This is a genomic window from Thalassobellus citreus, assembly GCF_044385915.1.
Lineage (GTDB): Bacteria > Bacteroidota > Bacteroidia > Flavobacteriales > Flavobacteriaceae > Thalassobellus > Thalassobellus citreus.
In genome coordinates this window covers 1-57,671 of sequence record NZ_JBISCC010000126.1, presented here as the reverse complement: position 1 = coordinate 57,671, position 57,671 = coordinate 1, and the positions used below count along the sequence as shown (strand labels likewise).

General features: G+C 31.6%; 44 protein-coding genes, 1 tRNA gene and 1 pseudogene (1 of these 46 running past the window's edge). 37 read left to right on the top strand and 9 right to left on the bottom strand.

Annotated elements, in window-relative coordinates; translation table 11 throughout:
• Positions 1–553, top strand: the end of a protein-coding gene (locus tag ACH5TX_RS12730) for a cation:proton antiporter (RefSeq protein WP_439339877.1). Its footprint begins 1,316 nt before the window's first position; the window shows 553 of its 1,869 coding nt (coding positions 1,317–1,869); its start codon lies off the left edge, out of view; its stop codon occupies positions 551–553.
• A 288-nt stretch (positions 554–841) separates the two neighbouring features.
• Here the strand turns inward: ACH5TX_RS12730 and ACH5TX_RS12725 are convergent, their stop codons facing one another.
• From ACH5TX_RS12725 to ACH5TX_RS12705, 5 genes and pseudogenes are all read right to left on the bottom strand, one after another.
• Complete coding sequence (locus ACH5TX_RS12725) at positions 842–3,238, bottom strand: glycoside hydrolase family 31 protein (protein ID WP_439339876.1); 2,397 nt, start codon at positions 3,236–3,238, stop codon at positions 842–844.
• A gap of 125 nt (positions 3,239–3,363) precedes the next feature.
• On the bottom strand, positions 3,364–5,274 hold the full coding sequence (gene glgB, locus ACH5TX_RS12720) for a 1,4-alpha-glucan branching protein GlgB (RefSeq protein WP_439339875.1): 1,911 nt from the start codon (positions 5,272–5,274) through the stop codon (positions 3,364–3,366).
• A 3-nt stretch (positions 5,275–5,277) separates the two neighbouring features.
• Entirely contained in the window at positions 5,278–6,543 is a 1,266-nt protein-coding gene (locus ACH5TX_RS12715) for a glucose-1-phosphate adenylyltransferase (protein WP_439339874.1), read from the bottom strand.
• Entirely contained in the window at positions 6,540–7,958 is a 1,419-nt protein-coding gene (locus ACH5TX_RS12710; protein WP_439339873.1) for a glycogen synthase, read from the bottom strand. The genes ACH5TX_RS12715 and ACH5TX_RS12710 overlap by 4 nt, the downstream gene beginning before the upstream one ends.
• Positions 7,959–8,136: 178 nt before the next feature.
• Positions 8,137–8,286, bottom strand: a pseudogene (locus ACH5TX_RS12705) (hypothetical protein); the annotation flags it as partial.
• 98 nt (positions 8,287–8,384) lie between these two features.
• Between ACH5TX_RS12705 and ACH5TX_RS12700 the strand changes: the two are divergent.
• Both ACH5TX_RS12700 and ACH5TX_RS12695 read left to right on the top strand, forming a co-directional pair.
• Positions 8,385–10,439: an ATP-binding protein gene (locus tag ACH5TX_RS12700; RefSeq protein WP_439339872.1), complete on the top strand. Its 2,055-nt coding sequence runs from the start codon at positions 8,385–8,387 to the stop codon at positions 10,437–10,439.
• 2 nt (positions 10,440–10,441) lie between these two features.
• Positions 10,442–11,119, top strand: a complete 678-nt coding sequence (locus tag ACH5TX_RS12695; protein ID WP_439339871.1) for a response regulator — start codon at positions 10,442–10,444, stop codon at positions 11,117–11,119.
• A gap of 194 nt (positions 11,120–11,313) precedes the next feature.
• Here ACH5TX_RS12695 and lepA read toward each other — a convergent pair whose 3' ends face one another.
• The gene (gene lepA, locus ACH5TX_RS12690) at positions 11,314–13,110 is read right to left on the bottom strand and encodes a translation elongation factor 4 (protein ID WP_439339870.1); all 1,797 of its coding nucleotides are present in this window, start codon (positions 13,108–13,110) and stop codon (positions 11,314–11,316) included.
• 569 nt (positions 13,111–13,679) lie between these two features.
• On the opposite strand from lepA, the gene ACH5TX_RS12685 reads away from it, so the two are divergent.
• The 5 genes from ACH5TX_RS12685 (at position 13,680) to dusB (ending at position 22,990) form a co-directional block, all read left to right on the top strand.
• Positions 13,680–16,145, top strand: coding sequence for a hypothetical protein (locus tag ACH5TX_RS12685; protein WP_439339869.1), 2,466 nt, complete (start codon positions 13,680–13,682; stop codon positions 16,143–16,145).
• A gap of 115 nt (positions 16,146–16,260) precedes the next feature.
• Entirely contained in the window at positions 16,261–18,126 is a 1,866-nt protein-coding gene (locus ACH5TX_RS12680; protein WP_439339868.1) for a sensor histidine kinase, read from the top strand.
• A 2-nt stretch (positions 18,127–18,128) separates the two neighbouring features.
• Entirely contained in the window at positions 18,129–18,890 is a 762-nt protein-coding gene (locus ACH5TX_RS12675; protein ID WP_439339867.1) for a LytR/AlgR family response regulator transcription factor, read from the top strand.
• A gap of 109 nt (positions 18,891–18,999) precedes the next feature.
• A complete protein-coding gene (locus tag ACH5TX_RS12670) occupies positions 19,000–21,831 on the top strand; it encodes a TlpA family protein disulfide reductase (protein WP_439339866.1) in 2,832 nt (943 codons plus the stop codon).
• Positions 21,832–21,994: 163 nt separating this feature from the next.
• Positions 21,995–22,990, top strand: coding sequence for a tRNA dihydrouridine synthase DusB (gene dusB, locus ACH5TX_RS12665; protein ID WP_439339865.1), 996 nt, complete (start codon positions 21,995–21,997; stop codon positions 22,988–22,990).
• Between the two features lie 427 nt (positions 22,991–23,417).
• Here dusB and ACH5TX_RS12660 read toward each other — a convergent pair whose 3' ends face one another.
• Positions 23,418–24,623, bottom strand: coding sequence for an ABC transporter permease (locus tag ACH5TX_RS12660; RefSeq protein ID WP_439339864.1), 1,206 nt, complete (start codon positions 24,621–24,623; stop codon positions 23,418–23,420).
• Positions 24,624–25,028 carry a 30S ribosome-binding factor RbfA gene (rbfA, locus tag ACH5TX_RS12655; protein WP_439336249.1) on the bottom strand — a complete coding sequence of 135 codons (405 nt, stop codon included), beginning with the start codon at positions 25,026–25,028 and terminating at the stop codon, positions 24,624–24,626.
• Between the two features lie 131 nt (positions 25,029–25,159).
• Here rbfA and mce point away from each other — a divergent pair, with 131 nt between their 5' ends.
• From mce to ACH5TX_RS12520, 27 genes are all read left to right on the top strand, one after another.
• The gene (mce, locus tag ACH5TX_RS12650) at positions 25,160–25,570 is read left to right on the top strand and encodes a methylmalonyl-CoA epimerase (protein ID WP_439339863.1); all 411 of its coding nucleotides are present in this window, start codon (positions 25,160–25,162) and stop codon (positions 25,568–25,570) included.
• 47 nt (positions 25,571–25,617) lie between these two features.
• A tRNA-Ile gene (locus ACH5TX_RS12645) sits at positions 25,618–25,691 on the top strand.
• Between the two features lie 115 nt (positions 25,692–25,806).
• Complete coding sequence (locus ACH5TX_RS12640; protein ID WP_439339862.1) at positions 25,807–26,487, top strand: hypothetical protein; 681 nt, start codon at positions 25,807–25,809, stop codon at positions 26,485–26,487.
• 683 nt (positions 26,488–27,170) lie between these two features.
• A complete protein-coding gene (locus ACH5TX_RS12635; RefSeq protein WP_439339861.1) occupies positions 27,171–27,902 on the top strand; it encodes a hypothetical protein in 732 nt (243 codons plus the stop codon).
• 2 nt (positions 27,903–27,904) lie between these two features.
• Complete coding sequence (locus tag ACH5TX_RS12630; RefSeq protein WP_439339860.1) at positions 27,905–28,564, top strand: fibronectin type III domain-containing protein; 660 nt, start codon at positions 27,905–27,907, stop codon at positions 28,562–28,564.
• A 15-nt stretch (positions 28,565–28,579) separates the two neighbouring features.
• Positions 28,580–29,044 carry a hypothetical protein gene (locus tag ACH5TX_RS12625; RefSeq protein WP_439339859.1) on the top strand — a complete coding sequence of 155 codons (465 nt, stop codon included), beginning with the start codon at positions 28,580–28,582 and terminating at the stop codon, positions 29,042–29,044.
• Positions 29,041–30,318, top strand: a complete 1,278-nt coding sequence (locus ACH5TX_RS12620; protein WP_439339858.1) for a hypothetical protein — start codon at positions 29,041–29,043, stop codon at positions 30,316–30,318. The genes ACH5TX_RS12625 and ACH5TX_RS12620 overlap by 4 nt, the downstream gene beginning before the upstream one ends.
• Positions 30,306–30,644 (top strand): hypothetical protein, encoded by a 339-nt coding sequence (locus ACH5TX_RS12615; protein WP_439339857.1) that lies wholly within the window; start codon positions 30,306–30,308, stop codon positions 30,642–30,644. Before ACH5TX_RS12620 ends, ACH5TX_RS12615 begins: the two co-directional genes overlap by 13 nt.
• A 100-nt stretch (positions 30,645–30,744) precedes the next feature.
• Positions 30,745–31,092: a hypothetical protein gene (locus tag ACH5TX_RS12610; protein ID WP_439339856.1), complete on the top strand. Its 348-nt coding sequence runs from the start codon at positions 30,745–30,747 to the stop codon at positions 31,090–31,092.
• Entirely contained in the window at positions 31,092–32,225 is a 1,134-nt protein-coding gene (locus tag ACH5TX_RS12605) for a type II secretion system F family protein (RefSeq protein ID WP_439339855.1), read from the top strand. The genes ACH5TX_RS12610 and ACH5TX_RS12605 overlap by 1 nt, the downstream gene beginning before the upstream one ends.
• A 36-nt stretch (positions 32,226–32,261) precedes the next feature.
• Positions 32,262–32,690 (top strand): prepilin-type N-terminal cleavage/methylation domain-containing protein, encoded by a 429-nt coding sequence (locus ACH5TX_RS12600; protein WP_439339854.1) that lies wholly within the window; start codon positions 32,262–32,264, stop codon positions 32,688–32,690.
• Between the two features lie 62 nt (positions 32,691–32,752).
• Positions 32,753–33,175, top strand: a complete 423-nt coding sequence (locus ACH5TX_RS12595; RefSeq protein WP_439339853.1) for a hypothetical protein — start codon at positions 32,753–32,755, stop codon at positions 33,173–33,175.
• A gap of 3 nt (positions 33,176–33,178) precedes the next feature.
• Positions 33,179–34,588, top strand: coding sequence for a GspE/PulE family protein (locus tag ACH5TX_RS12590; protein WP_439339852.1), 1,410 nt, complete (start codon positions 33,179–33,181; stop codon positions 34,586–34,588).
• A gap of 28 nt (positions 34,589–34,616) precedes the next feature.
• Complete coding sequence (locus tag ACH5TX_RS12585; protein ID WP_439339851.1) at positions 34,617–36,797, top strand: type II secretion system protein GspD; 2,181 nt, start codon at positions 34,617–34,619, stop codon at positions 36,795–36,797.
• A gap of 11 nt (positions 36,798–36,808) precedes the next feature.
• A complete protein-coding gene (locus ACH5TX_RS12580; RefSeq protein ID WP_439339850.1) occupies positions 36,809–38,002 on the top strand; it encodes a PilN family protein in 1,194 nt (397 codons plus the stop codon).
• On the top strand, positions 37,995–38,507 hold the full coding sequence (locus tag ACH5TX_RS12575; RefSeq protein WP_439339849.1) for a hypothetical protein: 513 nt from the start codon (positions 37,995–37,997) through the stop codon (positions 38,505–38,507). Before ACH5TX_RS12580 ends, ACH5TX_RS12575 begins: the two co-directional genes overlap by 8 nt.
• 346 nt (positions 38,508–38,853) lie before the next feature.
• Positions 38,854–40,191: a PilN family protein gene (locus ACH5TX_RS12570; protein ID WP_439339848.1), complete on the top strand. Its 1,338-nt coding sequence runs from the start codon at positions 38,854–38,856 to the stop codon at positions 40,189–40,191.
• Positions 40,192–40,218: 27 nt separating this feature from the next.
• A complete protein-coding gene (locus ACH5TX_RS12565) occupies positions 40,219–40,752 on the top strand; it encodes an OmpH/Skp family outer membrane protein (protein ID WP_439339847.1) in 534 nt (177 codons plus the stop codon).
• Positions 40,730–41,371, top strand: a complete 642-nt coding sequence (locus ACH5TX_RS12560) for a ubiquitin family protein (protein WP_439339846.1) — start codon at positions 40,730–40,732, stop codon at positions 41,369–41,371. Before ACH5TX_RS12565 ends, ACH5TX_RS12560 begins: the two co-directional genes overlap by 23 nt.
• Positions 41,372–41,466: 95 nt before the next feature.
• A complete protein-coding gene (locus tag ACH5TX_RS12555) occupies positions 41,467–42,090 on the top strand; it encodes a hypothetical protein (RefSeq protein ID WP_439339845.1) in 624 nt (207 codons plus the stop codon).
• Positions 42,091–42,211: 121 nt separating this feature from the next.
• A complete protein-coding gene (locus tag ACH5TX_RS12550; protein ID WP_439339844.1) occupies positions 42,212–42,883 on the top strand; it encodes a hypothetical protein in 672 nt (223 codons plus the stop codon).
• Positions 42,862–48,273, top strand: a complete 5,412-nt coding sequence (locus tag ACH5TX_RS12545) for a thrombospondin type 3 repeat-containing protein (RefSeq protein ID WP_439339843.1) — start codon at positions 42,862–42,864, stop codon at positions 48,271–48,273. The genes ACH5TX_RS12550 and ACH5TX_RS12545 overlap by 22 nt, the downstream gene beginning before the upstream one ends.
• Before the next feature lie 10 nt (positions 48,274–48,283).
• Positions 48,284–48,916: a thrombospondin type 3 repeat-containing protein gene (locus ACH5TX_RS12540; RefSeq protein WP_439339842.1), complete on the top strand. Its 633-nt coding sequence runs from the start codon at positions 48,284–48,286 to the stop codon at positions 48,914–48,916.
• Positions 48,917–48,927: 11 nt separating this feature from the next.
• A complete protein-coding gene (locus ACH5TX_RS12535; protein ID WP_439339841.1) occupies positions 48,928–53,256 on the top strand; it encodes an RHS repeat domain-containing protein in 4,329 nt (1,442 codons plus the stop codon).
• Positions 53,256–53,720, top strand: coding sequence for a hypothetical protein (locus ACH5TX_RS12530; RefSeq protein WP_439339840.1), 465 nt, complete (start codon positions 53,256–53,258; stop codon positions 53,718–53,720). The genes ACH5TX_RS12535 and ACH5TX_RS12530 overlap by 1 nt, the downstream gene beginning before the upstream one ends.
• Before the next feature lie 2 nt (positions 53,721–53,722).
• Positions 53,723–53,950 (top strand): hypothetical protein, encoded by a 228-nt coding sequence (locus tag ACH5TX_RS12525; RefSeq protein WP_439339839.1) that lies wholly within the window; start codon positions 53,723–53,725, stop codon positions 53,948–53,950.
• Positions 53,951–54,116: 166 nt separating this feature from the next.
• Entirely contained in the window at positions 54,117–54,512 is a 396-nt protein-coding gene (locus tag ACH5TX_RS12520) for a hypothetical protein (protein ID WP_439339838.1), read from the top strand.
• Between the two features lie 243 nt (positions 54,513–54,755).
• On the opposite strand, the gene ACH5TX_RS12515 is transcribed toward ACH5TX_RS12520, so the two are convergent.
• Entirely contained in the window at positions 54,756–55,106 is a 351-nt protein-coding gene (locus tag ACH5TX_RS12515) for a hypothetical protein (RefSeq protein WP_439339837.1), read from the bottom strand.
• A 579-nt stretch (positions 55,107–55,685) separates the two neighbouring features.
• Here ACH5TX_RS12515 and ACH5TX_RS12510 point away from each other — a divergent pair.
• Both ACH5TX_RS12510 and ACH5TX_RS12505 read left to right on the top strand, forming a co-directional pair.
• Positions 55,686–55,985: a helix-turn-helix transcriptional regulator gene (locus ACH5TX_RS12510; RefSeq protein ID WP_439339836.1), complete on the top strand. Its 300-nt coding sequence runs from the start codon at positions 55,686–55,688 to the stop codon at positions 55,983–55,985.
• Entirely contained in the window at positions 55,982–57,178 is a 1,197-nt protein-coding gene (locus ACH5TX_RS12505; RefSeq protein WP_439339835.1) for a primase-helicase family protein, read from the top strand. Before ACH5TX_RS12510 ends, ACH5TX_RS12505 begins: the two co-directional genes overlap by 4 nt.
• The last annotated feature ends 493 nt before the right edge of the window (positions 57,179–57,671 follow it).

Sequence of the window (57,671 nt, the reverse complement as noted above, 5' to 3'; positions counted from 1 at the left end):
TGATAGTAATGAAAAAAACATTCAAAAAGCAAAAGATATTGGATTGGAAGCTATGACTGCTAATATTTATTCCGATACTTTAATGAATAATATTGAATTGAATGATGTAGGTTACATAATGGCTTTAACAGGAAACTCTGATATTAATAAGTATGCCATTAACAAGTTTAGTAAGCAATTTGGTGAAAATGGTTCGTTTAGATTAGTCACCAGTCAAGAAATGCTTGATGATACCAATAACCCAAAGGAAGGATTGTTTTCGCATAAAGATGACTTTAATACATTAACCGAATTAACACGTAAGTATCCGTCTATTCAAGAAATTAATTTAGTAGATAAAGCACATTATGAGGAGTTAATTACTATTTCAAATAAAGACGCAGAAATTATTCCTTTGTTTGTAAAAGATAATAAAGGCGAACTTCATATAATATCATCTTATAATTTAGAGGTAAAGGATATTGAAGTAGGCTATCAACTAGTTTATTTAGGAAAACCTTTTGATGTTGAAAACGTATCAACTTCAGAAACAAAAGAAGTTAAGAATTCATAAGTTTTTTGGGCGTTACCCCGAAATGGGGGTCAGGCTTTCCACTATATCTTTTTGCGAAGCAGTCCCGAACTTGTTTTGGGATCTTATTATTAAACAACTTATAGTTTATAAAGGGAAGTGCTTTAAATTTTTAAAGCTTCGCATAAAGGATGCCGTTGCAATCCTTAACGCAGTATAGAACTCTAGTTGAAAACCGATAAGTTATTAATAGAATTTAGGTTAAAAATTTCACAAAAAAAGCCTCTTCGTTTTTACAAAGAGGCTTTTAAATATTAGTTATATGTGGTTTTACCCTTTTATCTGAAGGTTTGTAAATTCTTTATTCACTACAAGTGAATTGTCTTTAAATTGAACATCTTTCAAATCAACATATTCGTTATCTACTTTTATAGATTTTACTTTAAAAGGTAAACCAAATAAATTAACTTTAAAAGTATTATAAGTCGTTATGTATTCGCCTCTTTTATGAATTCTAATAATTAGTTTATTATCAGTTCCAGCAAGGTTAAATTTCTTTAAACTATAGCGTCCTTTTGTATAATCGTAACCATCATCAGCATCTTCATATATTTCAGAATCTTCTTTACCGTTTTTGTAGTAAACATCTAAGTTTAATTCTTCTATTACTTTTTCACCAACATATTGTTGAATTGGGTATTTTGGAATAATTGCACCAGATTTAACAAAAATTGGCATGCTATCAATATCGGCATCAACCCACATTTCTTTTCCGCCTGAAACTAATTCTTTTGTCCAGAAGTTGTACCATTCTCCTCTAGGAATATACATGCGTCTTCCTTTGGCGTTTGGTTCGTTTATTGGGCAAATTAATATTTGATTACCACAAATAAACTCGTCTGTTCTATAATGTGTTTGTGTATCCTCTTGATCGAATAATACTAACGATTTTAGCATAGGCACATTATCATGCGAATACTGGTAGAATGATGTGTATAAATATGGTAATAACTCATACCTAATCTCAATAAATTTTCTAACAATATCTGTAATTTCTTCATCAAAAGCCCAAGGTTCTTGATCGCCGTGATCTCCAGAAGAGTGTGTTCTACAAAATGGGTGAAAAGCTCCTAATTGAATCCAACGCGCGTATAATTCTCCATTAGGTTGTTCAGCAAAACCACCAATATCCGATCCTGCAAAAGAGAATCCAGATAAAGCTAATCGTTGCGCTTGTATGTTTGCAATTTGTAAGTGTTCCCAAGTGGCAACATTATCGCCCATCCAAGTAGAGGTATAACGTTGTGTACCAGAATAAGCAGAACGTGTAATTACAAATGGCCTTTTAGGATAGTTAAATCGTTTTAAACCATGGTAGGTAGCACGTGCCATTTGCATACCATAAATGTTGTGTGCTTTATTGTGGCTACAAGGGTTTCCATCGTAATCGTGACGTACATCAGACGGGAATGTTTTTCCTGGAACGTCCATTACAGCTGGTTCGTTCATATCATTCCACACACCTTTTACGCCTATATCTTCTATAAGTTCTTTAAACAAGCCTGCCCACCATTCTCTTACTTCTGGTCTTGTAAAATCTGGGAAATAACATTCTCCAGGCCATACTTTACCTTTCATGTAAGGGCCGTCTGCGCGTTTACAGAAATAATCCTTATCTAGTCCTTCTTTAAAAACACTGTATTCGTTATCTATTTTAATACCTGGATCAATAATTACAACGGTTTTAAAACCATCGTCAGCTAATTCTTTTACCATTCTTTTAGGATCTGGGAAATAATCTTCACTCCAAGTAAAACAACGGAACCCTTCCATATAATCGATATCTAAATAAATAGCATCACACGGAATTTGTAATTCTCTAAATTTGGCTGTAACTTCTTTTACATTAGATTCTGGATAGTAACTCCATTTACATTGGTGGTACCCTAGAGCCCATAATGGCGGCAATTCTGGTGTTCCTGTTAAATCGGTATAACTTGTTACTACATCTTGCATTTTAGGGCCGTAAATGAAGTAATAATTCATTTCACCTCCTAGTGCCCAAAAACTAGTAACGTTTCTTCTTTCATGACAAAAGTCAAAGTACGTTCTAAAGGTATTGTCAAAGAAAATACCATAAGATTTCCCGTTATGTAAGCCTGTATAAAACGGAATGGCTTTATAAATAGGATCGGTATCTTTTCCAAAGGCATACGAATCTGTTGCCCAGTTTTCAAAACGACGTCCTTTCAAATTTATATGTTGAGGTTTGTCTCCTAAACCATAATAGCTTTCACCACTTTGAGCCGCTTTACTCATTTTAACAATATCGCCACCTAATTCGTAACTTTCTTCCCAGTGAAAACCTAATTCGTCTTCACAAATTACCGAATTATCTTTAGCATCATAAATAGATTTTCTTAAATCAGATTTATGTATGTGGCAAATAAGTTTTGCAGTGGTAATAATGTATTTTTCATCATCATCAGATATTTCTAAATGATTATAGCCTCTACTAGCATCTTCATCAATGGCATAAGAGAAATCATTATCAAATTTTCCTACAGTAGTGTATCTAAATCTTAGTACACTATCTCTTAAAATGGTAAGTTGAAGAATAACGTTATTGGCTGAGGTAAAGTGTAGTACATCTACATCTTTTGAATAGCCTGTTATGGTAGTTGGAAATTGGTTTCCTTTATATTCTAATTCTGTATTTAATATCATAATTTGGACAATTATTTAATTGTCCAAATTACTAAATATTATAAGTTTAAAAAGCGTTTTTTTGCTAAAAAAACATTAATTTATTTGTTAATACACAAATTATCAGAGTGATAATTGTAAATGTATCAAGATTTGAATTGAAAGACCGTAATGGCTAGTGGTGCTAATGTAATTTCAGCTGAATAATCTTTACCATTCCAAGGTGTCTTTTTTATAGTTATTGCTTTTTTGTTAGAAACGCCACTACCTCCAAAAGCTTCAGAATCACTATTAAATAACTCTGAAAGTTTACCGTTAATAGGCACGCCAATTCTATATTTTTTTCTAACATCAGGCGTTAAATTACAAACGACTATCACATCATTTTTTGCAATTTTACCTTTTCTTATGTACGAAATAACACAGTTTTCATGGTCGTCATAACTTATCCATTCAAAGCCTTCTCCAGAAAATCCTTTTTCATATAAAGCAGGTGTTGTTTTGTAAAGTAAGTTTAGTGCTTTAAAATAGTTTTGAAAGTTTTTGTGTGGTTCAAATTCTAATAAATTCCAGTCTAAACTTCCTTGAAAATCCCATTCGTTATATTGTCCAAATTCACCACCCATAAACAATAATTTGGTGCCTGGATGTGTAAACATATAACCGTATAACAAGCGAAGGTTCGCAAAACGTTGCCACTCATCTCCAGGCATTCTGCCTAAAATAGAATTTTTGCCGTAAACCACTTCATCATGCGAAAGTGGTAGCATAAAATTTTCTGTAAAAGCGTATGCTAAACTAAAAGTAATATCGTTTTGATGGTATTTTCTATAAATAGGATCTTTTCCAAAATATTCTAAAGTATCGTGCATCCAGCCCATCATCCATTTCATACCAAAACCTAAACCGCCTAAAAACACAGGTTTTGAAACACCTGGAAATGCGGTAGATTCTTCGGCAATGGTTTGTGTGTCTGGAAAGGAAGCATAAATTTCTTGATTTAATTCTTTAAGAAACTCAATAGCTGCCAAGTTTTCTCTGCCTCCATAAATGTTAGGTTCCCACTCGCCATCTTCTCTAGAATAATCTAAAAATAGCATGGAAGCTACAGCATCAACACGTAAGGCATCTGCATGATATTGTTCCATCCAGAAAGCTGCATTACTTATTAAAAACGATTTTACTTCGTTTCTTTCGTAGTTAAAAATTAAGCTTTTCCAATCTTGGTGATAACCTTTTCTTTTATCTGGGTGTTCGTATAAACAAGAACCATCAAAAAAGCCTAAACCGTGTGCATCTTCAGGAAAGTGAGATGGTACCCAGTCTAAAATAATACCAATATCGTTTTGATGAAGTTTATCTACTAGATATTTAAATTCTTCTGGGTAACCAAAGCGTGATGATGGAGCAAAGTATCCTGTTAGTTGATAGCCCCATGACGGATCGTATGGAAACTCCATAATAGGCATAAGTTCTACATGTGTAAAATTCATGTCTTTTACATAAGTAACTAACTCATCGGCTAATTCAAAATAAGATAAAAATCGGTTTTCTTCAACTTGTTTTTTCCAAGAACCTAAATGGACTTCGTATACCGAGTAAGGCGCATCTAGCGCATTATGGCTTTTACGTTTTTTCATCCAGTTGGTATCCTTCCATTTGTAACTGTCGTCCCAAATTATGGATGCTGTTTTTGGAGGATGCTCACAACGTCTTGCGTATGGATCTGCCTTTTCGGTTTTTATACCGTTGTTATGACTTTCAATTTTATATTTATATATATTGCCTTTGCCAACTAGCGGAATAAAGCCTTCCCAAATACCACTGCTATCCCAACGAACATTTAATTGATGCTCGCCTTCGGTCCAGAAATTAAAGTCGCCAATTACCGAAACTTGTTTGGCACTGGGGGCCCAAACTGCAAAATAAGTACCTTCAATACCATCTACAGTTGTAATATGAGATCCAAATTTTTCGTAAAGCCTATAGTGTTTTCCTGCTTTAAAAAGGTTAATATCGAAGTCTGTAAATAGACTATAAACTTTTACTTGTGCCATATATTATATTACAAATCCGTTAGGTATAATTGCGCCATTTTTAATTACTACGATGCCTTCTTTAATAGCATAGGTGTCTGTTTCTGTATCTTCTAAATGAGGACCTCCATTTATTCGTACATCATCACCAATGCGACAATTTTTATCTAGAATAGCGTTTTTTATAAAACAACGTTCACCTATTCCCATTAATACTTTTATTTGTTTGTCTTCTATTTCTTTTAGTGTTTCGTAATAGTCGCTACCCATCATATAAGTTTTTATAACGGTAGATTCGTTTCCAATTCTAGAACGAATACCAATAACCGATTTTTCTATTTTAGCGGCGCTAATAATACAGCCTTCTGCAATAACGGCTTTGTCTAAAGTTGTTCCTGCTACTTTTGTAGTAGGTAACATTCTAGCGTGCGTATAAATACGTTTTGCTTTGTCGTATAAATCAAACTGAGGAATATCGTCTGTTAATCCTATGTTAGCTTCAAAAAAGGAATCTATATTACCAATATCGGTCCAATATCCTTCATATTGAAAACTTAATGTTTTGTGTTTATCAATAGATTGCGGAATAATTTCTTTACCAAAATCGATGGTAGATTCGTCATTCATTAATTCTATTAATAAGTCTCTATTAAATATATAAATACCCATAGAGGCTAGATAGTTTCGATCTTGGCCTTTCATTTCATCACTAACCTCAGAGGTCCAATCTGGTAATAAACTAGCATCAGGTTTTTCAATAAAAGAGGTAACTACACTTTCGTCGTTTGCTTTTAATATACCAAAAGAAGTAGCATCTTTTGCATTAACAGGAATTGTAGCTATTGAAATTTCAGCGTTACTAGCTTCATGAGCAGCAATCATTTTATCGTAATCCATTTGGTACAATTGATCACCTGAAAGTATTAATGCATACTCAAAATCGTGTCTTAAAAAGTGATGCATGCTTTGTCTAACAGCATCAGCTGTTCCTTGAAACCAACCTTTATTTCCAGGTGTTTGTTCGGCAGCAAGTACATCAACAAAAGCACTACTAAAAAAACTAAAATGATACGTGTCTTTAATATGACGGTTTAAAGAAGCAGAATTAAATTGTGTTAAAACAAACATACGTTTAATGTCTGCATTAATACAATTTGATATGGGGATATCAACCAATCTATATTTTCCTGCAATGGGTACTGCTGGCTTAGATCTTTGTTCTGTTAACGGGTATAGTCTTGAACCTTGCCCACCACCTAAAATGATGGATAAAACCTTGTTATTAATCATATTTGTTCAGTTTTTATAGTGTTGTATAAATTTATGTATTCTTTTGCCGAAACATCCCATGAATGATCTATTTCCATGATATGGTTTCTTATTGTTTTATATTTTGTTTGATTGTTATAAAGTGTAACACCTCTATCAATGGCTTCTGTAATTTCTGAAACCGTTACATTTTCATGACAAATACCAAAGCCATTTTCTTCAGTAATATCAATAACAGTGTCTTTTAAACCTCCAATGCTTCTAACAATAGGAATGGTTCCGTATCTTAAGGCGTACATTTGATTTAAACCACAAGGTTCTACTCGAGAAGGCATTAGTAAAAAATCGGCTCCAGCATATATAATATGAGATAGTTTTTCGTCATATCCTATAAAGGCATTGTATGTTCCAATATAATCTTTTTTTAATAATTCTAGTTGCTCTTCAACCAAATCATTTCCAGACCCTAATAGTAATATGGTGGCGTTGTTTTTTTTGAGCGCATTTTTAAACGCTTCAGGAAATAAATCAGATCCTTTTTCGTCAACTAAACGACCAATGAAAGCAAAAAGTGGTTTTTCAAAGTCTAAATTGAAAGTATCACATAAATATTTTTTGTTTGCTTTGGCTCCAGAAGTTACTGTTTTAGAACTATAATTTTTAGTTATGTAATGATCTGTTTCAGGGTTCCAAACTTTCCAATCTATACCATTTAAAATGCCTGAGCATTTTTCGCTTTCGGAACTTAGTAAATCTTCTAAACCGTTTGCTGCTCCTTTTAATTCTTCCATATAACTAGGCGACACAGTGGTAACAGCCCATGCGCATTTAATTGCTGCAGCTAATGGGTTGATTGAGCCTCCCCAATCTAGCAACCCTACATTTTCAAAATTAAAAGGAGGAATTAAGCCTACTTTTTCATGTGAAAACCAACCTTGATATTGCGCATTATGAATGGTTAAAATATTAGGAATCTTTCTGAAAGCTTCATACTTGTAACTTTCTTGTAGCATAAATGGAATTAAACCAGTATGATGATCGTGACAATGAATAATATCTGGATAATTATCCCAAGTTAGTAACCAGTCTAAAGCTGCAATTTGGAATGATAAAAACCGTTCAGTATCATCAAAAGAATAGACATACTCTTTAAAAAGCAGTTCGGGAACATCAATAAAAAACACATCAAAATCTAAAGTATTTTCCGTTAAGGTTAAAACACGAAAGTCATAAGGCTCAGCGTCTAGCTTTATAACACCATTATAGATGCTATGAAAATCATGTTTTTTAGTAAACTTATTGTTATAAAAAGGCATGATAACCTGAGAAGATGTATTTGGTCCTTTTTGATATTTAGGTAATGCTCCAACAACATCTGCAAGTCCTCCTACTTTAGCAACTGGGTAGCATTCTGCACTTATATGTATAATATTCATTTGTAATGTTTACGAATTTCATAAACTTACAAAATAAATAGGAACCATTTTTGTAGAATTATATTTTTAAAGAAAAAATTGTAGAATTGGAATTAATCAAAATTATCAATAACGAAAATGAAAAAAAGCTTAAGAATAATGTTAATCATTCAATTAAAAAAATGAATAAAATGAAAAGTTAATGTTTAAATTTTAACCAATATGATGTTGAAAACATACTTAATTTCGAATCATTTAATTTTACTATAGCTATAAACGTTCGCTGTGGTATTTCTATATTACCAATTTGATGCATACGTTTTTTACCTTTTTTTTGTTTTTCTAGTAATCACAAAATATACTACAGACATTTATTCGAATATTGTTTAAATGAAGAAAAAATGAATCTTATATTTGTTTTACTGTGATTTAAAACAGTATTTATATATGTTTAAAAATTACTTCTTTATAGTATTGCTTGCGTTTTTTTGTTTAAAAACAAGTGGGCAGACGAAAGTTTTTAAAAAGCAACTAGATAGTATACAAACATTAAGGCAATTATCTAAAAATACAGATTTTAATTTAGATACTAGAATACAATATGCGAAAAAGGCAAGTGAATTGTCTTATAAGACAGAAGTAGATTCTGTTATTTTAAATTCGAGACGTATTCTTGCGTGGGTATATGCGCAGTCTAAAAAGTATTCTATTAAATCAATAAAGTTAAGTCATGAAAATTTAAAATTAGCAAATAAGTTAAATGATTCTTTAACCTTAGGGTATATAAACGGTTACATAGGGTATGCTTATCATAATTTAGAGAAAAGAGATAGTGCTTATTACTATCATAACATTTCTTTAAAAATATTTCAACAGTATAAAAATAATATAGGCCTCATAAATCAAGCTTCAATACTTTTAAACATTGCTTATTTACAGAGAGATGAACGTGATTATGTAGGTAGTGAAGCGACAGTAGTTAAAGCAATAAATATATTACTTACCATTCCAGAAACAGAGATCTCTTTAAATTTTTTATGGATGTCTTATAATGTCATGGCTCTAAATTTAAATGATCTTAAAGAATATAAAAAAGCCTTAGAGTATTATCAAAAGTCTTTGGGACTTAGTGCTAAAAAGGAAAGGAATTACCAATTAAAATGCCATACCAAAATTAATATTGCTGAATTATATAGAAGAACAGAAAAATATGAGGATGCTTTTAAAATTTACAACGAACTACTTGAAGATGATAATTTAGAAGAAAAAGACCCCAGTTCTTATGGTGTTGTATTAAGTAACTGGGCTTATACTATGTTTTTATCAAAAGATAAGGATTACAGAAAAATAGACTCTTTATTTATTAAAGCTCAAAACATTTTTTCTGATTTAGATTTATTTTATGAAATTTCTTCAAGCGGAAATGATATGTCTGAGTTCTATTATGGCACAAATCAAAAAGAAAAAGCATTATTTTATTCTAAAAAAGCGAATGAATTTGGTAAAAAAGCGAATGATAATTTCGAAGTTTTAAGATCGTTAAAAATGCTTTCAAAATTTTATGAAGGGAATGAGGGAAAAGCCTATTTATATGAATATATAAAACTGAATGATAGTTTAATTGATGCAGAACGAGTGAGTAGAAATAAGTATGCTAGAATACAATTTGAGACTGACCAGCATATAAAAGAAACCAAACGTTTAAGCTCCCAAAACATTTTAATTATTGTAATAGCAAGTATATTAATATTAATATTAGGTCTGTTGTATTTTATAAGTATTCAACATTCTAAAAACAAGGAACTTCAATATATAACTGAACAAGAAAAAGTAAATCAAGAGATTTACAAATTAATGTTACAACAACATGTAAAGAAAGAAGAAGGGCGTTTGCAAGAACGCCATAGAATATCAGAAGACTTGCATGATGGTATATTGACTAGGTTATTTGGCACCAGAATGGGTATGGGGTTTTTAGATATAAAAGGAGATACAGACACTATAAAACAATATGAAGAATTTATAGATGAGATACAAAAAATAGAAAAGGAAATAAGGGATGTATCTCATGAGTTAAAAAGCGATACTATAGGTTTAAAAACTAATTTTGAATCTATAATTGAAGCATATATAAAGATTCAAAGTATCGCAGGGAATTTTAAGTATAAAATTATAAACGGAGGAGAAATAAAGTTTGAATTATTTAATGAGACCATACGAGTTGAAATATATCGAATAATTCAAGAAGCTATACAAAATATAGTAAAACATGCAAAAGCTAAAAATGTTTCAATTTCTTTTATATTGAAAGGTGATAATTTAAAAATCAATATAGTTGATGATGGTATTGGATTTAATATGGAAAAAAAGCATAAAGGGATAGGCTTAAAAAATATAACATCAAGAGTTTTAAAATTAGAAGGAGAACTAAAAATTTATTCAGCTATTGATAGTAAAAATGGAACAGAAATTGATATAAAAATACCAGTTAAAGATTTTTAAGTATGGCTGAATTATTAAATGTTTTAATTATTGAAGATCATCCGTTAATTATTAGTGCTTATGAAAATGCTCTTAAACTTATAAGTAAAAATAATAGTAGATTAGAATTTGATATTGATGTTGCAACAAATTGTGACACTGCTTATAAAAAAATTAAGGAAGTATCAAGTGCTAAAAAAGTACATATTGTTTTTCTAGATATTAAGTTACCTCCATCTAAAAACGGGAAAATAATTTCTGGTGAAGATTTGGGTGTTAAAATAAAAAAGATATCACCAAATACTAAAATAATAGTTGCCACAACTTACAATGATAATTACAGAATTAGTTCAATTTTTAAAAGTATTAACCCTGAGGGGTTTTTAATTAAAAATGATTTAAATCCTAAAGAACTAGTTTTAGCTATAGAAAATATTATAAAAAACACACCTTATTATAGTAAGTCTGTACTTCAATTAATTAGAAAACAAATATCTAACGAAATAGTAATAGACGAAATAGACAGAAAAATAATTTACGAATTATCTAGAGGAACAAAAATGAGTGAATTACCTCAAATAATTCCGCTTTCTATTTCTGCCATTGAGAAAAGAAAACGTACTTTAAAAGAATTATTTAATTTAGATAAAAAAGATGACAGAGGATTAATAAAAATAGCAGAGGAAAAAGGGTTTATTTAGTCTTTAAAATAGAAAAGAAACAACTAAATGAAAACCTTACTTATTTTGAGGAGAAACCTTTTTTTTTATACTGTTAGCTTCTCTACATTTGAAATGCTATTAGTAAATTATCAACAAGAATTTATTTCTTTAGGGTAATCTTAAGAAACGGCATGATATTTTTATCATGCCGTTTTTATTTTCAAAAAATTAATTTAATCATTCAGCTTTAAAACAGCCATAAACGCTTGCTGTGGTATTTCTACATTACCAACTTGACGCATACGTTTTTTACCTTTTTTCTGTTTTTCAAGTAATTTACGCTTACGCGAAATATCACCACCGTAACACTTAGCAGTTACATCTTTACGAAGCGCTTTAATGGTTTCACGAGAAATAATTTTGGCGCCAATTGCAGCTTGAATAGGAATATCGAATTGCTGACGTGGAATTAATTCTCTTAATTTTTCACACATTTTTCTACCAATGCTTTGTGCATTATCGGCATGTATTAATGCAGAAAGAGCATCAACAGGTAGTGCATTTAATAATATATCTAAGCGTACAAGTTTTGATACTTTCATACCAATTGGATGATAATCAAAAGACGCGTATCCTTTAGAAACTGTTTTTAAACGATCATAAAAATCGAATACTATTTCGGCTAAAGGCATTTCAAAAGTTAATTCAACACGTTCAGTGGTTAAATAGGTTTGATTTAAAACAAGACCTCTTTTTTCAATACAAAGTGACATCACATTACCAACAAAATCGGCTTTTGTAATAATGGTAGCTTTTATATAAGGTTCTTCTACACGGTTAACGGTTGAAGGATCTGGTAAATCGGATGGGTTATTGACTATAAATGCCTCATCTGGGTTTTTATTGGTAAAGGCATGGTAAGATACATTGGGAACCGTTGTAATAACCGTCATATCAAACTCTCGTTCTAAACGTTCTTGAATAATTTCCATGTGCAGCATTCCTAAGAACCCACAACGGAAACCAAAACCTAATGCGGCAGAACTTTCTGGAGCAAAAACTAACGATGCATCGTTTAGTTGTAATTTTTCCATAGAGTTACGAAGCTCTTCATAATCTTCGGTGTCAACAGGGTAAATACCAGCAAATACCATTGGTTTTACATCTTCAAAACCTTCAACAATATTGGTCGTTGGGTTATCAAAATCTGTTATTGTATCACCAACTTTTACTTCTTTAGCTGTTTTAATACCTGTAATTAAATAACCAACATCACCTGTTTTTACAGATTTTTTTACAACTTGATTTAGTTTTAATGTACCAACTTCATCGGCATAATATTCTTTATCTGTAGCAACGAATTTTATTTTTTGACCTTTTTTAATTTCACCATTAAAGACTCTAAAGTAGGTTTCAATACCTCTAAACGTATTATAAACAGAATCGAAAATTAAAGCTTGTAATGGTGCATCAGGATCACCTTGAGGAGCAGGAACACGTTCTATAATGGCTGATAAAATATTTTCAACACCAAAACCGGTTTTTCCACTGGCGTGAATGACTTCTTCTGGATCGCAACCTAAAAGGTCTACAATATCATCGGTTACTTCTTCTGGGTTGGCACTTGGTAAATCGACTTTATTAAGTACCGGAATAATCTCCAAGTCGTTTTCTAAAGCTAAATATAAATTAGAAATAGTTTGTGCTTGAATGCTTTGTGCAGCATCTACAATAAGTAAAGCTCCTTCGCAAGCAGCAATAGATCGAGAAACCTCATAAGAGAAATCTACGTGACCCGGTGTGTCTATTAAGTTTAGAATATATTTTTCACCATTATGCTCATAATCCATTTGTATGGCGTGCGATTTTATGGTAATACCACGTTCGCGTTCTAAATCCATACTATCTAATAGTTGGGCCTGTTGTTCCCTAGCAGTTACCGATCCTGTAAAATCCAACAAACGGTCGGCAAGAGTACTCTTACCGTGATCTATATGTGCAATGATGCAAAAATTTCTAATGTTCTTCATAGTCAACAATCTTCGTAAAAAAAAGATGCTGCAAATATAGATGTTTTTTAAATGAGCGTGAAACATTGTATAGATGTAATTTACACAGGCTATATGCAGTTCGTCCTTTTATTGTTTTTTTTAAATAAAAATTAGAGGTTCTTTACTTTTTATTAATATTAAATATTTTTGATTTTTCAAAAAAAGTGTAACTTTTACACTTTTTAAACGTCTTGTTAATGAAGTGTTTAAAAAATCAATCAAAAAAATCAAAATCACATATGAATAATAGTATTAAATATAGAAATAAAGGAGCTTTTAGTATTCATTATAATATGTGCTAAATTGTATTCTCAAGAAATACTGTCTAATTCTTAGGGATAAGTTTCGTTACTAAATATTGAAAAATAAGGATGTGTTTTTTTACTTAAATAATAGTTTAAAAATTGGAAGATTGAATAGACGAAATTTAGGTATAGTATTTGATGTATATCTTTTTTTAAAAGTGTAGAATTTACACTTTTAAAAATATCTTATTGGTAATAATTTTATAAGAAGTTAATCAAAATAAATCAACAAAAAAGTTACAAATGAAAAAAACAGGATTAAGTTTAGGAGTAGAGTATTTATTGATGTGTTTATTAGTATTTGTTTTAATAAGTTTTAAAACGTATTCTCAAGAAGCACCATCTAGTTCACAAGAACAAATTTCATTACCCAATATTGAAAAAATATATTTACATACAGATCGTAATTATTATACCCTAGGGGAGTCATTATGGTATAAAGCTTATTCTGTATATGCTTATAATAATTTACTTTTTAATAATAGTAATGTTTTATATGTAGAGTTGATTTCTCCAGACTCGAAAATAATAGCTCGTCATAAAACAAAGTTAGTTGAAGGTTTAGGGAATGGCGATTTTAAATTAACAGATTCTACTGGTGTAAAAAAACCGGGTACGTATCAATTAAGAGCGTATACTAATTGGAGCCGAAATTTTGATGATGATTTTGTTTTTAATAAAGAGATTAAAATCTTAGATGCTTTTAATGAAGAATCAACAGAGACCAATGTACTTTCAGAAGGAACAGAAAAGAGTAAATCAAGTAATGAAACAAAAGAAGCCACTAAAAATAATATTAAGGTTCAATTTTTCCCAGAAGGAGGTTCGCTTATAGAAAATGTTTCAAGTATGGTTGCTTTTAAAGCGGTTAATAAACAAGGGATTCCAGTAAAAGTAAAAGGAAAGATTTTGGATTCTAATAATATATTAATAGCTTTATTTGCGAGTGTTCATGATGGTATGGGCCAGTTTAAATTAAAACCTGTAAAGGGTGAACATTATCATGCAGTAATTACTTCTATAAATGCAGATAATATAGAAATACCATTACCAAAGGCAAATGAACAAGGTTATTTACTAAGTTATAAAAAACTAAAAGGAAGAGATATTGTTAGCATTAAAACCAACAAAGAGACCGTTTTACAGCATGGAGATACACCATTAGTAATTAGATGCGCAACAAGAGGAATTACCTATTTTGAAAGTAAACAGCCTTTAAAGAACACGTTACTATCTTTTGAATTGCCAAAATCAGAATTACCAGAAGGAATTAGTCAAATAACATTATATGATGCCGATTTAAAACCACAAAGTGAACGATTAATTTATGTTGAAAAGGACCAAGATCTTGAAGTTACTCTTACTACGAATAAAAGTTTATATAAACCAAATGAAAAAGTAGATGTAACCGTATCATCTAAAACTAAAACAGGAGAGGTTTTACCTGCTAGTTTTTCATTAAGTAGCACAGATACCAATGGTGTTGAAGCTAAAGATTACGGTATGAATATATATTCTTATTTTTTAATGCAGTCAGACATTAAAGGGAAAGTTTATAATCCAAGTTATTATTTCGATGATTCAAATACAGATAGATTACGTGCTTTAGATTTATTATTGTTAACACAAGGATGGCGTGATTTTTTATGGAAAACAGTACCAAAAGTAACAGATAGTATTACGTATAATGTAGAAAAAGGAATAACTATATCTGGTAAGGTAAAACAACTTTTAGGTAAAAAATCAAAAGAAAATAGTACTGTGACCTTAACTTTAATGAATGAAAAAGACATAATAGATTTAGAAAGTAAACTAACAGATAACGAAGGGCGTTTTAGTTTTGAAAATTTAGCATTTTCAGGAAAAGTAAATATGTTATTGAAAACCAAGGATAAAAATGGAAAAAACGGTGGCATGTTTGTTTTAGATTCTTTACAGTTATCTCCAATGAATGTTAATTTTAAAAATAACGGTATTATTCATACACCAGAAAATAAAAAGATAAAAGAAAACGTATATAAAAAGCATGTTTTATTTGGTGTACCATCTGAAAATGTATTAGAAGAGGTTGAAATTATAGCAAAAAAGAAGGATAATATTCCTAGTTTATATGGACATGCAGATCGTAGTTATGTTGTAGATGATACTAAACATAATAATGCTCTTGATATTTTTCAAATGATTCAACGTAATATTCCAGGGGTAAGAGCTTTTAATTTTACAGTTGGATTTAATAGATACCAAGGTGCTCTAGCACATGTTATAATTGATGGTGTTAGTTTGGATCAAAAAGATTTAGTGACAATTCAACCAGATGAAGTTGCTAAGATTGAAGCTTTTGTTGGAACAAGCACAGCTATATTTGGACCTGTAGGAGCTAATGGTGTTATTGTTATTTATAGAAAAACGGGAGGCGGTAAAAATGCGTTACCTGTATTTCATACTATAAAAAAAGAAATAGAAGGGTATTATGAAGCTCGTGTTTTTTATTCACCAGATTTAGAAAATTTACCATCTGAAATATATACTAAAGAGTCTATTCGTAATACTTTGTATTGGAATCCTTATATACACCCAGATGCTGCAGGAATTAAAACAGAAACCTATTATAATAGTTCTATAGAAACCAAAGTAAAAGTAACTTTAGAAGGAATTACTGCTACAGGTATTCCTGTTGCCTTAAAAACGTTTTATACTATTGAAAAATAAGGAGGTGTTTTTTTAAAGCGTAACTTAATTTTAAATAATGCAGTTCATCAGAAAAGTATTTTATCTCACACCCTTATCAAGTTTATTTGTGGTATAAATATTTAAATTTACTGTAATGAAAAAATTATGCTACGCTTTATTGTTTCTATTAATTGCCTTCAAGTGTTATGCTCAAGAAACTGAAAAATTACCAAAAGTTCCTTGGGAGGATATTGTTGAGTTAAATAGCTCTGTGAGCCAATCTTTTGGGGATATTACAACATGGGATTCTGCTGTGAAAGTCCAATTAAAAGGGAATTATACAATTATAGATTCTTTAAACATACTGAAAACTTTAACTAAACTAGATGCTATAACAGAAACAATAACTATTAGGTTTTCAAAACAGGAGAATCCTAATTTAATCATTACTTTTTTTGATAAAACTGTTAAAAACCCAAAAAATCATAGAGCACCATATACTTGGACAAGTAGTTATGATGAAAACGGAAGAGTTGATAAAGTGTCTGTTTTTTATGAAGAAAAGAAAAACCCAAATTTTTATAATGCATTAGAACTTAAAATTGCACAGCTATTATATCATGTAACGTTTCCATATAGATCTTTAAATAAAAGGACCAGTATTTTTAACCCGTTACAAAATCCTAATAATACTTTAGAGCCATTAAATAATCAAGATATTGCTATTCTAAAAGAAATCTATAAACCAGGTTTTAAAAATAAACTTGAAATTGCAAACAAGCAATTTGAATATGTTTTTGAGGATATACGTAATATTAAAATAAAACAACGAGACCGTAATTTATGGTCGGTTAAAAACCCTGTAGCTCTTATATTTTTACCAGTTTTATTTTTATCATTATTCTTTATATTTCTTATTAGTAAAATTAAAAAATCAATAGATGTAAAAATTAAAAGAGATTGGTTAAGGTTTGGAGTAATTGCTCTTGTAAGTTTATTTTTTTTGAGCATTGTTATTATACTTTGTGTGTCTTTTTATGATTTCTTAACAATACCTGATGATTATGATAAGGTTGGTTATGTAAGACACGATACTGTTTTATCGACAACAGTATTTTTGTTTGTAGTTTTATTTCCTCTTCTTTATTTGTTTCGCTTTATAGAAATAAAAATTCAAAAAACATTGAAAAGTATATTTACAAAAACAGCTTTAATTTTTTTGTCGACAGGTTTTTTGCCTTTTATATGCACAGTATTACTGTTTGTTGTAGTAATGAGTAATAGAAGGGTTGCTAATATTCAAGGTGGTTATTTAACATTATCTAAAATATTTTTATTTTTAATGGCAATCGCCTCAATACGCGCATTAATAAGTTTCTTCATTTTTAAAGAACGAAATTTAATTATCGAAAACGAAACGAAGCTTTCCAATTTAAGAGAGTTAAAAACTAAAGCCGAATTAAAATCGTTACAATCGCAAATAAACCCACATTTTTTATACAATGCTTTAAATTCTATTGCGAGTTTAGCACATACCAATGCCGGTAAAACAGAAAAAATGGCACTTTCGTTGTCAGATTTGTTTAAATACACCATCAACCGAAAAGGCAAAAAAACAAGCACTGTAAATGACGAATTAGAAATGGTACGTAGTTATTTAGAAATAGAACAAACTCGTTTTGGAGATCGTTTAGAATTTGTTATCAATGCAAAAGACGATGTTTTAAATGAAGAAATACCTATGTATATTTTACAACCTTTGGTAGAAAATGCAGTAAAACACGGCATTTCTAAAATTGAAGATAAAGGCATTATAGAATTAAATATTTTAAAAACAGAAAAAGGTATTGAAATTGAAGTAATAGATAATGGTCTCAATTTCCCTGAAGGTTTAGTAAGTGGTCATGGTTTGCAAACGGTGTACGATTTATTGCGTTTGAGTTATGGTGATAAAGCCGAATTAAAATGGCAAAACACACCGCAGAAACGTATTGGTATTTCAATTGATAAAACAGCCTAAAAATGAGTACAAAATACAGCACCATTGTTATAGACGATGAGCCACCAGCAAGAGAGCGTTTGTTAAAATTACTTGGAAATTTTCCAGAAACCTTTCATGTTTTAGATACGGCTAAAAACGGACGAGAAGCCAAACAAAAAATAGAAGCCTTAAAACCCGATCTTATTTTTTTAGACATTGAAATGCCCGGGCTTACAGGTTTTGAATTGTTAGAAGCGCTAGAAACGATTCCCATAGTTATCTTTTGTACGGCTTACGATCAATATTCGTTAAAAGCCTTTGAAACCAATAGTATTGATTATTTGGTAAAGCCTGTGCGTTTAGAGCGTTTAGAAAAAACTATTGATAAGTTAAAATTACTCGACAGGCATTTTTCTACTCAAAATTTTTCTAGTCTTTTAAAAGAAATAGCGTTACAAAAAGAAGTTAAAAAAATGACGTCTATTACCGTTAAAAAAGGTGATAAACTTGTTTTTGTAAAATTAGAAGATGTCTCGCATTTTGAAGCAGGCGATAAATATGTAAATGTCTATGCAAAAAGCGAGATTCATTTAAGCGAGCAATCTTTAATTCAATTAGAACAAAAATTACCACCTAACTTTTTAAGAGTGCATCGTGCTGTAATTATAAATACAGATTATATTAAAGAAGTCCAGAAATATTTTAATAGCCGATTCATCATCACTTTAAACAACAATAAAAAGAGCAGTATTACAACAGGTAGAAGTTATAACGATGCAATTAAAACTTGGATGGATTTGTAACAAATACTTAAAAGAATATACTTACAAGCTAGTTTAGTGCTATTTGTACATAAAAACTTATATATTTATTGAGTCAATCAAAACAACATCAATCTTAAACTAAATAACCATGAAACCATTTTACTTACTTTTCTTGCTTTTGGCAACTCAAGCATTTTCGCAAAACCCAAACAATTCAAAAACGATTTTACCAGATTCTGTTTTTGGAGAATGGTATCATTTAAATAACGGAAAAGATACTAGCGTTTTAATTCATAAGGGTTTTATAGAGTACCATTATAGTGCTTTTATGTACGAAGAAATTAAAAAAATAAATGATACTACCTTTTCTTTTTCAGCAAAAGATGTATTAGGTAAATCTTTAAATTGTGATTTAATTATTCTGGCTAAAGATAGTATTAAGCTAAGAAGAGGGAAGTCAGAATTAATTACATGTAAAAAACGAGAACATCCACTTAATTCTAAACAAGTAAAATTTAATGAGATTCCAGAGCTCATAAAAAGAAACTGGTATACTACTAGTGGCGATGATTCCTTAGAATTTAAAGTGACAGATAATGAGTTTCTTTTTAAAGGTGAAAAATATATAGTTGATGAAATCATTAATTTTAAATCTAATGGAGATGAACAGTATAGGTTTGTAGTAAAGAAAGATAAAACCTATTGGATGCTTTATTTTAAAAAATGGTCAGAAGATTATTTACAAGTAGGTATTCATGGTAAGTATGGGTATTTATATAAATCAAACAAGGCTTATCCTAATTCTAGAATAGAAAATGTCAAAGAATATATGGCATCTATAGTGCCAAAAGAAATACGTGGAAATTGGTTAAAAACTGATGGAAGCAATTTATGGTCTCATAGTTTCTACTATAATTTTGCAGTGCTAGAACAAGCTAAATGGAACTATAAAACTGTTAAAAAGAAAGGCAGTAAATATGTGGTGACTTTAGAAAAAAATGGTACAGAAAAAGTTGTGTATGCACAACCAAATACTAATAATACGGTTAGTTTTGGCACTAATAAAAAGGAACTTCAACCTTATAGTCTTAAAAAAATTAATACTCCAAATGCTAAGTTAAAAGAAAACAAAAGCACTATGGTTGATCCTACTATTCTTAAAGTAGGTATAGCAACTTATTCGGGTATTATAAAAAACTTTAGTAAGGATAGTACAGAAAAAACTGGTGCGGTTGCTGTAAACAATATTTTTACTGGAGATCAAGATTCTTATTTAATTGAAATAAAAGAAGATGGTAGCTTTTCTGTAAGTTTTCCATGTTATCATTTACAGCAAGTATATGTTAAGTTTTCAAAAAGTTATTCGGCGGTTTATGTTGCTCCAGGAAAAAAGACATGGCATTTTATAAATAGCTCTAAGAAAAGTGAGGGGTTTTTTGCAGGAGATTTAAAGCAGTTAAATACCGATTTTGCTAGCTTAAGTTTTCTTGTGTTTGATAAAGATTATCATAATCTTTCAAAAAACATAAATAAGCTTACGCCCCAAGATTATAAAGTAGCTTGTTTTGATATACAAAAACAACAGATTCAAACATTAGACAGTATTTCAGAAACACGTTTTTTAAGCAAAAAGGCATATAAAACCATGCACGAAGAGTTAACATATAGAGCTTATCAAAACGTGTTGAGTTATGATATGTATAAAAGAACTAAACGAAAAGATAGTGCGAACGTAGATGCAAAGTATATCGATTTTATTGCTCCAGATATTTTAAATAACAAAAATGCTATACAAACAAGTAGTTATGGTTCTTTAATAAACCGTTTAAAATATTTAAGACATTTTAGAAAAGGCATCAGTGTATCACATCCTAATATTTCAGAATTGGCAAAAATATTAAAAGATCAAGGTGTAGAGCTTACGGATGATGAATTAGACTTAGTAGAAAAGAATAATAGCTACAATAAAGAGAATGCCCAAGCCATTAAAAAGCAAAAAGACTTTTATGAAAAACATAAAGATATTTCGAGAGGCATTATTAAAAAATACGGAACGTTATATCAAAAAATGACACCTGATGAACGTAAAAAGTATTTTGGAAGAAACATGAAGTTTGATGATTTTACAGTCTATATAAAGGAGAATAATTTGGATATTGTTTTTACAGATGCTGAAAAAGAATTTCAAAAAAAATCAAAAAATATACTGACAAAAGAAGAACAAGAACGTGCCGAATTATTTTCTTCTGAAGAAAATAATAAACAGCGTAAAGCCTTTACAGAAAAACACAAAAGTTATATAGATAAATTTGTTTCTAATGAGTTAAAGAGAAAAGGTATTGAAAAGATTCGTGAAAATCTAGAAGACACTTTTACTACAGATATTATTATTGCTCAAGAAATTTTAGGAACGTTGAGTCGAAATTACACGCCTTTATCAAACATAGAATTACAAAACGCAAAAAAAGAAATTAAAAATAGTTTTATTGCAGATGTTTTAACTATTGAAAATGATAAGTTAAAAGCTAAAATAGAAGCCAATAAAATAAAAACAGGTTTTGTGGTAAACACAACATCAAATACCGAAGCCGATGAAATTTTTGAAACCATCATTTCTAAATATAAAGGAAAAGTGGTGTTTGTCGATTTTTGGGCAACGTGGTGTAGCCCATGTAGATCTGGAATTAAAAGAATGAAACCGCTTAAAGAAGACTATAAAGGTAAAGACGTTGCATTTGTATATATTACAAGTCCGTCTTCTCCAGAAACGACTTATAACAATATGATTCCAGATATTAAAGGAGAACATTATAGAGTATCAAAAGATGAATGGAATTATTTAAAGGGTAAATTTAATATTTCAGGCATACCTCATTATTTACTTATTGATAAAAAAGGTAATGTAGTAAAACGTAACACTAGCGATTTACGTAGTCCAGAAAGTGTAAAAGGTCTTTTAGATAGTTATTTGGAAAAATAAATATTGTATTAGTATATTTTTAATTAAAATTTGGATGAGTTTATAACTAAGACCTGTCAGGTTTCAAAAACCCGACAGGTCTTTTCATGAAGCGTTCAATATTTTAAAAACTCCATAACACCCCATTTTATTAAAAAACACTAATTTTGCCCAAAAATAAAACGTGGTAAAAATAGACAACATAGAACTTCCCGATTTTCCTTTGCTTTTAGCACCTATGGAAGATGTAAGCGATCCACCTTTTCGTGCTTTATGTAAAGAACAAGGAGCCGATGTTGTGTATACCGAGTTTGTATCAAGTGAAGGCCTCATACGTAATGCCGAAAAAAGCGTTATGAAGCTTGATATCTACGAAAAAGAACGTCCCGTGGGTATTCAAATATTCGGTGCTAATTTAGATAGCATGTTACAAACCATTGATATTGTAGCAGCATCAAAACCAGATATCATCGATATTAATTTTGGTTGTCCCGTAAAAAAAGTAGTGAGTAAAGGAGCTGGAGCAGGCATTTTAAAAGATGTGTGTCTTATGGAACAACTCACTGCCGAAATGGTAAAACGCACCAATATTCCAATAACGGTAAAAACCCGTTTAGGTTGGGATCATGATTCTATTCGTATTGTTGAGGTTGCCGAACGTTTGCAAGATGTAGGTTGTAAAGCCATTGCTATTCATGGCAGAACGCGTGCCCAAATGTATAAAGGCGATGCCGATTGGAAACCCATTGCCGAAGTAAAAAACAATACACGCATGCACATCCCTATATTTGGAAATGGCGATGTTACCTCTCCAGAACGCGCCATGGAAATGCGCGACGTATATGGTTTAGATGGCTGTATGATAGGGCGTGCCAGTATTGGAAATCCGTGGTTTTTTAAGCAAGTCAAACACTTTTTTGAAACCGGAGAGCATTACCGACCAATTACCATGCAAGAGCGCGTAGAAGCGGCTCGCCGTCATTTACAAATGTCTATCGATTGGAAAGGCGAAATTCTAGGTGTTTTCGAAACCCGTCGTCATTACACCAATTATTTTAAAGGCATTCCGCATTTTAAAGATTACCGAATGAAAATGGTAACTAGCGATGCATCAGCCGATGTGTTTGCAGCCTTCGATGAGGTATTAGAAAAGTTTGGCGATTTTCAGTTTACAGAGTAAATATATGTCTGGTAATTGAAAATGTCCTTTTAATTTACTAGAAGTATAAATAAGGTTTTGTCATTTCGACTTTAGGAGAAATCACACGAGTAGCTAAGTTTTTAAACATCCACTTGCGGGGATTATAGGGGTGTTTTTCAAATAATGAGAAATGTTTTTTTTGCAAATGGCAAGCCACCGCGCTATTCGTTACTAGTTTTGGCTCGATGCACGCCTCGCCAAAAGCTAACCACTACTATCGCTTTTGCATCTATCTGCCAATTAAATTTTGTCCTAAATATTAGGTGTATTTGTTATAATCATAACTTTTTTAAGGAGTTGGTTTTTCGTGAGAAGGATTGTAGCGATATCCTTTTTGCTTTTTTTTGTAAAAGATAAAGCGTAATCATGAATAAAGCTTGTTTGCCATTATTCAAGGCAACTCACCCTAATAATTCTGAACCAATGATTTTGTAATACGTACCGATGCTATTTTTGAAGCAATAATGCCTAAAACGGTAATAGTTAAGAATACAATAATAAAGTTTTCAATTTTTATGGTAACAGGATAAGCAAGAGATGGGGTTATCATAACCAAATTAAACCCTTTTTGAAGTAAAGTGATTATTAAAGCAACTCCTAAACCTATAAAGCCGCCAATAATACTCATTAAACTTCCTTGGTAAAAGAAAATTTTACGAATATCGGCTACTGTGGCACCAATATTAAAAAGCGTATTAAGGCTTTTCTTTTTATCTAACATCATCATTATTAAAGAGCCTATAACGTTAAAAAAAGCAATAATTAATACGAGTGTAAATATTAAATAAACAGCTAAATTTTCTGTGTTTAGCATTTTGTAAAGCGCATCATTTAACTGTGCTTTATTTTTTATAATAAAATTTTCGCCTAAAACAGTTTGAATTTTTTGTTTTACAACAGTTTCATCGGCACCTAGTTTAAGCTTAAACTCTATACCGCTTATTTGGTTTGGTTTGTAGTTTAGTAAACGTTGTGTTAAATCTATAGGCGCAAAAAGATAAGAGTCATCTAGTTTTTCGTTAACAGAAAAAATACCCACATTAAGTGTGTTAACAGTGCTAACAGCGTTTTTATTAAATTTTATTTGTCCTTTTCCTGGTTTTGGAACATAAATGGTAACATGTTTAGCATAGTCTAAAACACCCATAGATAAGTTGTGTGCAATACCATAACCCACCATTATTTGGTTTGACTTTTGATCAATCCAACTACCATATTCTATAACAGAATCAATATTTACTACTTTTTGAAAATGTTCGTCTACGCCTTTTACAATAGCGGGGTAGTTTTTGCCATCAAAAGTAACGATGGCACGTTCTTCAATAACTTTAGAATATAAAATAATGTCTTCTATATCATTAAGTTTAGCCGTTTTGTCTTCAGTTAAAATAAACGACTTTCCAACCGTTGTTTCTGCTTTTAAATCAGGATCTACAATACTTGAAAATTGTAAAGTAAAATCTTTTAAACCTGCAAAGCCAGAGAGGACTATAAATAAGGATGCAGCACCTAAAATAATACCTATTACAGCAATAATGGTTATAAAATTAATAGCATTATTACTGCTTTTAGAGCGTAAATAACGTTTTGCTATATATAATGATAGATTCAATTACGATTTTTTTCTTTTATCAAGTAAATTGGAGTCTTTTATTGGGTTTTCTTTTCCCTTTAACGATTTGTCTATTTGATCGATGTACTCTAAAGAATCGTCAATAAAAAATTCTAATCGCGGCATGCGTCTTAATTGATTTTTAGTACGCTGTGCTATTTCATGCTTAATTAGTGGCGCATTAGATTTTATGCCTTCAATAAGTTCTGCGCCTTTATTGTTAGGAAAAATACTTAAATATACTTTAGCAACCGACAAATCGACGGTTACTTTTACTTTAGATACTGATATTAAAATACCATGCATACCGCCTTGTGTAGCAGCGCCTTGTAGCACTTCTACTAAATCGCGTTGTAAAACCGATGCTATTTTTTTTTGTCTTTGACTTTCTTCTAAGTTGCTCATTGTGTCTACCTATTTATAGGTTTAGAATGCAAAAATAACGGATATTTAAAGATTATCTTGCTTTTGGATGTGTTTTTCGTATTTTGATGTAGAATTTAAAGATTTTAGTCTTCAAGGAAAAATAAAATTTAATGAATAAAATTGAACATATAGGTATTGCTGTTAAGAACATTGACGATTCTAATGAATTGTTTGGCAAATTATTTGGAAAACCACACTATAAAACAGAAGCTGTTGAAAGTGAAGGTGTAAAAACATCCTTCTTTAAGGTAGGCAATAATAAAATTGAATTATTAGAAGCTACAAGTGAAGATAGTCCTATTGCAAAATTCCTCAATAAGATAGGAGAAGGTGTTCATCATATTGCTTTTGATGTAGACGATATTGAAGCAGAAGTAAAGCGTTTAAAAAAAGAAGGGTTTATGGTTTTAAACGAGAAGCCTAAAAAAGGTGCTGATAATAAGTTAGTTGTATTCTTGCATCCTAAGTCAACAAATGGCGTACTTATAGAGCTTTGCCAAGAAATTATTTTAAATAAATAATTTCTTGTAGAGTTTTAAAATTAATATTAGATTTGCACTCCAATTTGGGTCCCATAGCTCAGTTGGTTAGAGCACCTGACTCATAATCAGGTGGTCCTTGGTTCGAGCCCAAGTGGGACCACGTCAATAAAGATAGGCCTTTCAAGAAATTGAAAGGTTTTCTTTTTTTACACCAGTACAACATCTGTACAACAATTGGTCTTTCTTTTGTTTTCATTTATTCTTATCTTTAGGATGTGGAACGATTAGGTGAAATATTAGCTAGTTTATTATATCAAAGCAGAAGGGAATTTAAACTTCTCAGGCTAAGACATGGCTTGTTAACAACAAACAAACTTTCTGTTTTCGTTTTAATATTATTTTGCATATTACCATTAACACTTTATTTTTTTATCTCTACTATCACTTATTCTTTGATACAAATTATTGCAAGCTATCTTTTTGTTACATTATTATTTAGTTTGTCATTATTGTTTGTGATTACTTGGTTCAAATCCGAAGTATTGTTCAAAAGTAATATACAAGGTTTTTCTTTTTTGAAGTTGTCTTTGTCAGGAATCGATACCGTTTTTTTTGGTTTTGACAGTAATGATGTTGAGAACCTTTTGAGGTTAATCAATGGACTTCCTGTAGTGCAAAAAATAGTAATAAGAGAAACCCCAAAGAATAAACAATCTGGAAATATTCGTTTTTTATTTACTTTTTTGGATTTGATAGTTCGTGGAGGGATCTTTAGGATGGAAACAAAACCCAAAGAGTCCTTAAATATCCTTTTATTGGAACGTTTTACGTTTGAACACTCCGAAATCAATCTAAATACATTGCCTTCAAGTTATTCCAAATGGTGTTCTGCGACCCATGAAGGCCGTTATGATGATATTCGAAAGGACATTTCAAAAGCGTTGGGTATCTCATAATATTTCAATTTTATGTTTATCTCAATTATGCTTATGTGTGTAATTATGAAGAATAGGGATATACATTAGAAACTATTTTAAATGTATCTATTATGGCATTGGACGGGTTATGACCAAAATAATGTAAAAGAGTTATCAAGGAGGCTCATAAACAATTTGCAGATGTATTGGAATTTACCAAGAATTTAGTTCTCCATGAATAAGTTGATTTTTTGACAAATTAAGAAAGTTACTTTCAATAAATAAGAATAAAGAACAGCAGATACATTCAAATCTTTCCAGAAGAAATAAGTTTTAAGCTATCTAGGCGAATTTTGGTAGAACGTTTTGAGACACTATAAAAGCAATAGTTTTACAAGAAAAATTACCTAACTATGGTTTGGGGGTAAAACTGAATAAATCCATCACTTTTATATTCCAATCGAACACGTTTTTTAATTATAAGTGATTAGGGATAGTCTAAGATCTATACAATTAATTTTAAAAGGAACCTATAAACACTTATTTCATTAAACACACGATTAACCGTCTACCGAATCTGTTATTAATTGATATTCAAAAAATCAACTTAATATATTAACCTTTGTTAGTTAGGTTCATTAAGAAAAAATATAAAAGAAACAATTCTGCTAACCTTTTTATTTTAAAAATATTTATTTAAAGCTAAAAAAAACACATAAATCGTGAACAAATATGTTGTATTACTAAATATTGGGCTTTTTTTTGTGAGTTGTAAAACCCTTTCTATTCAAAACGAGCAACAAAGCATTACAACACAAAACCTACAACTCGGAACGGTGGGAGAGCAAAAAGGATTTGTTTTAGAACAAGATTATAATAGTATTGCGTTACCCAAATACGAACAACCCATCAAAATTCGAGTACATTTAGTACCTTTTAGTAAATCCACTTTTAAAGCCTATAAAAAAGCAAAAACCTTTCAGAATGGGGATGTCATATTGAATTATATAGATTCGGTAAAAACGAAGCCAACATTTTTAAAAATAGAGATAGCGGATCGTATCGCTGTTTTAAACGCCCTAAATAATCAAGTAAATAAGGATGTCTTGCTGTTTTTAAAAAACAGGACTCAAGCCCATTTAGTAACTTCCATTTCAACGGTTTTTAATCAGGAGTTAACAGAGGCTTTAAGACATGCAGAAGAAGTGTATTTAGAGACATCAGGAATTAATAACTATGTATTAAAAACATATAAAGATAAGAAGCAACAACGTATTATTTTATTTGAAGAAGGCGTCATGTTTGCTTATCAAACCTCAAATGCCTGTTGGAAAGAAAATGATGCCCACCAATTACAACTGGTTGATCTTGTAGAAAGCAATGATTCATGCCCAAGTAAAGCATCTCGTTCAGCTAAAGAAAAAAAGAAAAAAATCAATTACAATAAATTTTAGATATGAAATATTTAAGATTAATAATGCTACTTGGATTAGTCTTTAGTTGTAGTGATATTATAGAAGTCGTTAATATTTCTGATGATACAGTACGTGTTTTAGCACCAACCAATGGGGTTTTATTGGATGAAGGAAATATGACCTTTACTTGGAAGCTTGTAGAGGATGCTGACACCTATCACCTACAAATAGCAACTCCTGATTTTGAAACAGCCCAACAAATAATAACAGACACTATGGTGTCAAACACCTATTTTAATAAAACATTAGATGCAGGCACTTACCAGTGGCAGGTACGTGCAGAAAACTCAGGATACCAAACAGGATATACCTCTCAAAAATTCACCTTATTACCTTTAGAACCTATAGATATTTCTAACGAGACTGTTAGTCTTATAGCACCTATAGATAACGCTACTTTTTCAACTTCAGATTCCATAACTTTTACTTGGGAAGCTGTTGATTATACCAGTGAATATGTTTTACAAATAGTTACCCCCAATTTTGAGAACCCTATTGAAGTGATAGAAAGCAAAACGACTATAAGCACTCATTTTTCAGTTTCAAATTTGAGTAAAAAAACGTATGAATTTCGTGTAAAAGCAAAGAATACTGGATTTGAAACGGATTATACCACAATTGGGTTTACTGTAAACGAATAAATTTAGGCATTAGCATTGAAAAGTAATATAAAGACAAACCTGTTATTGGTAGCGGTATTCGCTGTTTGGGGGATTATAGGCTTTAAAATGGTGTCTGCCTTAGATTCTGATACATCAAAAATAGAATTACAGGATACTAAGGTATTATTTACTCCCAAAGAAGACATAGGTATTGAAAGTTTTACTATTGAACCCTTAGAGCGTGACCCGTTTTTAGGGACTATGCGCATGAAAAAAGAAAAGCATATGACCTCTAAAGAAAGCAAACCAAAACAGCAGGTGGTTTGGATGCCAATCATTTATCATGGAACCGTTTCAAAACAAGGCAGCAAGGATAAAATATGTGTGTTATCTATAAATGGACACCAACAGATATTAAAAGTAGGACAAGAAGTGAATGCGGTAAAATTGATAAAGGCGACGAATTCAGAAATCATAGTGCGGTATAAAGGCAAACGAAAAACCATTGTTAAAACATGAAAGCGCAAATGGTAAAAGCAGGAGCGTTACAACTCACCATGTTTATAGTCGTTGTTATAGCTTTATTACTAACGGCATTCCTTATTTTAGTACATACCCATAAGCGTTTTAATATACAAACCGATTTTGTTTTAGAAACCATCGATACGGCTAATGAAGGTATTGATTATGTGCTTCAAAACGATGTAAGACTCAATGATACTTTACTTGTTGATTTACACGATGAAGATTATAAAACATTAAAAGTCCATTGTGATTATTGGGGACTCTTTAAAAAGGTAGTGACTTTATCAAAGGTAAAAAATAGGCGTTTTAAAAAAGTCGCTTTAATAGGAGGGGTTCAACCAGATCAGAACAGAATAGCATTGTATGTTGAAGACCAAAATAGACCTTTTGTTGTCGTTGGAAACACAAAGGTACAAGGTCTGGCTTATTTGCCAAAGCAAGGCGTCAGAACAGGTTATATTTCAGGCCATTCGTACTATGGAAGTCAACTTATTTATGGAGCTACTCGAACCAGTAGCACACTTCCTAAACCATTAAAAGAAACCCTAGAGCAAATTGAAACGATCCATAAAAACATCAATGCTATAGACCCCAATCAGTATTTAGATTTGAGTAAAAGGCGAACACATCAAAATTCGTTTTTTAATCCATTACAGGTTGTTTATAGTCCTACAGACCTTCAATTATCAGGCGTATCACTTGCGGGACATATTCTAATACAATCGAAAACCAAAATAACTATTGATGCCACATCAAACCTTAAGGATGTTGTTTTAATCGCGCCTAAAATTGACATTAAAAGCGGAACAAAGGGAAGATTTCAGGCTCTAGCAACCAAAGCCATAACGATAGGCAAAAATTGCGATTTTGAATATCCATCAGCATTCATTTTAAATGAAGACAAAAAGAGTCACTTATCCATGAATAAGATAAGCAACACGAATGAAACCGCTTTTATAAAGATCCATAAAGGTACTAACATAAAAGGGGTTATTCTTTACCTAGGGGATACAAAAAATTATAAAGCACAGGTCTTTATTGATAAAAATGTTACCGTTACAGGCGAACTATATTGCAATAAAAATTTAGAATTATTGGGGACAGTACATGGAGGTGTTTTTACATCCAATTTTGTAGCCAATCAATCGGGGTCTTCGTATCAAAACCATCTTTATAATGGCACCATTTTAACAGATGAGTTACCACAAGAATATGTTGGTTTGGCTTATGAAAAAACTAAAAAGGGGGTTTTAAAATGGCTATACTAAAAAAAGTAAAAGCATCGACTCTCATGGAGACTTTAGTTGCAACCGTTTTAATTATGGTCGTGTTTATGATTTCTAGTATGATTTTAAACAATCTGTTTTCAAATACTATAAAAAATAATACCAGGACGATTGATGCGTATTTAAATGAATTGGAATATTTATATAGGCATAAAAAACTGGTAGTTCCCTATCAAGATTATTATAAAGATTGGCAAATTTCTGTTGAAATTAGTGCCACCAAAGATTCTAAAACAATACTATTCGAAGCTTTGAACAGGCATACGAATAAAAACATAAAAAAGACAATACGTGCAGATAAAAACTAAAACAAGAGCCTTTACGATAAGCGAAATGTTGGTGGTTTTAATACTAACGAGCGTGGTCGTTGGGTTGGCTTTTTCTGTATTGACATTAGTGCAAAAACATATGGCAGTCATACAAACTAATTTTGTTAAAAACACCGAACTTAATAAACTGGAACAGTCCTTATGGTTGGACTTTAATCGATATTCCAAAATTGAATATGATGCTTTAGAAGCAGACTTGAAATTTACAAATGAAATAGATTCGGTAACCTATCAATTTCATGACACTTCTATTATTAAAGAAACAGACACTTTTCATATTAAAATGCGGCGTAAAATTTTGTTTTTTGATGGGGATATTATAGAAAAAGGCCTGTTAGATGCCTTGAAATTCGAAACGTCAAAAACCATGCAAAATCAACCGCTTTTTATCTTTAAACAAAATGACGCAACATCTTTTATAAACTAATGGCATTTAATTTAGACAACATAGTAAAACAACAAACTATTTTAAAGGAGACCTCAGAAAGCACCTCTTTTTTAAAAAAGGAAATAGTGTTGTTTAACGCCCCCTTTTCAAATAAAATAAAAGAAGATTTCTATGCTGAGTTAAGTGTTCTTTTAAAAGCAGGAATACCATTAAAAGACGGGCTGGATCTGATTCAAAACTCACAAAAGAAAAAACAAAACAAAGCAGTATTGCGTATTATATCTGATGATATTGTTTCAGGAGAAAACCTCTCGAACGCTTTAAAAGCACATAAGCAATTCTCAAATTACGAATATTATTCCATAAAAATAGGTGAAGAAACAGGGACGTTATATCAAGTAACAGAACAATTAGGACGTTTTTTTGCTAGAAAAAATGAACAACAAAGAAACCTTATTAGTGCACTTACATACCCCATTATTATTTTAAGTACGGCTGTTTTGGTAGTTGCTTTTATGTTGCGATTTGTAGTGCCTATGTTTCAAGATATTTTCAAACAGCAAAACGTAGAATTACCTGCCATTACAACGTTTATTATAAGTGTTTCGGAATTTCTAGGTCGCTATGGATGGTTACTGGTTTTGATTATAGTGGCAATGATCGCCTCAAAGACGTTTTTAAATAAAAAAAAGTGGTTTAAACAATTAAAAGACACGTTTGTTTTAAAACTGCCCTTTATAGGTCCTTTTGTAAAAGCCATTTACTTGTCGCAGTTTACACAAGCGGTGTCCTTACTTACGGCTTCCAAAGTACCCGTGGTTAATAGTATTCAATTAGTAAAACAAATGATTGATTTTTATCCTTTACAGTCGGCTTTAGAAACGGTAGAGCAACATATTTTAAAAGGACTCTCATTAAGTACCAGTATGAGTCATCATAAACTTTTTGATGATAAAATGATCGCCCTTGTTAAAGTCGCAGAAGAAACCAATCAAACCGAATTTATTTTTGATAGGCTTAATATGCAATACAACACACAGGTACAACAGCAGTCAAAAATGCTGTCTACTATTATGGAACCCTTTATAATTCTTATAGTAGGTGTGCTTGTAGGTGTTATTCTTATTGCGATGTACCTGCCAATGTTTAAGCTAAGTAGTGTTTTGGGATAAAAACACTATTAAAAATGAATAAAAAACTTAATAAATATGACTTTACTTTTTAAACTTAAAAAACGCTCTCAAAAGAAAATAGCGGCTTACAACCTACAAGAAATTTTAATTGTACTGGTTATTATAGGCATTTTATTGCTTTTAGCATTGCCTAACTTAATGCCTTTAATTAGTAAAGCTAAAAGTATTGAAGCACAAACCCAGCTAAAATATATCTATAACTCGCAAACCAGTTACAGGTATATGTATTCTAAATACTCAGGAGATTTAAATGAGATCGATTTTACACCTCCAAAAACAGTCAAAGAAGATGGGACTGGAAATTATGTTTACGAAGTATTAAACGCAAATAATAATGCTTTTAAAGTAAGAGCTACAGCCATTACGGATTTTGATGGCGATGGTATTTTTAACATTTGGGAGATTGATGAAAATGGAAACCCCAAACAAATCGTAAAAGACTAATGCTCATTATTTTTATAAAAATATTATTGATAATAACCTTCGGGGTTATTTTTTTCCAAGATATGAAAGCACGTCAAGTCTATTGGTTTTTGTTTCCAATAGTCGGTGTCTGTATGGGCGTATTGTATTTCTTAAAAACCCTTCCAGAGTTATTTTTAGCATCCGTTCTAATGAATTTAGTGTTTGTTTCTATACTTTTAGGAGTTATTTTTTTATACGCCAAACTCAAGCTTAAAACAAACCTTAAAGATGTTATAGGATTAGGCGATGCGCTGCTTTTCCTTTTTCTCATATTTGGGTGTGCCAACATAAGCTTTGTAATTATTTTAACCTGTGCTCTTATTTTTTCATTGTTATTACATATGGTGGTGTCTAAAGAGCAAAACCAAGAAACAGTACCACTGGCGGGTTATGTCAGTTTGTTTTTTGGAATAATTTATATCGGTTTTTGGTTAGGAATTATTGATTCATTGTATCAAATATAGATTATGACGAAAACAGATTTTAATATAGAAACCACCCTGGTACAACTAATAAGTAGTGAACAGGCCTATCATTACCATATTATTCCAATTAAGGCTACAAATGATTGTTTTACTTTTAAATCTGATAATCCATCTCAAGCCCTTAAACAAGAGTTGCAAGTTGTTTTAGGAAAAGAGATTAAACTGCTTTCTGAAACCCCAGAAAACATTCAACAATACCTTGCTACAAATTTTAGAAAGCAAACAGGCGATACCAAAGAAGATTTACATTATACTGCCGATTTTCTTGAAAAATTACTACTAACTGCTAAAAATATTGGGAGCAGCGATATTCATTTTGAACCTTACGAACAGAGATGTAGAGTACGCTATCGTATAGATGGTAAATTAAAAGAGCAGTTTATGATTGCTTTAAGCGCATACCCTGTAATCATTAATAAACTAAAAATAAAAGCAGGCTTAGATATTTCAGAAAAACGCTTACCTCAAGATGGGCGTATGACTATAAAAACAACTACTGATGAATTTGATATTCGGGTGTCAAGCCTACCAACTTTACACGGAGAAAAAATAGTACTGCGTATATTAAGTAAAGATGCCGATCACATTCAATTAGATGATTTAGGCTTTACTAAAAAAGAACTGAGCATTTATAAGGAAACCACAAAAAAACCGAATGGTATTGTGCTTATTTCTGGACCCACAGGCTCTGGAAAAACAACGACCTTGTATGCCACTTTAAAATTACTAAACGATGATAAAACCAATATTGTTACCATTGAAGACCCTATAGAATACACCTTAGAAGGCGTCAATCAAGTACAGCTTAAAGAAAATATAGGACTCGATTTTGCCAGTACACTGCGTACCTTTTTGAGACAAGACCCTGATGTTATTATGGTGGGTGAAATTCGCGATGTTAAAACGGCTAATATGGCTATTAGAGCTGCTTTAACAGGGCATTTGGTGTTATCTACAGTACATACCAATTCAGCATGGGCGACCGTTTCTAGATTAATAGACATGGGTATCCCTGCCTTTTTAATAGCCAGCACCTTAAATGTTAGTGTGGCACAACGACTCGTAAGAAAGCTGTGCCCCAATTGCAAACAAGAAGTGCCTATAGAAAAAAAGGTGTTCCCGGAACACTTTGAAGTCCCTAAAAATCTAGCAACACATTTTGTTGCTGTGGGCTGCAATAGCTGTTACCATACAGGCTACCAAGGTAGAAAGGCTATTTACGAAATAATCCCTATTACCAAAGAGCTAATCACGCATATTAAGCATAACGATTTAGAAATTGACAGCTATCTTAAAGAAAGAGACATTAAAACCTTAAAAACCAATGCTATTGATTTAGTGAGACAGGGTATAACTTCCATTGAAGAGGTCTATGCTTTACTCATTGATTAAGTTTTAAGCAATTCAATAAAGAAAAAAAATGAAAAAAAAGCTCTATATCATATTCCTTTTGGCTTTCTATTTGGGCCATGCTCAACAAGATCATGTCCGCATTCAAACGATTAAAAATCAACTAGACATTTTAGCTATAGATAATGCAGGCTTAACCGAACAAGTAAAAACTGAGATTAGTGTTAGTAATATTACATTGTCTAATTTTTTATTAGCAGTTTCTAATGTTCATAAAGTCAATTTAAACCTTGCTCCAGATTTAAACCAGATAAGTATAGTTAACAATTTTTCTAATGTCACAGTTGCCGATTTGTTAGTGTTTTTATGTAAAGAATATGATTTAACTATAGATTTTACGGGTAATATTCTTTCTATAAAAAAATATGTGCCTCCCATTGAAAAACCAAAAGAACATATCATTCCTATTTCGTATTTACCTCATGACAATGTGATTACTATAGATGCCAAAGGAGACAAATTATACGATGTTTTTAAACGGATTATGGACGAAAGCGGAAAGAATTTAGTTTTCGCTCCTGGTATGGGAAATAAATTAGTGACTTCCTACATAAAAGAAATGCCCTTTGATTCGGCAATCGATAAATTAGCTTTAGCAAACCACATGTATGTTGAGAAAACAAAAGATGGTTTTTATGTGTTTGAGGATGACACCCCTTCAAACAATACTAATGCTACATACAAAAATAACAGAAGAAATAATACCAATTACAAAATTTTAGATGTTGATAAAAAACTTCTGGAGGTCAACTTTGTAAACACGCCTATTTCAGAGATTATTAATATTATAGGAACAGAATTGAATATAAACAGCTTTACCGCGACACCACTAGATAAAGCAGGAAGCGTTACTTTTAAAACTAAGTCTATAACCTTTGATGCATTACTGGTTAAAATATTTGAATCGCAAACAGGCTCAACTCCAGTGATTCCTATTAATAATAATAATATAAACGGCGATAGAAATAATACAAACCAAAACACTTTTACGTCTAATACCGTGCCATCTTTTACTTTTAAAAAAGAAGGCAATACTTATTTTTTCGGAACAGAAAACCAATTAAGTGTTCGGTCTGTAGAAATTATTCATTTACAACATCGTTCTGTAGAATTATTATCAGATCCCTCAGGAGGCGGAAATAGAACTGTAGGAAGAACGAATCGTAATCAAAATAGTTATGGTAATAATAGCAACACTAATTATACCAATCAATATGGAAATTCTAATTCTGGAAATTCTAGAACCAATAGAGAATCTGTAAACTTTAATACACAAAGCAATTTTAGTAATTCTGGAACTAAAGCAGAAGCCTTACTAAGTATTCTGCCAGATAACATAAAACAAGACTTAGATGTTAAAATAGATTATGAACTCAATAGCTTTTATGTAATGGGGTCTAGTTCTAAAATAGAACGTTTCAAAGCGTTTATCAAAAAAATTGACAAACCAGTGCCTGTAATTCTTATTGAAGTCATGCTTTTAGAGGTGAATAGAAATTCTACTATAGAGGCAGGAGTCAGTTGGGGTATTGGAGATAAAGCAGTAGAAACATCAGGAAGTATCTATCCAGAAACCAATTTAATATTAGGCGCAAAAACCATTAATAAAGTCCTTAATGGCTTTGATGGGTTTGGTCATGTCAACATTGGTAAGGTGGTGCCTAACTTTTTTGCAACTATTAAAGCGATGGAATCTAACGGCAACATAAAAATCCGTTCTACGCCTAAATTGTCTACATTAAATGGGCATAAAGCAACTTTTTCTAACGGACAAACCTCTTATTATGCCGTCACGCAACGAAATATCTATGGCACTGACAATCCGCAAACATCAGAAATCACGAATTATGAACCCATTGACGCAGAGCTAGGCTTAACGATAAAACCAATGGTTTCTGGGGATGGTCAAGTGACCCTTGATATTTTTGTAGTTCAATCTAGCTTCGGATTACGTATTGCCGAAGATGCGCCACCAGATTTAAGTTCACGAGAGTTTAGCTCCATCATTCGTGTACAAGACCAAGATATTGTAGTATTAGGAGGTTTAGAAGAACAAGTTAAAAACGATTCAGGTTCTGGGGTCCCCTTTTTAGCTCGAATTCCAATTATTAAATGGTTGTTTAGCCAACGTAAGCGTGAGGACTCCAAAGCAAAACTCACTGTACTCATAAAACCTACCGTAATTTATTAATGATTAACCCGTTGAAAACATATCTGACATATGGAAATCGCTTTTGTGGCGTTGAGCATACTACGCAAAAAGGAGAAGACATCATATATACTACTGTTTTAAAAAAGACGAAAAAGGAACTTGATATTGAACAAGCCTTTAAGGCAACTTCAATAGATGATTTAGTTTCTAAACTACAAAAAAAGCAAGCTGTATGTTTTATTATTAATAATGATCATGTGCTTACCAAACGCATAGAAAGTAAACAAACAGATCGCTCTAAACTTGTTTATAATGCCTTTCCTAATATCAATCTTGAAGATTTTTTCTATGAAGTATTTACGCAAGAAAACATACAGTTTATATCTATTTGTAGAAAAGCTTATGTAGAAACATTGATAGAAAAATATAATGAGCAGGGGCTTTCTATTATTAATATCTCTTTTGGAAACACGCTTGTTTCAAGTGTATTTAATTACATCCAGTCTAAATCTATTTTAACATCAAATGCACGTATTAGTATTAAAAATAAGCATATCATTTCCATTGAAAAAGCAGACTTAGAACAAGACACCAATTATGATATTAACGGATTGCAAATAAGTAATAATCATCTATTAGCAACATCAGGAGCATTACATACGGTTCTAGGCAATTTCTATGCGACAAGCAATTTTGAAGAATTAAAGCAATCTCTTAAAAACGGTTATGCGCAAACGCGATTTTTTACGCAATTTTTAAAATTTGGATTGGTCTTTATTTTAGCATGTTTACTCATCAATTTTTTTGTTTTTAACCATTATTTTGAAGCTGTTAATGAGTTACAACAAACCTCACAAGTCAATCAAACGACTAAGAAAAAACTATTAGAACTTAACGAAAGTGTTACTAAATCTCAAAAAATGGTAGATGATATGCTTAAAGGGAGCGCTTCAAAAAGTTCCTTTTATGTCAATGCCATTATTCAAAGCTTGCCAAGTACGATATTGCTGTCTGAGTTAAACTACCAACCACTGCTAAAGCCTATTAAAAACGAAAAACCGATAGAAATAGACATTAAGACCATTTTGCTTTCTGGAGAAACCAATCATAGTGAAGCTTTTTCAAAATGGATAGCAAATTTAGAGGCTATAAATTGGATACAAAAAGTTGAAATTTTAAATTATGAAGACCGTTCAAAATTACGTTCTAATTTTAGCTTAAAACTGATTATAAAGGATGACTAAAAAAACTAAAATTATAGTACTACTTGTTGGGTTCGTTTTAGCATTATTGCTTTGCTATCAGCTTGCTATATCAAAAACAGTTGCTTTAAAAAAGGAATACCATATTTTAAAACAGCAAGACCTTTTATTTGAAGCTTCACCCAAGCAAGTGTCTCTTTTAAAACAAAAGCAAGAGTATTATGATGGCTTGCTTTCTAAATACCAACTCCATGGAAGTTCTGTTCAAAACAATCTATTAAAAACTATTAATACGTTTGCTGATAGTGCCAATCTAAAGGTTGTAAGTTTTTTAGAGCCCCACACCATTAATAAAAATGAATTAAAAATAAGTACCTATCAATTTACCATTGAAGGCACTTATAATGCTATTTTAAAGCTCATTCATACATTAGAACAAGACACGAAGTTTGGGGAAATAACCAATCTACATTTTGAAAAGAAAACCAATTTTAGAACAGGAAAATATTATTTACAGGCAAGTGTCTTATTGAAGCGTTTTGGATAGGATATTTTCTATTACTCGAGTATAGCTTCTCTTTTAAATTGAACAGAGTTCCCCAAGACTTTGTTTCTGGGGTTTCTTTTGAAATTGTCATTCCTATGTAATCGCAATATTTAGGAATTCATTATTATAAAAAGCGTTGTCCTTTAATAAATGAGACAGGATCTGTAAAGAGCTATTGCTAAACAAATGAGAAAACCGCTTTGTCATTTGCTGAATTAAAAAAAACACTAGTTCGTGTATAGCGACAGTTATTTTTAAATATACTCCATTGTTTCATCCTGCTTAAGTATTTACAAAATTATACTCATTTTCGCCGATTAAAACTCATTAAAAAACTTCCAAAAAAATGAAAAAATTAAATTTACCGTTAGTACTTATTGTTTTAATTTTCTTGCCTTTTATAAGTTTGGGTCAAGGGATTGACGGCACCACATATCCAGGGAACGGCACTACGTATTACGGCTTAAATGTAGGGGTTGGAGGATCTAATAGTACACACTTTGGAGAAAATGCAGGACGTATTTCTACAGCAAAATACAATACTTTTTTAGGAAATAATGCGGGGTATTCTAACACGACTGGAACTTATAATCTTTTTGTGGGATATAATTCTGGCTATAACAATATGTCTGGAGGAGAAAATGTTTTTTTAGGTAATGGTTCTGGTCGGGGTAACATCTCTGGGCAAAATAATGTTTTTGTAGGTAGTAGTTCAGGTACTACTAATACAACTGGTAGACGAAATGTTTTTGTTGGGCACCAATCAGGAAGAAGAAATACAGAAGGTATCTATAATACGTTTCTTGGTGCTGGTGCAGGAGCCAATAACATATCGGCGCATTATAATGTTTTTATAGGCACCTTTTCTGGTAGCTATAACACGGTTGGTAGCAGAAATGTTTTCAATGGTTATTACTCTGGTTTTAGTAACACCACAGGTTATGAAAATGTTTTTACGGGATCTCATTCGGGTGTGATGAATACAGAAGGACGGTATAACATATTTACCGGTTACAAATCTGGAACAAACAACACAACGGGAAATTCTAATATTTTTATTGGTGCAAGTTCAGGAATAAGTAATTCTACTGGTGAAGGAAACATTATTATTGGGCATCTTGCAGGTGCTAAAATGATTTCTGGTTCAAAAAATGTGTTTATAGGACATAATGCGGGAAGATATGAATTAGGTAGTAACAGATTATATATTGATAATAGCAGTACTCGTACACCTTTAATATATGGACAATTTGATACGGATCAAGTAGGTATCAATACCAATGATATTCCTGCGGGGTATTCATTGGCCGTTAAAGGTAAAATGATTACCGAAGAGGTTAAAGTTAAACTGTATGCTAGTGGTTGGCCTGATTATGTATTCAATAAAAACTACCATTTACCAACATTAAAAGACGTAGAAAACCACATCAAAGAAAAAGGGCATTTAAAAAATATTCCTTCAGCAAAAGAAGTAGCCGAAAATGGAATTCTATTAGGAGACATGAATGCAAAGCTTCTTCAAAAAATAGAAGAACTTACACTGTACACCATTGAACAGGAGAAAAAACTTCAAACTCAAGAAAAACAATTAAAAGAACAAGAAAAAACGAATCAAGAATTACAAGCTCGTCTTTTAAAAATTGAAAAACTTTTATTAAACCAACAACCTGTAACTAGCAATTAGTAATCCCCACTGAAAACGATATTCAATATGAACAAACTAGCATTACCATTGTCCTTAATTGCCATAGCAGCAAGTGTTTTTTCTTTTTTTTACTTACAATCAAACTCGGAGTTAGTCTATGTAGACGTGAATAAGCTTATGGATGGTTACCAGCGTACTAAAATAGTAAAAGCCCAATTTGAAGAAAAAGCAAAAATACTTAAAGCAAATGTAGATAGTTTAATGGTTGATTGGCAAAATGAGATAAAGAGTTATGAAAAGGAGCGCTCTAAAATGAGCAAAAAAGAGTTAGAATTAAAACAAGAATTGTTAGGTAATAAACAGCAACAAATAAACAATTACCAACAAGCCATACAAAAGCAAATACAGGAAGAAGATAAAAAATCGACCCAAACCGTTATTAACGATATTAATGATTACATAAAAGAGTACGGTAAAAAGCACCATTATAAAATCATATTTGGTGCTAGTGGTGGCGGAAACATCATGTATGCCGAAGATGTAACAAATTTAACTCAAGATGTATTAAACGGACTCAATGCAGAATTTGAAGGTAAATAGAATTTCAGCGAAAGCGGGAATCTCATTGTTGTTGTTGTTGTTGTGCTTAATGCTACTTTTTAGCTGCAACCAAAATACCTTCGACAACGAAACCGCTTTGTTAGACTTTATAAAAGATGAAACCAATGGTTACACCCAACACAAAACCGTTAATGGAGTTGAATATACATTAACCTACCGTCCAACTGATGCTCTAGTAAACCAAGAACTAGGCGATAGTATTACTAAAAGTAAGGTAGAAGCATTAAGAAGTAAGTATAAAAAATATATGTATTTCAATTTGAGTATGAGCCAAAATAATAAAGAACTATTAAGCTCTGCTCCAAAAAACAGAAATGAATTTGGAGCTATGGTAAATCAACTGACTTTTGGTATGAATGAAAAGGTGCATATGTACACGTCAACTAAAGACACTTTAGAAATGGTAGATTTTGTATACCCACGTATGTATGGCATAAGTAAGGCCACAACCATCATGTTTGTATACCCCAGAGACCAAAAAGCATTAAAAAATGAGCATGTAAATTTTACTATAGAAGATTTGGGTTTGTATACGGGTGAAGTAAAATTTAAGATACTAACCCAAAAATTAATTAATGAACCAAATTTAAAAATATAAACGGGCATTATTAAAATGAACGAATTGAAATAAACTATTAATGCAAATTATTTGAGGACTTTCAGAATGAAGGTTAAAACCCATACTAATAAATTATGAAACACAAACAATCTATTAAAAGTGTCCTGCTAATAACAGTTATTATGTTATGCATGTTAATACCAACGACTATACAAGCTCAAAAAACTAAAGCAGTATTAACATTCAAAAATGGTACTGTTAAAACAGGATTAGGAAAGCTTTTAGGTGGAAATAAGATAAAATTTAGAGTTAATAAAAATAGAAAAGCAACTAAATATGATTTTAATCTTTTAAAACAGGTCAAAATATATAATCAAACAGATATTATCACATATGTATCTGTAAAAATAAAAGATAAAGAAAAACCAAATATCTTAGAACAAGTAGTGTTAGGACGGGTAACACTATATCAAAAAACTTCAATGGGTTACAATCCAGGTATGGGAGGTGTTGGATTTGGAGGTACTGGTTTTTCAACAGGTTACTCTTATAATATTAATAATTTTTATGTTAAAAAAGAAGGAGATACAGAGGCCTTTCATTTGGGATCAAACCAACTTTTTACAAAAAATTTTAAACAAGCCGCGTCTGACTATTTTAAGGACTGTCCTTTATTAGTTAAGAAAATACAAAACAGAACATTTAAGAAAAAAGATTTAAGAGCCATTGTAGAATTTTACAATAATGAATGTCACTAATATTTAATGGTTATTCCGAAAGAGAAAGCATTGGTTGTTGAGTAAAGTCTAAATAAACAATTCACTATCTGTTAAGCTCACTTAAGTGCCGAATTAATAAAAACATTTGAAAAATAAGTAGATGAAATCAAAAATTAAATTTTCAAACAAAATCATTGCAGTGTTCTTAACACTCAATTTTTTAACTTCAATAATTCCAGTTAATTATTTGTTTGCTAATAATAATGGTCCTGGGTCACCTGAAGCAGCAGGTTTTGAGCCTGTTGATGCAACAGATATGGTGAATCTAACTAATGGAGATTTATCTTACGTATTGCCTTTGATGTCTGTAGAGGGATTTCCTGTTAGTTTATCGTATCATGCAGGAATGACAATGGATATGGATGCCTCTTGGGCTGGCTTAGGTTGGTATTTAAATCCAGGGGCTATTAATAGGTCTGTAACTAATACACCAGATGATTGGAAAAGTGGTATTGGTATTAATTTTAATTCCTTCTATAAAGAAACAAAATATTTTGGAGTTTCTGTTGAATATGGTTTGCCAGGAGCTGCTTCAGTGGGTGTTGGTCTTAACTGGGGAGGTGGTCAAGGTCTCTCCGGCTCAGTAAGTGCTGCATTTGGTTTAGATGCTGCAACAGGGGGGATGTTCAAAGGAGGAGGCTCTGCAAGTATAAGTACTACTGGAGATGCTAGTGTAGGTTTGGGCTATGGTATAAATTTAGGAGGAAACCTTAATGCAGGTGCAAGTGTTTCTTACTCACTTAAGAATCAATGGAATTTATCAGGGGGATAGGTTATAGTTTGGGAAATAGTGAATCTTATGTAGGGGCAGGGATTTCTAGTGATGGAGGTCTAAGTATTGGTGGTTCAGGAGGAAACAAAACAAATAATACTAAAAATAATAATAGTGGTAATTCTGGTGGAGCGGGTATGAGTTCTCGTAGTTTTTCATCAGGAGATGCGAGTGTAGATCAACAATCAACGGGTGTTGCTTTACCTCTTCATGTTATAGGAATTCCAATAACTTTAGGTTTCAGAAAAACTAAAGTTAAAATTAATATTAAAAAAGGGTTCTTAAATGAAGAATGGGGAGCATTGTATGCAAATAGCTATAATTATTTAGATAAAAGTGCTCAAATATATAACCCATCGCTAAATTTTAATGAAATGTTTTCTGATTATGCAAGAAGAACACGTTCTATGGATGTGTATTCTACAAGATTACCACAGCCAGAAGAAAGCTTTATTGCAGATAATTCAAAGGATATTGAAAATATAAATTTCACTTCTTTGGGGTATGATAGTTATAATGTAGCAGCTCAAGGTTTAATGGGTAATATGACGCCTCATGTTTTTCAAAATGCTACTATTTTTGGTAAAGGTCAGCGTTCAAAAACTGAACCAGGAGATGATATTCATGTGTTTTGGCATCATGGACTTAGTAGTAATGCAGTACAACGTCAATTAGGAAGACTGAATGAAAATAATAGTACAACCTATAGTAATAATGATTTCTATTTTAATTTTGATGGACAATTTACTAGTATTGAAAAAAACGATGCTTCTGGAATTATTTCTAATAGTGGTAATACAGCAACGACTATTAATGGTTTAATTAATGAAGGAGTACATAGTGGAACATCCAATTATAGCAATAATACCTATCACGGAAGAGCTAAATCACCAAATTATGTTGAAGTATTCACTAATAAACAAATTGAAAATGGTCATGCAGCTCTAAGAGGGTTAATTAGTCCAGCTACTATACCTAATAGCGATAGAGATAATGTAGCCAAGTTTGATCCAGATGGTATTGGAGCTTATAAAATAACATCTCCAGATGGTAAAACATATCATTTTTCAATACCAGTATATCATTTTGAACAAATTCATCGTAGTCAGATTGATGGACAAGAAGATGCTTCTAATAATATAGCTAATGTAAATGAGAAAAGACAATATTCACGTTATGCGACACATTGGTTACTAACAGCAGTAACAGGTTCTGATTATTATGATTCTAATAACAACGGGCAATTTGATAAAACAGATTATGGGTATTGGGTAGAATTGGAATATGGAAAATGGTCTGACGGCTATGTATGGAGAACTCCTTATCAAGATGGAATCTATGAATATAGTACAAATTTAAAAAATGAGATTGAAGATAAAGATAAAGGAGGCTATTCTTTTGGAAGAAAACAATTGTATTATTTAGATAAAATTAATACACGTAACAGAACGGCACTTTTTGTTAAAGATATTAGATATGATGCTTTAGGTAAAGATTTAAAATTTAGATTTTCAAACTCAAATAATAGTAGAAAAACAAATATAGGTAATACGGGAGGTGGAGCAGATCCTTCGAGTTTAAATTACACAGATGATAGTGTGTATGTTAGAGAGGATTTCAATGATGTAGGTGTTTCTTATAAAAGAGAATATTCTTTAAAACTATCAAAAATTGTATTAGTTGATGGAGATATAGGTAAAAACCTTTCAAAAAATACTTCAGGGAGTTTATTTGTAGGATATACACCTAATGATACTTGTACTCCTCATTGGGAATCTGAAGATTTTGAGCATGTATATGGACCAAATTATTCATATAATATTCATAACGAACAAGGCGTTTTAGATGTTAATGATGTAACGGAGTCTTTTATCACAAATAATGCATTACAAGTAGTAGAACTTAATCATTCTTATAAGTTAGCAAAAAACTCACCATCTTCATTAGATGCGGTTAATATGATAAATAATTCCAACACCGCTTTTGGAAAATTAACATTAAAATCTGTCCAAAAAAAAGGAAAAGGAGGCTTTACTTATATGCCTCCAACATCTTTTAATTATTATTTAGAAGATATGCCTAATCATGCTTTTAATTCAGTTGCAGGGAATAATCCTCATCATAGTGATATTGAAGCAGCGGTAACATCAAGAAAAAGTAAAGTAGATGCTTGGGGGTTTTTAGAAGACACTAATTATTCAACGGATAACGAAATTAAGGCGTGGAGTTTAAAAGATATTACCATGCCTACTGGAGCCAAAATAGAAATTGATTATGAAGAAGATGATTATTGGACGGAAGCTTTTGCAAGAAGATATTGGGAAAATATACAGCTAGAATTTAGATTTATAATTGAAAATGGAATTAGAATTCTTGAATTTAGACCTAATCCAAATGATATATCGGCTAATGATATAGATTTTAGAGATTATTTTGGTTTTGGTGATAAAGCTTTTTTAGATGTTGTTCAAGATAGAAACCCTCCAGGGATTAATAATGAGAGGTATGTATTTGTTTCTGGAGCTTTTAAAGTGGAATCAGTATTAGAAAAAAGCTTAAAATTTCATCTTTCAAATTTTAATACCCATTCTGGAGTTAGAACAGAAACGAATTGCAGTCAAACCCCTTGGTATTCTACTTTAAGATATGAACTTTTCGGTGGATGGGAATCTCATTTTGTTGGAGTTGGTGGTAATTGTAATGCGGGTTCTGGAGACGGTAATAATACTCTAACTAAGTTTAAATTAATAGCTTCTAGAGTTCCGGAAGAAGAAACAGGAGGAGGCTTGCGAGTAAAAGAATTAAGAACTAAGGATATTGATAAAACCTATAAAGTAACTTACGATTACAATCATCCAACCAAAAACAGAAGTTCAGGAATAACGTCTTACGCTCCAGTAGATGGGTTAAAATATGTGCCATACCAATCAGAAATACCTGCTCCTGGGGTTATGTACGAGTATGTTACTATGAAAGAAACTTCTAATACAGGAGATTATGATTCTGAAACCCGATACAGACACCATGTATTAAAACCTGTTTTCAATATATTCAATCCAAACATAGAGATGGAAGCTCTAGATGCAGAAGCTTCTGATGAAGACAACATCTTTTGGGCTAATGTCACTGAAAATTATGGAGGACTTAATGGTGCTAATGCTAGAGATGTTACAGCAAAAAAGATTGAGGTTAATATTAATTCGGCATTGATTGGACAGATAAAATCTATTGAGAATTTAAATAGTGAAGGCCATGTTATGTTGAAAACTGAAAATCAATATATAAATGGGACTAAGCTTGTTAGCCAAGAGCCAAATAAAGGTTATACAAAAGAAACCTTCAATTCTATGAAGTCGGTTTTCACTACAAATACAGATGGAACTATTGTAAATGATGTAAAAAGACTTTTAAGCATATCCTCAAAAACGGAATATAATAATATGCTTAAAAAAACAATTACGACAGCTGGAGGACAACAATCGTATGTTGAATATTCAGATGTAGATCCTTGGTTAAGTAGTTTTAGAAAAAGCGAAACTACTATGGCAGATGGAACTAAAACACAATCCATAAGAGTTCCTGCTTATGATAAGTATACTAATATGCAATCAAAAGTCATAAATCCAACATATAAAAACATGCTTACTCAAGAAGCTATGAGTATTAAAAATGTTGAGATTGATGGTAGTTGGAAAACAGTTAACGCTAATGTAACGACATGGAAAGACACATGGGGTCATGTTGTAAATAATGGACAAACAAATACTTTAGGAGGCTTGTGGCGTAAACATCAAAATTTTGTATGGAAAGATAATGTAGATACTCATGGTACCTATGGCAGAGCCATAACTTCAAATAGTTTTAATTGGGGTATAGGAGCCATACAGACCAATACGCAATGGCAAAGAGTATCAGAAATTACTAAGTATACTTTATGGTCTTCTCCTGTAGAGACCATGGATATAAATGGCACTTTTGCAGCCTCTAAAATGGCTGATAATTTTAGTAAGACTATTGCAGCAGGTAATGCTCGATATACTGAGATGTATTATAGTGGAGCCGAATATGTATATAAAGGTAATACGTTTGAAGGAGATGTATTAGGAGCAAATTATCGTACTCAAGAAGAAGCGCATACAGGAAGTTGGAGTGTAAAAAACACAAATACATCAAATAAAGTATTCGAAATTAACAAGGCAGTTAATAGCGATATTAGTTTAAATGCATTACGACCAGGAAAGTATCGCGTATCATTTTGGGTTAAAGAAAATAATGCATTAAGCAATGCAGGAGTTACTTTAACTGTAAACGGGAATGTGAAGACAGCATCTGAAACTGTTGATGCAGGATGTTGGAAACAATATAATTATACAGTTACAGCTTCTGGAACTAAATTAAACTTAGATGTAAAAGCAATAGGAACCATTGATAATTATTTTGACGATTTTAGAATGCACCCAATTGCATCTACTATGAGTAGTTATGTGTATAACCAAAACACCGATGAACTTATAGCCATATTAGGAGCAAACAACATGGCTTCGGTATTTTGTTATGATGCAGCAGGAAGATTATGTACATCTTACGCAGAGGTTGCTAATCAAGGTAATAATATAGGAGGTTTTAAGGTTTCTAGTAAAAATAAATATAATTATCAAGGTATTCAAAATAATTATGCAGGATGCGATTGCATTGTAGACTATTGTAATGATAACGATTTTGATAAAGATGGTGTTTTAAATGCCAGTGATAATTGCCCTAATGATTTTAATCCAGATCAAGCTGATGAAGATAATGATGGTGTTGGTAATATTTGTGATATGGTTAATGATTATGATACCGATGGAGATGGTGTTTTAAGTGATAATGATAATTGCCCAAGTAATTATAATCCAAATCAGGAAGATGATGATAATGATGGAATAGGAAATGTTTGTGATACGGTTAATGATAACGATACTGATGGAGATGGTGTTTTAAATAGTAATGATAATTGTCCTAATGATTATAATCCAAATCAGGAAGATGACGATAATGATGGTTTAGGTAATGTTTGTGATTCAAATAATAATGAAAACGATGTAATAATTACAAATAACGATTTAATTTCTTTTTATTATGTTAATGAAGGTTTTACAATTGGAATTTTGACCAATGATATTATACCTGATAAAGAGCAAGTTAAAATTGTTATTGTACAAGAACCGAAATATGGAACTCTTAAGATTATAGAAGCCGCCCCTCTTAGTACTCGTAATGATTATATATACTATAAAGTTACAAATTTTCATAACAATTTTTCAGATTCCTTTACCTATAAGTTAGAACATACTGACGGGTATAGTAGTAACGTCTCAAATGTAAATATTGTTTGGAGAGCCAATCCTTAAGATTTTTAATATGAAAAATACAATTATAAAAATATTATTGATATTTCTTTTGGGTACAGTTTTAGTTTGTTCACCAACTAGCAATAATGATTCAGATGATGATGGCATTTTAAATGTGAATGATAATTGCCCTAATAATTATAATCCAGACCAAGCAGATGAAGATACAGATGGCATAGGAAATGTTTGTGATTTAGTTAACAATAATGATTTAGATGGTGATGGTATTTTAAACGATAATGATAATTGTCCTAATCATTATAACCCCAGTCAATTAGATGATGATAATGATGGTGTGGGTAATGTTTGCAATCCAAATAATGAAAACAACGATATAATCATTACAAATGACGATGTAATTTCTTTCTACTATGTTAATGAGGGCTTTTACATTAGAGTTTTAACCAATGATATTATACCTAATAAAGATCAAGTTGAAATTATTATTGTGCAACCACCGAAATATGGAACTTTTAAGGTTATAGAAGCTGACCCTCTAAGTATTTATAATGATTATATATACTATAAAACCACGAATTTTCATGACGCCTTTTCAGATTCCTTTACTTACATGTTAAAACATACTGATGGGTATAATAGTAACGTGTCAAAAGTAAGTATTGTTTGGAGAGCCAATCCCTAATTTTTTTTAATATGAAAAATATAATTATAAAAACATTATTGGTGTTTCTTTTGAGCACAACTCTAATTTGGTCACAAGAAAACGCACCAAATCCATCAGATACTATAAACTGGATAAGTAGTGTTAATTACAATTTAAATGGAAATACGGTTTCAAAAAGTGTGGGATATTTTAACACTTTAGGTAAAGCAACTCAAAGCCAATCTTGGGATGTGTTGTCAGATTCTATTTGGACATCACAAACCATGTACGATTATCAAGGGAGACCCGCATTACAAACACTAAGTGCGCCAATAGGTAAAACTTTTGGTTATAAGCTAGACTTTTTTAGAAATAGTTCTAATAATCCATATACAACGGCAAACTTTGATTCTAGCCTAGAAAGCCCCAGTACTGTAGGAGGAACAAATCAATCTAATACATTAGGTTGGTATTATAGTAACTATAACTCACATGAAAAATATCAAGATGTAACATCTTATCCTTTTTCTCGTTCCATATATAGCAAATTAAATCCAGGAACAGTATTAAAAACTATAGGTGGCAATAAAGTAAAAGTAAACGGAACCGATAAATGGGTACAAGGGTATTCGTTTAATATGCCAGTAGCACAAGAGCTTCATTATGCTTTTGGAAGTAGTCATTTTCCATCTCAAAAAGTAACAGAAGACGTTTGTGTTTCACCTCCCTCTATAGCTCCTCATTATTATTACATGTATGATCTTGCACCTGTTAACATCGATGATTGTTCATTAAATACAGCTTCTGCTTTAATAAAAGTTAAATTAGATATTCAGCAAAATATCGAGTATCAAATAAATAAAATTTACAAGATAAATGTTATGGGTAGCGGTCTTGGTTATTATAAGATAATAAATAAAACCCAAGTAACAAACCCAAATATCTTTACTTTTTTAGGATTTGTATCATGTGGGCCATATAATACTTGTACAGATATTTATATTAAGGCAGATTTTATAAAAGCAACAAAAACAATAATGCGTGATGTTAACGGTATAGAATCCGTGGTATTTGCAGATAGTGATGGTAATACATTGGCAGCAGCACGCAGTGGTAATGAGGATAACCCTAATCGAAAAAAGTATAGTGTACTGTCTCCCATAGGAGCACAAGGTTTTGTAGATATACATATTCCTGTAGGATGTAATGGTAATATAAATTTTGTAGCACCTAGTGGCACAACATTCAATATTTTCGACCTTGTAACCGAAACCAAACTTAATGGAGACACCCCAATTACGGCAAGTTTCTATTATTTAAAAGCTGGTATATACAGAATAGAACAGGTTACCAGTTCTGCCGATAATAAACTTCCATATACTAAAATTAACAATGGAACTATAGACTTAGTACAACCTGCTACAAATGTAGCTGTTAGATATAACGTTAATTATTACGATTATAGTCTTAATTTTTATGATAAAACAGGTAGGCTTACACAAAGTGTACAACCAGAAGGTTTTGATGCTACTCTAAATTTAACCACGCCAACTCGTAATCACGCTTTAACAAGCACATTTGCTTATAATACGCTAGGGCAATTACAAAATGCCTCAAGCCCCGATGAAGGTAAAGCATGGTTTTTATATAGAAAAGACGGACAAATTCGATTCTCCATTAATACGAAACAGTGGGAAAACCAAGAATTCTCATACACAAATTATGATGACTTAGGAAGACCAATAGCTAGTGGTGTTTATATAGACGATATTTATGGAGATTATATAGAACCTTATAGTACTACTATTACAAATCCTTTTAAATCTGCTTTAAAAAATGTAGTTGATACAACAGGGCCTACAGATAATTATCCAGATAATCCTCAAGAACAGAATACAACACGTTACGATGAAGCTACAGGTTCTTTAGTAAATTATGTACATAGCGACTATACTAATCCAACATTTTTAGCTGGTAATGTTGCCATGACAGATAACGGCGACAACACTACATGGTATAGTTATGATGTGTATGGGCGTGTAAAATGGTTGGTACAAGAAATATCGGGATTAGGTTATAAAACTATAGATTATGAGTACGACTATGTTACAGGATCAGTCTCAAAAGTTATATATCAAAAGCATAATAGCTCAGATATGTTTGTACATAAATATAATTATAACAAAGCAAATCAATTAACAAGTGTAGAGACATCTACAGATAATGTAAATTTTACCGAACAAGAAAGTTATAAATATTATGAAACTGGAGCTTTAAAACGTAAAGAATTATTAGGAGGCATACAAGGAACAGACTATGTATATAACTTAAGCGGACAATTAAAAGCTATTAACCATCCTAGTTTAAGCCCTACTAAAGATCCTGGGCATGATAATAATGACGCTTTTGGAATGCTTATAGATTACAACCAAAACGATTATGCGCGTACCCAAAGAAGTAACATAACAAGTACTACTTTTGGTACCGATCAATTTAATGGCAATATAAAAGCCACACGTTGGAATACTTATAGCAATGCATTACCAAACGCTAAAGAAAACACCTATACATATCAATACAATAAAAACAACTGGTTGGAAAGTGCTACTTATGGAGAACATACTATAACAGGAAATACTACCAACACCAATTTGCAAGCCAATGTAAACACTACATCAGTAATAACTAATGGAAATACGCTTAATTTAGAAGCAACCAATAGCATTACTTTACAACCTGGTTTTCATGCTCAATCTGGTAGTAACTCTACCGCAAAAATATATACTCTAGCTGGTTTTAGTCAAAAAAATAATGGCGATTATAGTGTTAAAGGTATTACCTACGACTCAAATGGTAATATAAAAAGCCTTAAGCGTAACAAAAATACAGAAAATGGTAGTAATGCTATGGACGATTTAAGTTATGAGTATTATGATGATCCAATTGATGCAGATAATGATTTTAAACCCAATCAATTAAAGCGAGTAAACGATGCAGCAGGCAAGGTAGCAGGCGCAGATGATATTGGCGATCAAAACGGGAATAATTATAAATACAATAGTATTGGGCAATTAATAGAAGACCATGAAAATGCTACAGTTGAAGACCCAACCAATATTATTAGATATATATATAACGCTAGAGGTTTAGTTACCGAGGTATCTAAAAAAAATGTACCTTTGGTTAAGTTCTTTTATAATGATAGAGGACATAGAGTAAAAAAACAGGTTTATAAAGAGGGAGGTTCATTGACAAAAACGGAATACTATGTACGCGATGCAGCAGGTAGTGTTATGGCTATTTATAATGGTAATGCTATACAAGAGCAACCTATTTATGGAGCAAGTCGTATAGGTGTATATAAGCGAGTAGATGATAGCAGTTTATATCAACTTACCGACCATTTGGGTAATGTAAGGGCTGTAATTGGTAAAGACAGTAATAACAATATGCTAATGTTAAGCTATACCGATTACTATCCTTTTGGGATGCCAATGCCGAATCGTGATATGGGACCAAACCAATACCGTTACAAATACCAAGGACAAGAAAAAGATACTGAGACAGGGAAAGAAGCGTTTCAGTTGAGATTGTGGGATGCGAGGATTGGGAGATGGCTCACTACTGACCCTTATAGGCAGTATCACTCGCCTTACTTAGGGATGGGTAATAATCCAATTAGTCAAATTGACCCAGATGGAGGAAAGGCAGATGATTGGAAAAAAGATAAAAATGGAAATTATGTATATGATTCTAATTTAACTGCTGAAAATGCAAAAGATTTCTTAGGTAAAGGAGAAACTTATGTTGGTAAGTCTTATTACAAACCAGGTGAGTTTTATCTAATGGAAGGAGGACACATTTTTAATTTTAAAACAAATGAAGTGAGTAAAGCATTTGATGCTGGATTGCCCGAAGTGGTTATAGGTTCTTCTTCAACTCTTGCTAATCCAACAGAAAATGGAGTAATTAGAACTCAAGATGGACATGGCTCGGGTGAATTTCATGCAAGCAGAGACGGAGGTTCTAGACTTCATGCAGGTATTGATATAACTACTATTGTAGGTCAAGATATTACTGCTCCTATTGATGGTGTAGTAAGAAATTTTGTAGGTAGGACTAGTGGTATTCCGATGTTACAAATTTTTCCTTCAGATACTACTTTAGGAATCGAAAGAATAGACATTCTTTATGTTAATAGATTAAACAATATAAGACCTTGGGTTAATTATAATATAACAAGAGGGGAAACAGTATTAGGTACAGCTGCAGATTTATCAGGTTTGGGTTATCCTGCTACTATTACTCCTCACGTACATGTACAAATTCATAGTGGTGCTGAATTTATTAATCCAACTAACTTTTTTAATTTTGATTAATGAAACAATTTTTATTAATAATGATTTTTTTGATTATTTCTTGTAAAAATGAAGAAAAAAAAATATCAATATCCTCTGAAAAGGTTAATAAGGAAAAAATTCAAGATTCCTTATACTCTTTTTTAGACGGGGTTTATGGTTATAAGGGGCTTTATTCCAAATTTTCTATGGTAGACTGCCCAGATTATGTTGAATTCACAAGACAAGGTCTCTACTTTGGATATAATGATTGTGGTATGTCTTCTGCAACAGATACTATAGCTGAGAAGGGAAAGTATTATATAAATAACGAAGAAAATAAACTGATTTTCTTTGAAAGAAAGTTCTATCGTAAAGAATATTTTGAAAATAGTAATGAAGATTCGCTAATACTTAATATTAAATCAATTAGAGGAGATACTATAATAATTAACAAAAATGGAATTAATGTATATTATCTCCGAGCGGCTCCCTCTTATGATTAAAAGTGGAAAAAGTTATATTAAATACATCAATTCAAAATTTAGACAACCCTGAGAATTATGTGCCGATGGCTGGTGATATAGTTGTAATACAATCGTATGCAGGAGGAAGTGTGCATGGACATATTCAAATTTACAATGGGACTCAATGGGTGTCTGATTTTAAACAATCTGATTTTTGGCCAGGATCTGGCTATAGTAAAAATGAACCATCATATAACATATTTCGATAATTTTAAAATTTAAAAAATTATGTACAAATGGATATTTTTAATTCTATAAGTTTTTAGCTTTTCTTGTAAAAATGATTCAAACGAAAAAACTAAAAAAATAAAAGATAATAATTTAGAAAGTTCCAAAAAGCATAGCTTAGAAATAAGCACAATTAAAGAAAAGGAAGTGAAACTTCCACCAGAAATATCATTTATCACATCTTTCTACCAGAATTATATTTTTGAATTAGATAAAGTGAAGGCTACTCCTGGAAAAATTGAGGCTATTTTGGATAAATATTTTTCAGTAAAATTTTTAGAAATATATAATTCTTACGAATATTTAGATTATAACCCGTTCATTAATGGGCAAGATTACCCTGAAAACTTTATCAATAACTTAAAGATAAAAAATAGTGATACGAAATTAGAGAATAGATATATTATTTATCAAACATATAATGAAGTAGATTATGAGCTTCTTCAAATGGAGATAATAAGAAAAGAAGAAGATTTTAAAATTAATAAGCTATACCTTCCGAATGGTTCTGAGATGCTGTCGATGCAAAGTAACAATGATTAACTAAATACCCCTGATGGTGCTAGTTTATCAAAGTAATGGCTACCGCTAATTTACAATTAGTGGCAGCAAGAGTAAGAAATAAAAAGAGAATCCACATTTTAGAGGTAGAATGTAGTTTTTTTATGCGATAGATTTAATTAACGCATTGCGGCTCCCTTTCATGCGTAAAAGTGGAAAAAGAATACTAAATACATCAATTATTCTGTTTAGAAAAGCATTTTTAAGTTTAGGCTTTATGTTTTTTTAATTTGGGTTTTTGTAAATCTCATTAGGTGTATAGATAAGATATTCGTAATGTGGTCGTACATTATTATAATCATGAACAAAGAAATCAACTTCTTGAATAATAGTATTGGATAGTATGGGTCTATCTTGAAAGTATTGTAAATCGTCTAGATTGTGATTAATAGTTGAAGCAAATTCAGCACCCATGTATTTATCAGGATTATCCTGTTTCCAATAATGATCCGTAGAAGGGTTGATCGAAGCTATAAATTCATTCGGTAATAAATGATTTTCAATACCTAAAGAAATACAAATTTTAATAACAGAATGACAGGAATTATACTTTTTTATATAAGCAAATAAACGCAAAAATCTCTCAAAAGTAAGCTCAATATATTTTTTACAAGGACTTTCGAAAATTCGAAAAGTACAGGCAAAAACTTAATGGCTCGATGTTTATTAAGATATTAAAAAACCATAACTATCTGATAATCAAATTAATTTGATTCGATAGTAATTCATGAGAGGGAAGGGTTTTTCTTTGAGACTTTATCTTGGGGAGGGTAGCTTTTTGCAGGTTTGATAAAATAGTTGTAATGCTGAGGAAAATCATTAAAACTTCTATTCATCGACGGTTCATATTTACTGCCTACTTTAATTGTCTGATACTATAGTCTTGGGTACGCCTCCATAAAAATTCAAGGGATGTGCAGCAAGTAATCAGATCCTTCCGTTTTTGACTCAAACAGGCTCCTACATAAGTGTATTGACTATTGGGTAAAATGGTGATTAATATTTCTATAGGAATTTTTATAGAGAAAACTTAGGGAATCACTAAAGCAATCGTTATTTCTCTATTGCTTTTACTGCATTTAACGTCATATGTTTGTTCTGTACAATCAAAGTGAAAGGCCTTTTACTCATTATTAATTCTTAAACATAAAGATTATGAATGAGCAAGAAAATGTTGTGGAATTGTTGCAGGATATTAAAGGACTGCTTTCACATACCAAAAAAGTATTTAATATCGATGACCTTGTCAAATACACAGGACTATCCAAGAGCAAAATATACAAACTCTCGCAGTTAAAACTCATACCAACAGGTAAGAACAAACACATCCGTCAACTATTCTTCAGTAAAGCAGAAATTGATGAATGGCTTTTAGGAGAATCCAATCTGTCTGATGAATTTTTAGAATTGCAGTTCAATAAGCAGATGCTGCAAAATAGAAAATCAAGATTATGAAAGATGCAACATACATCCGAGTGGGAACGTGTTATTATAAATTAGTACAGGTCCCAACTATTGCTGGGCATTTTAACGAAATCATTATGCCATGGACATTGGAGACAATTCGACAAGACCATGGTAGAAGTTTTATTGGTACAATTAAAAAATATGATGGATTCACCTGTCTTCCGAGCCATGTTAATTTTCAACGGGAATGCCATGGTTTCTATAATACCTATGCTCCTTTGCCTCATAAACTTGAAGAAGGCGATTTTCCTTATACTTTAAAGTTATTGGATCATATTTTTGGTCAGCAGTTGATTATTGGGATGGATTATTTACAGTTATTATTTGAAAAGCCTACCCAAATACTACCCATATTATGTTTGGTATCAAAGGAGCGGTCTACAGGTAAGACTACCTTTTTAAAATGGTTAAAAATGGTTTTTGATAATAATTTAACTTATTTAACCAATGACAGCTTCAGTAGCCAATTTAATGCGGATTGGGCGAATAAGCTTTTGATCTGTATAGACGAGGTGCTTTTCAATAAAGAAGAATTGACTGAACGAATTAAGTACTTGAGTACAACCAATTTCAATAAACTTGAAGCCAAGGGCAAAGACAAAAGAGAAGTAGAGTTCTTTGGAAAGTTTATTCTTTGTAGTAACAACGAGGATAATTTTATTAAGATAGATAACAATGAAACTCGTTTTTGGGTATTGAGAATACCTTCCTTAAAAAAAGAGGAAACACAATTTCTTGAATACTTGGAATCAGAGATAGCTGCATTTCTTTACCATTTGCAACATCGAAAATTGATGAGTGCAAATAAAACCCGAATGTGGTTCTCTCCTTCACAAATTAAAACCAAGGCTTTGGAAAACTTAATGCAGAACAATAGAAATCGTGTAGAGAAAGAACTTGCTAGTATTCTTCTTAGTGCTATGGATACCTTGGAGATAGAAGAAATATGTTTATGTCCACTAGATGCTCTTCAGTTATTGAGCTGTACCCGTATCAAAACGGATCTTACCCAATTAAGGCATATTATTAAAAAGGACTGGAAGCTTACGAATCAAGAAAACTCTATGGCTTATAGGAAATTAATGATCTGGCAGGATGGAGGGATGGGTTTGGTAGATGCCAAGGGAAGATACTATTCTATAAATAAGGATTTTCTAACGGAACATTTCTGTGAAGTTTAGCTAAACGATGAAACGATGACAAAACGATGATGTGGAAGTGTATTGTTTACAGGCAATACGGGCGGATATTTATCATTTCTTGGAAAAACTGCTGATGAAAAGAAAAACAAGTCACCAAATATGTGCTTTTTTTGATGAAACGATGAGAGATAGTGCTAAGGCTAGTAAAAACAAGGGCTAAGGCTGTCATCGTTTTGTCATCATTTTGTCATCAAAAAAATAATGATGACAGGATAATGCTATGAAAAATTAATAATGCTGAAATGATGATGATTTAAAAAAAAACTAGTATTTATAAGACTTAACAAGTAAAATCATCAAATCATTAAAAAAATACCCAAAAACACATTGGCTTATGAAAAGAAAAATAAATTGTGAAACAGCCCGTAATTTTCCAGTGGAAAAAGCACTGGAAAAATTAGGACACTTTCCCAAAAAGACAACGGAAAAAGAAGCTTGGTTTCTGAGTCCTTTCAGGTCAGAAACCCAAGCC

Bases quoted from the DNA above. Each gene is read 5' to 3' on its own strand.
- ACH5TX_RS12555 (WP_439339845.1), top strand. From the start codon at position 41,467: ATGAAACACAAACAATCTATTAAAAGTGTCCTGCTAATAACAGTTATT.
- ACH5TX_RS12550 (WP_439339844.1), top strand. From the start codon at position 42,212: ATGAAATCAAAAATTAAATTTTCAAACAAAATCATTGCAGTGTTCTTA.
- ACH5TX_RS12570 (WP_439339848.1), top strand. From the start codon at position 38,854: ATGAAAAAATTAAATTTACCGTTAGTACTTATTGTTTTAATTTTCTTG.
- ACH5TX_RS12600 (WP_439339854.1), top strand. From the start codon at position 32,262: ATGACTTTACTTTTTAAACTTAAAAAACGCTCTCAAAAGAAAATAGCG.
- ACH5TX_RS12675 (WP_439339867.1), top strand. From the start codon at position 18,129: ATGAGTACAAAATACAGCACCATTGTTATAGACGATGAGCCACCAGCA.
- ACH5TX_RS12545 (WP_439339843.1), top strand. From the start codon at position 42,862: ATGGAATTTATCAGGGGGATAGGTTATAGTTTGGGAAATAGTGAATCT.
- ACH5TX_RS12560 (WP_439339846.1), top strand. From the start codon at position 40,730: ATGCAGAATTTGAAGGTAAATAGAATTTCAGCGAAAGCGGGAATCTCA.
- ACH5TX_RS12725 (WP_439339876.1), bottom strand. From the start codon at position 3,238: ATGATATTAAATACAGAATTAGAATATAAAGGAAACCAATTTCCAACT.
- ACH5TX_RS12630 (WP_439339860.1), top strand. From the start codon at position 27,905: ATGAAATATTTAAGATTAATAATGCTACTTGGATTAGTCTTTAGTTGT.
- ACH5TX_RS12685 (WP_439339869.1), top strand. From the start codon at position 13,680: ATGAAAAAAACAGGATTAAGTTTAGGAGTAGAGTATTTATTGATGTGT.
- ACH5TX_RS12605 (WP_439339855.1), top strand. From the start codon at position 31,092: ATGGCATTTAATTTAGACAACATAGTAAAACAACAAACTATTTTAAAG.
- ACH5TX_RS12540 (WP_439339842.1), top strand. From the start codon at position 48,284: ATGAAAAATACAATTATAAAAATATTATTGATATTTCTTTTGGGTACA.
- ACH5TX_RS12700 (WP_439339872.1), top strand. From the start codon at position 8,385: ATGTTTAAAAATTACTTCTTTATAGTATTGCTTGCGTTTTTTTGTTTA.
- ACH5TX_RS12590 (WP_439339852.1), top strand. From the start codon at position 33,179: ATGACGAAAACAGATTTTAATATAGAAACCACCCTGGTACAACTAATA.
- ACH5TX_RS12610 (WP_439339856.1), top strand. From the start codon at position 30,745: ATGGCAGTCATACAAACTAATTTTGTTAAAAACACCGAACTTAATAAA.
- glgB (WP_439339875.1), bottom strand. From the start codon at position 5,274: ATGGCACAAGTAAAAGTTTATAGTCTATTTACAGACTTCGATATTAAC.
- ACH5TX_RS12680 (WP_439339868.1), top strand. From the start codon at position 16,261: ATGAAAAAATTATGCTACGCTTTATTGTTTCTATTAATTGCCTTCAAG.
- ACH5TX_RS12510 (WP_439339836.1), top strand. From the start codon at position 55,686: ATGAATGAGCAAGAAAATGTTGTGGAATTGTTGCAGGATATTAAAGGA.
- ACH5TX_RS12695 (WP_439339871.1), top strand. From the start codon at position 10,442: ATGGCTGAATTATTAAATGTTTTAATTATTGAAGATCATCCGTTAATT.
- ACH5TX_RS12715 (WP_439339874.1), bottom strand. From the start codon at position 6,543: ATGATTAATAACAAGGTTTTATCCATCATTTTAGGTGGTGGGCAAGGT.
- ACH5TX_RS12535 (WP_439339841.1), top strand. From the start codon at position 48,928: ATGAAAAATATAATTATAAAAACATTATTGGTGTTTCTTTTGAGCACA.
- lepA (WP_439339870.1), bottom strand. From the start codon at position 13,110: ATGAAGAACATTAGAAATTTTTGCATCATTGCACATATAGATCACGGT.
- ACH5TX_RS12575 (WP_439339849.1), top strand. From the start codon at position 37,995: ATGACTAAAAAAACTAAAATTATAGTACTACTTGTTGGGTTCGTTTTA.
- ACH5TX_RS12620 (WP_439339858.1), top strand. From the start codon at position 29,041: ATGAAAGCGCAAATGGTAAAAGCAGGAGCGTTACAACTCACCATGTTT.
- ACH5TX_RS12615 (WP_439339857.1), top strand. From the start codon at position 30,306: ATGGCTATACTAAAAAAAGTAAAAGCATCGACTCTCATGGAGACTTTA.
- mce (WP_439339863.1), top strand. From the start codon at position 25,160: ATGAATAAAATTGAACATATAGGTATTGCTGTTAAGAACATTGACGAT.
- rbfA (WP_439336249.1), bottom strand. From the start codon at position 25,028: ATGAGCAACTTAGAAGAAAGTCAAAGACAAAAAAAAATAGCATCGGTT.
- ACH5TX_RS12670 (WP_439339866.1), top strand. From the start codon at position 19,000: ATGAAACCATTTTACTTACTTTTCTTGCTTTTGGCAACTCAAGCATTT.
- ACH5TX_RS12565 (WP_439339847.1), top strand. From the start codon at position 40,219: ATGAACAAACTAGCATTACCATTGTCCTTAATTGCCATAGCAGCAAGT.
- ACH5TX_RS12530 (WP_439339840.1), top strand. From the start codon at position 53,256: ATGAAACAATTTTTATTAATAATGATTTTTTTGATTATTTCTTGTAAA.
- ACH5TX_RS12595 (WP_439339853.1), top strand. From the start codon at position 32,753: ATGAAAGCACGTCAAGTCTATTGGTTTTTGTTTCCAATAGTCGGTGTC.
- ACH5TX_RS12505 (WP_439339835.1), top strand. From the start codon at position 55,982: ATGAAAGATGCAACATACATCCGAGTGGGAACGTGTTATTATAAATTA.
- ACH5TX_RS12585 (WP_439339851.1), top strand. From the start codon at position 34,617: ATGAAAAAAAAGCTCTATATCATATTCCTTTTGGCTTTCTATTTGGGC.
- ACH5TX_RS12710 (WP_439339873.1), bottom strand. From the start codon at position 7,958: ATGAATATTATACATATAAGTGCAGAATGCTACCCAGTTGCTAAAGTA.